Source organism: Pseudomonas sp. C9 (assembly GCF_002000165.1).
Lineage (GTDB): Bacteria > Pseudomonadota > Gammaproteobacteria > Pseudomonadales > Pseudomonadaceae > Aquipseudomonas.
On record NZ_MPAK01000001.1, the window covers coordinates 2,409,002 to 2,463,914 of the forward strand.

At 58.4% G+C, this 54,913-nt stretch carries 59 protein-coding genes (1 of these 59 only partly in view); 34 read left to right on the forward strand and 25 right to left on the reverse strand.

Going from position 1 to position 54,913, the window contains the following annotated elements; all coding sequences use genetic code 11:
- Window positions 1-332: 332 nt before the first annotated feature.
- Together BMS17_RS11260 and BMS17_RS11265 are read right to left on the reverse strand one after the other, a co-directional pair.
- Window positions 333-1,553 (reverse strand): CaiB/BaiF CoA-transferase family protein, encoded by a 1,221-nt coding sequence (locus tag BMS17_RS11260; protein ID WP_077430949.1) that lies wholly within the window; start codon window positions 1,551-1,553, stop codon window positions 333-335.
- A 13-nt stretch (window positions 1,554-1,566) separates the two neighbouring features.
- Window positions 1,567-2,748 carry an acyl-CoA dehydrogenase gene (locus tag BMS17_RS11265; protein ID WP_077430950.1) on the reverse strand — a complete coding sequence of 394 codons (1,182 nt, stop codon included), beginning with the start codon at window positions 2,746-2,748 and terminating at the stop codon, window positions 1,567-1,569.
- Between the two features lie 157 nt (window positions 2,749-2,905).
- Here BMS17_RS11265 and BMS17_RS11270 point away from each other — a divergent pair, with 157 nt between their 5' ends.
- From BMS17_RS11270 to BMS17_RS11320, 11 genes are all read left to right on the forward strand, one after another.
- Window positions 2,906-3,805: a LysR family transcriptional regulator gene (locus BMS17_RS11270; protein WP_046031103.1), complete on the forward strand. Its 900-nt coding sequence runs from the start codon at window positions 2,906-2,908 to the stop codon at window positions 3,803-3,805.
- A gap of 435 nt (window positions 3,806-4,240) precedes the next feature.
- Window positions 4,241-5,362: a Re/Si-specific NAD(P)(+) transhydrogenase subunit alpha gene (locus BMS17_RS11275; RefSeq protein ID WP_046031102.1), complete on the forward strand. Its 1,122-nt coding sequence runs from the start codon at window positions 4,241-4,243 to the stop codon at window positions 5,360-5,362.
- Between the two features lie 15 nt (window positions 5,363-5,377).
- A complete protein-coding gene (locus BMS17_RS11280) occupies window positions 5,378-5,701 on the forward strand; it encodes an NAD(P) transhydrogenase subunit alpha (RefSeq protein WP_007947884.1) in 324 nt (107 codons plus the stop codon).
- Complete coding sequence (locus BMS17_RS11285; RefSeq protein WP_046031101.1) at window positions 5,701-7,134, forward strand: NAD(P)(+) transhydrogenase (Re/Si-specific) subunit beta; 1,434 nt, start codon at window positions 5,701-5,703, stop codon at window positions 7,132-7,134. Before BMS17_RS11280 ends, BMS17_RS11285 begins: the two co-directional genes overlap by 1 nt.
- Before the next feature lie 213 nt (window positions 7,135-7,347).
- Window positions 7,348-8,841, forward strand: a complete 1,494-nt coding sequence (locus BMS17_RS11290) for an acetyl-CoA hydrolase/transferase family protein (RefSeq protein WP_077430951.1) — start codon at window positions 7,348-7,350, stop codon at window positions 8,839-8,841.
- Window positions 8,842-9,160: 319 nt separating this feature from the next.
- Window positions 9,161-9,376 carry a DUF1127 domain-containing protein gene (locus BMS17_RS11295; RefSeq protein WP_046031099.1) on the forward strand — a complete coding sequence of 72 codons (216 nt, stop codon included), beginning with the start codon at window positions 9,161-9,163 and terminating at the stop codon, window positions 9,374-9,376.
- Window positions 9,377-9,633: 257 nt separating this feature from the next.
- Window positions 9,634-9,843, forward strand: a complete 210-nt coding sequence (locus BMS17_RS11300) for a DUF1127 domain-containing protein (RefSeq protein ID WP_077430952.1) — start codon at window positions 9,634-9,636, stop codon at window positions 9,841-9,843.
- A gap of 144 nt (window positions 9,844-9,987) precedes the next feature.
- The gene (locus BMS17_RS11305) at window positions 9,988-10,308 is read left to right on the forward strand and encodes a DUF2388 domain-containing protein (protein WP_046031098.1); all 321 of its coding nucleotides are present in this window, start codon (window positions 9,988-9,990) and stop codon (window positions 10,306-10,308) included.
- 107 nt (window positions 10,309-10,415) lie between these two features.
- Complete coding sequence (locus tag BMS17_RS11310) at window positions 10,416-10,733, forward strand: DUF2388 domain-containing protein (protein ID WP_077430953.1); 318 nt, start codon at window positions 10,416-10,418, stop codon at window positions 10,731-10,733.
- 27 nt (window positions 10,734-10,760) lie between these two features.
- Complete coding sequence (locus BMS17_RS11315; RefSeq protein WP_046031096.1) at window positions 10,761-11,081, forward strand: DUF2388 domain-containing protein; 321 nt, start codon at window positions 10,761-10,763, stop codon at window positions 11,079-11,081.
- Window positions 11,078-13,039 carry a DUF4105 domain-containing protein gene (locus BMS17_RS11320; protein WP_046031095.1) on the forward strand — a complete coding sequence of 654 codons (1,962 nt, stop codon included), beginning with the start codon at window positions 11,078-11,080 and terminating at the stop codon, window positions 13,037-13,039. The genes BMS17_RS11315 and BMS17_RS11320 overlap by 4 nt, the downstream gene beginning before the upstream one ends.
- Window positions 13,040-13,093: 54 nt before the next feature.
- Here BMS17_RS11320 and BMS17_RS11325 read toward each other — a convergent pair whose 3' ends face one another.
- From BMS17_RS11325 to trpB, 3 genes are all read right to left on the reverse strand, one after another.
- Window positions 13,094-13,549 (reverse strand): anti-virulence regulator CigR family protein, encoded by a 456-nt coding sequence (locus BMS17_RS11325; protein WP_046031094.1) that lies wholly within the window; start codon window positions 13,547-13,549, stop codon window positions 13,094-13,096.
- Window positions 13,550-13,670: 121 nt separating this feature from the next.
- Window positions 13,671-14,483 (reverse strand): tryptophan synthase subunit alpha, encoded by an 813-nt coding sequence (gene trpA / locus BMS17_RS11330; RefSeq protein ID WP_077430954.1) that lies wholly within the window; start codon window positions 14,481-14,483, stop codon window positions 13,671-13,673.
- Window positions 14,483-15,718 carry a tryptophan synthase subunit beta gene (trpB, locus tag BMS17_RS11335; protein ID WP_007902766.1) on the reverse strand — a complete coding sequence of 412 codons (1,236 nt, stop codon included), beginning with the start codon at window positions 15,716-15,718 and terminating at the stop codon, window positions 14,483-14,485. Before trpB ends, trpA begins: the two co-directional genes overlap by 1 nt.
- Window positions 15,719-15,844: 126 nt before the next feature.
- On the opposite strand from trpB, the gene BMS17_RS11340 reads away from it, so the two are divergent.
- Window positions 15,845-16,738, forward strand: coding sequence for a LysR family transcriptional regulator (locus tag BMS17_RS11340; protein ID WP_046031092.1), 894 nt, complete (start codon window positions 15,845-15,847; stop codon window positions 16,736-16,738).
- On the opposite strand, the gene BMS17_RS11345 is transcribed toward BMS17_RS11340, so the two are convergent.
- A complete protein-coding gene (locus BMS17_RS11345) occupies window positions 16,735-17,061 on the reverse strand; it encodes a YqjD family protein (RefSeq protein ID WP_046031091.1) in 327 nt (108 codons plus the stop codon). The two genes, BMS17_RS11340 and BMS17_RS11345, sit on opposite strands and share 4 nt — an antisense overlap.
- Before the next feature lie 155 nt (window positions 17,062-17,216).
- Between BMS17_RS11345 and BMS17_RS11350 the strand changes: the two genes are divergently transcribed.
- Together BMS17_RS11350 and BMS17_RS11355 are read left to right on the forward strand one after the other, a co-directional pair.
- Window positions 17,217-17,432 carry a dodecin gene (locus BMS17_RS11350; RefSeq protein ID WP_008027736.1) on the forward strand — a complete coding sequence of 72 codons (216 nt, stop codon included), beginning with the start codon at window positions 17,217-17,219 and terminating at the stop codon, window positions 17,430-17,432.
- Window positions 17,433-17,554: 122 nt separating this feature from the next.
- Window positions 17,555-17,776, forward strand: coding sequence for a DUF1161 domain-containing protein (locus tag BMS17_RS11355; RefSeq protein ID WP_077430955.1), 222 nt, complete (start codon window positions 17,555-17,557; stop codon window positions 17,774-17,776).
- 63 nt (window positions 17,777-17,839) lie between these two features.
- Here the strand turns inward: BMS17_RS11355 and BMS17_RS11360 are convergent, their stop codons facing one another.
- Window positions 17,840-18,841 carry an LLM class flavin-dependent oxidoreductase gene (locus BMS17_RS11360; protein WP_046031089.1) on the reverse strand — a complete coding sequence of 334 codons (1,002 nt, stop codon included), beginning with the start codon at window positions 18,839-18,841 and terminating at the stop codon, window positions 17,840-17,842.
- A 241-nt stretch (window positions 18,842-19,082) separates the two neighbouring features.
- On the opposite strand from BMS17_RS11360, the gene BMS17_RS11365 reads away from it, so the two are divergent.
- Both BMS17_RS11365 and BMS17_RS11370 read left to right on the forward strand, forming a co-directional pair.
- Window positions 19,083-19,514 carry an OsmC family protein gene (locus BMS17_RS11365; RefSeq protein WP_046031088.1) on the forward strand — a complete coding sequence of 144 codons (432 nt, stop codon included), beginning with the start codon at window positions 19,083-19,085 and terminating at the stop codon, window positions 19,512-19,514.
- Between the two features lie 157 nt (window positions 19,515-19,671).
- Window positions 19,672-19,905 (forward strand): DUF1161 domain-containing protein, encoded by a 234-nt coding sequence (locus BMS17_RS11370; RefSeq protein WP_046031087.1) that lies wholly within the window; start codon window positions 19,672-19,674, stop codon window positions 19,903-19,905.
- Window positions 19,906-19,911: 6 nt separating this feature from the next.
- On the opposite strand, the gene BMS17_RS11375 is transcribed toward BMS17_RS11370, so the two are convergent.
- Together BMS17_RS11375 and BMS17_RS11380 are read right to left on the reverse strand one after the other, a co-directional pair.
- Entirely contained in the window at window positions 19,912-20,331 is a 420-nt protein-coding gene (locus tag BMS17_RS11375; protein ID WP_046031123.1) for a lipoprotein, read from the reverse strand.
- Between the two features lie 41 nt (window positions 20,332-20,372).
- Window positions 20,373-20,795, reverse strand: coding sequence for a hypothetical protein (locus BMS17_RS11380; RefSeq protein WP_046031086.1), 423 nt, complete (start codon window positions 20,793-20,795; stop codon window positions 20,373-20,375).
- A 60-nt stretch (window positions 20,796-20,855) separates the two neighbouring features.
- On the opposite strand from BMS17_RS11380, the gene BMS17_RS11385 reads away from it, so the two are divergent.
- Window positions 20,856-21,944, forward strand: coding sequence for an aminopeptidase (locus BMS17_RS11385; RefSeq protein WP_077430956.1), 1,089 nt, complete (start codon window positions 20,856-20,858; stop codon window positions 21,942-21,944).
- 91 nt (window positions 21,945-22,035) lie between these two features.
- Here BMS17_RS11385 and BMS17_RS11390 read toward each other — a convergent pair whose 3' ends face one another.
- Both BMS17_RS11390 and BMS17_RS11395 read right to left on the reverse strand, forming a co-directional pair.
- Complete coding sequence (locus BMS17_RS11390) at window positions 22,036-22,686, reverse strand: HAD family hydrolase (protein WP_046031084.1); 651 nt, start codon at window positions 22,684-22,686, stop codon at window positions 22,036-22,038.
- A 29-nt stretch (window positions 22,687-22,715) separates the two neighbouring features.
- Window positions 22,716-23,261, reverse strand: coding sequence for a gamma carbonic anhydrase family protein (locus BMS17_RS11395; RefSeq protein ID WP_077430957.1), 546 nt, complete (start codon window positions 23,259-23,261; stop codon window positions 22,716-22,718).
- A 62-nt stretch (window positions 23,262-23,323) separates the two neighbouring features.
- Here BMS17_RS11395 and prlC point away from each other — a divergent pair, with 62 nt between their 5' ends.
- From prlC to BMS17_RS11410, 3 genes are all read left to right on the forward strand, one after another.
- Window positions 23,324-25,402 carry an oligopeptidase A gene (gene prlC, locus BMS17_RS11400; RefSeq protein WP_175648962.1) on the forward strand — a complete coding sequence of 693 codons (2,079 nt, stop codon included), beginning with the start codon at window positions 23,324-23,326 and terminating at the stop codon, window positions 25,400-25,402.
- Entirely contained in the window at window positions 25,399-25,686 is a 288-nt protein-coding gene (locus tag BMS17_RS11405; protein ID WP_046031082.1) for a YheV family putative zinc ribbon protein, read from the forward strand. The genes prlC and BMS17_RS11405 overlap by 4 nt, the downstream gene beginning before the upstream one ends.
- A gap of 111 nt (window positions 25,687-25,797) precedes the next feature.
- Window positions 25,798-27,819, forward strand: a complete 2,022-nt coding sequence (locus tag BMS17_RS11410) for a M3 family metallopeptidase (RefSeq protein WP_077430958.1) — start codon at window positions 25,798-25,800, stop codon at window positions 27,817-27,819.
- Between the two features lie 29 nt (window positions 27,820-27,848).
- On the opposite strand, the gene BMS17_RS11415 is transcribed toward BMS17_RS11410, so the two are convergent.
- Window positions 27,849-28,496 carry a tyrosine-protein phosphatase gene (locus tag BMS17_RS11415; RefSeq protein ID WP_046031080.1) on the reverse strand — a complete coding sequence of 216 codons (648 nt, stop codon included), beginning with the start codon at window positions 28,494-28,496 and terminating at the stop codon, window positions 27,849-27,851.
- 215 nt (window positions 28,497-28,711) lie between these two features.
- Entirely contained in the window at window positions 28,712-29,014 is a 303-nt protein-coding gene (locus BMS17_RS11420) for a hypothetical protein (protein WP_046031079.1), read from the reverse strand.
- 193 nt (window positions 29,015-29,207) lie between these two features.
- Between BMS17_RS11420 and BMS17_RS11425 the strand changes: the two genes are divergently transcribed.
- Both BMS17_RS11425 and BMS17_RS11430 read left to right on the forward strand, forming a co-directional pair.
- Window positions 29,208-30,266 carry a PA0069 family radical SAM protein gene (locus BMS17_RS11425; RefSeq protein ID WP_046031078.1) on the forward strand — a complete coding sequence of 353 codons (1,059 nt, stop codon included), beginning with the start codon at window positions 29,208-29,210 and terminating at the stop codon, window positions 30,264-30,266.
- Window positions 30,267-30,510: 244 nt separating this feature from the next.
- The gene (locus BMS17_RS11430; protein WP_046031077.1) at window positions 30,511-31,242 is read left to right on the forward strand and encodes a carbonic anhydrase; all 732 of its coding nucleotides are present in this window, start codon (window positions 30,511-30,513) and stop codon (window positions 31,240-31,242) included.
- A 115-nt stretch (window positions 31,243-31,357) separates the two neighbouring features.
- Here the strand turns inward: BMS17_RS11430 and BMS17_RS11435 are convergent, their stop codons facing one another.
- Complete coding sequence (locus BMS17_RS11435; protein WP_077430959.1) at window positions 31,358-32,008, reverse strand: hypothetical protein; 651 nt, start codon at window positions 32,006-32,008, stop codon at window positions 31,358-31,360.
- A gap of 371 nt (window positions 32,009-32,379) precedes the next feature.
- On the opposite strand from BMS17_RS11435, the gene coxB reads away from it, so the two are divergent.
- The 4 genes from coxB (at window position 32,380) to BMS17_RS11455 (ending at window position 36,770) form a co-directional block, all read left to right on the forward strand.
- Window positions 32,380-33,507, forward strand: a complete 1,128-nt coding sequence (coxB, locus tag BMS17_RS11440) for a cytochrome c oxidase subunit II (protein WP_046031075.1) — start codon at window positions 32,380-32,382, stop codon at window positions 33,505-33,507.
- 82 nt (window positions 33,508-33,589) lie between these two features.
- Window positions 33,590-35,188 (forward strand): cytochrome c oxidase subunit I, encoded by a 1,599-nt coding sequence (gene ctaD / locus BMS17_RS11445; RefSeq protein ID WP_046031074.1) that lies wholly within the window; start codon window positions 33,590-33,592, stop codon window positions 35,186-35,188.
- 117 nt (window positions 35,189-35,305) lie between these two features.
- Window positions 35,306-35,857, forward strand: coding sequence for a cytochrome c oxidase assembly protein (locus BMS17_RS11450; protein WP_046031073.1), 552 nt, complete (start codon window positions 35,306-35,308; stop codon window positions 35,855-35,857).
- A gap of 25 nt (window positions 35,858-35,882) precedes the next feature.
- Complete coding sequence (locus BMS17_RS11455; protein WP_046031072.1) at window positions 35,883-36,770, forward strand: cytochrome c oxidase subunit 3; 888 nt, start codon at window positions 35,883-35,885, stop codon at window positions 36,768-36,770.
- A 3-nt stretch (window positions 36,771-36,773) separates the two neighbouring features.
- Here the strand turns inward: BMS17_RS11455 and BMS17_RS11460 are convergent, their stop codons facing one another.
- Window positions 36,774-36,977 (reverse strand): twin transmembrane helix small protein, encoded by a 204-nt coding sequence (locus BMS17_RS11460; protein WP_046031071.1) that lies wholly within the window; start codon window positions 36,975-36,977, stop codon window positions 36,774-36,776.
- A 70-nt stretch (window positions 36,978-37,047) separates the two neighbouring features.
- On the opposite strand from BMS17_RS11460, the gene BMS17_RS11465 reads away from it, so the two are divergent.
- Genes BMS17_RS11465 through BMS17_RS11485 form a run of 5 tightly spaced genes read left to right on the forward strand, consistent with a single transcriptional unit; the run spans window position 37,048 to window position 40,956 of the window.
- Entirely contained in the window at window positions 37,048-37,788 is a 741-nt protein-coding gene (locus BMS17_RS11465; protein ID WP_046031121.1) for an SURF1 family protein, read from the forward strand.
- Entirely contained in the window at window positions 37,754-38,347 is a 594-nt protein-coding gene (locus tag BMS17_RS11470; RefSeq protein ID WP_046031070.1) for a hypothetical protein, read from the forward strand. The genes BMS17_RS11465 and BMS17_RS11470 overlap by 35 nt, the downstream gene beginning before the upstream one ends.
- Before the next feature lie 10 nt (window positions 38,348-38,357).
- Window positions 38,358-39,437 (forward strand): heme A synthase, encoded by a 1,080-nt coding sequence (locus BMS17_RS11475; RefSeq protein ID WP_046031069.1) that lies wholly within the window; start codon window positions 38,358-38,360, stop codon window positions 39,435-39,437.
- Window positions 39,425-40,324, forward strand: coding sequence for a heme o synthase (gene cyoE / locus BMS17_RS11480; protein WP_046031068.1), 900 nt, complete (start codon window positions 39,425-39,427; stop codon window positions 40,322-40,324). The genes BMS17_RS11475 and cyoE overlap by 13 nt, the downstream gene beginning before the upstream one ends.
- On the forward strand, window positions 40,321-40,956 hold the full coding sequence (locus BMS17_RS11485; protein ID WP_046031067.1) for an SCO family protein: 636 nt from the start codon (window positions 40,321-40,323) through the stop codon (window positions 40,954-40,956). The genes cyoE and BMS17_RS11485 overlap by 4 nt, the downstream gene beginning before the upstream one ends.
- A gap of 151 nt (window positions 40,957-41,107) precedes the next feature.
- On the opposite strand, the gene BMS17_RS11490 is transcribed toward BMS17_RS11485, so the two are convergent.
- The 3 genes from BMS17_RS11490 to BMS17_RS11500 form a co-directional block, all read right to left on the reverse strand.
- Window positions 41,108-41,878: a MetQ/NlpA family ABC transporter substrate-binding protein gene (locus tag BMS17_RS11490; RefSeq protein ID WP_046031066.1), complete on the reverse strand. Its 771-nt coding sequence runs from the start codon at window positions 41,876-41,878 to the stop codon at window positions 41,108-41,110.
- 77 nt (window positions 41,879-41,955) lie between these two features.
- A complete protein-coding gene (locus tag BMS17_RS11495) occupies window positions 41,956-42,630 on the reverse strand; it encodes a methionine ABC transporter permease (protein WP_077430960.1) in 675 nt (224 codons plus the stop codon).
- Window positions 42,630-43,637 carry a methionine ABC transporter ATP-binding protein gene (locus tag BMS17_RS11500; RefSeq protein WP_046031064.1) on the reverse strand — a complete coding sequence of 336 codons (1,008 nt, stop codon included), beginning with the start codon at window positions 43,635-43,637 and terminating at the stop codon, window positions 42,630-42,632. The genes BMS17_RS11495 and BMS17_RS11500 overlap by 1 nt, the downstream gene beginning before the upstream one ends.
- A gap of 262 nt (window positions 43,638-43,899) precedes the next feature.
- Here BMS17_RS11500 and katE point away from each other — a divergent pair, with 262 nt between their 5' ends.
- Window positions 43,900-46,038: a catalase HPII gene (gene katE, locus BMS17_RS11505; protein WP_077430961.1), complete on the forward strand. Its 2,139-nt coding sequence runs from the start codon at window positions 43,900-43,902 to the stop codon at window positions 46,036-46,038.
- A gap of 80 nt (window positions 46,039-46,118) precedes the next feature.
- On the opposite strand, the gene BMS17_RS11510 is transcribed toward katE, so the two are convergent.
- The 4 genes from BMS17_RS11510 to zur are packed head-to-tail and all read right to left on the reverse strand — an operon-like array spanning window position 46,119 to window position 48,921.
- A complete protein-coding gene (locus BMS17_RS11510; protein ID WP_077430962.1) occupies window positions 46,119-46,835 on the reverse strand; it encodes a PA5502 family lipoprotein in 717 nt (238 codons plus the stop codon).
- A gap of 37 nt (window positions 46,836-46,872) precedes the next feature.
- Window positions 46,873-47,661, reverse strand: coding sequence for a zinc ABC transporter permease subunit ZnuB (gene znuB / locus BMS17_RS11515; protein WP_046031061.1), 789 nt, complete (start codon window positions 47,659-47,661; stop codon window positions 46,873-46,875).
- Window positions 47,654-48,439, reverse strand: a complete 786-nt coding sequence (znuC, locus tag BMS17_RS11520; protein WP_046031060.1) for a zinc ABC transporter ATP-binding protein ZnuC — start codon at window positions 48,437-48,439, stop codon at window positions 47,654-47,656. The genes znuB and znuC overlap by 8 nt, the downstream gene beginning before the upstream one ends.
- Window positions 48,439-48,921, reverse strand: a complete 483-nt coding sequence (gene zur / locus BMS17_RS11525; RefSeq protein WP_046031059.1) for a zinc uptake transcriptional repressor Zur — start codon at window positions 48,919-48,921, stop codon at window positions 48,439-48,441. The genes znuC and zur overlap by 1 nt, the downstream gene beginning before the upstream one ends.
- 66 nt (window positions 48,922-48,987) lie before the next feature.
- On the opposite strand from zur, the gene BMS17_RS11530 reads away from it, so the two are divergent.
- Complete coding sequence (locus BMS17_RS11530; RefSeq protein ID WP_077432179.1) at window positions 48,988-49,908, forward strand: zinc ABC transporter substrate-binding protein ZnuA; 921 nt, start codon at window positions 48,988-48,990, stop codon at window positions 49,906-49,908.
- A gap of 120 nt (window positions 49,909-50,028) precedes the next feature.
- Here the strand turns inward: BMS17_RS11530 and BMS17_RS11535 are convergent, their stop codons facing one another.
- Both BMS17_RS11535 and BMS17_RS11540 read right to left on the reverse strand, forming a co-directional pair.
- Window positions 50,029-50,979: a homoserine kinase gene (locus BMS17_RS11535; protein WP_077430963.1), complete on the reverse strand. Its 951-nt coding sequence runs from the start codon at window positions 50,977-50,979 to the stop codon at window positions 50,029-50,031.
- 57 nt (window positions 50,980-51,036) lie between these two features.
- Window positions 51,037-51,327, reverse strand: coding sequence for a DUF2782 domain-containing protein (locus BMS17_RS11540; protein WP_077430964.1), 291 nt, complete (start codon window positions 51,325-51,327; stop codon window positions 51,037-51,039).
- A 74-nt stretch (window positions 51,328-51,401) separates the two neighbouring features.
- Between BMS17_RS11540 and polA the strand changes: the two genes are divergently transcribed.
- The gene (gene polA / locus BMS17_RS11545) at window positions 51,402-54,173 is read left to right on the forward strand and encodes a DNA polymerase I (protein ID WP_077430965.1); all 2,772 of its coding nucleotides are present in this window, start codon (window positions 51,402-51,404) and stop codon (window positions 54,171-54,173) included.
- A 297-nt stretch (window positions 54,174-54,470) separates the two neighbouring features.
- Here polA and yihA read toward each other — a convergent pair whose 3' ends face one another.
- Window positions 54,471-54,913, reverse strand: the 3' portion of a protein-coding gene (yihA, locus tag BMS17_RS11550) for a ribosome biogenesis GTP-binding protein YihA/YsxC (RefSeq protein WP_033049579.1). It continues 199 nt past the right edge of the window; only the last 443 of its 642 coding nucleotides appear in the window; the start codon falls outside the window, past its right edge — the gene reads right to left on this strand; its stop codon occupies window positions 54,471-54,473.

Below are 54,913 nucleotides of genomic sequence, written 5' to 3' on the forward strand. Positions count from 1 at the left end.
TCTTTAACAACTTCAACCACTTGCGCTTCCGATCACTCGGTAGCGGGAGGCGAATTCTACAGCGTTACACGCTGCTGTCAACACCTCTTTTTCAACTCCTTTCGGACTTCGATGAACTGAAGCCACTCACTGCCGAAAACTGCGTAACTCTTTGTTTACCAAGGAGTTTTCCGTTTCGACTGCGCCGGAAGTGGGGCGAATTATAGACATCCTGAATCTGCCGTCAAGCACTGATTTGGGCTTTCTATCAATAACGCCCCAAAAGCCGACAAACAACCCAATTCCCCTCTATATAACGAGCGAAACAGCCGGCCTCTATATAGAAGGAATCCTCAAAGCACCCCAGCCTCTTTGAAAGCAGCCACCGCACCAGCTCCCAGGCCCAGCACACGCTGCAGAACCTCTTGCGTATGCTCACCCAGCAATGGAGGGGCATTGCGGTACTCCACCGGAGTCTTGGATAGACGAATAGGGCTCGCCACCTGCGGCACCATCCCAGCCAACACATGGGGCAACTCCATCGCCAACCCACGTGCCTTGACCTGAGGATCAGCAAACATCTGAGCCAGATCATTGATCGGGCCACATGGCACGCCAGCCTCCTCCAGCTGCAACACCCACTCAGCCGTGGTCTTGAACACCGTCGCCTGACGGATCAGCGGAATCAAGACCGCCCGATTTGCCACCCGCAGTTTATTGGTCGCAAAGCGCAGATCATCCGCCCACTGCGGCTGACCCGCTACTTCGGCAAACTTGCGGAATTGACCATCGTTACCCACGGTCAGGATGAAGTCGCCATCAGCCGTAGGAAAGTCCTGATAAGGCACGATGTTCGGATGGGCGTTACCCAAGCGCTTAGGCGCATTGCCTGTCGTCAGGTAGTTCATCGCCTGGTTAGCCAGGCATGCAACCTGAACATCCAGCAATGCCATGTCGATATGCTGGCCGCCGCCATCGTGATCCCGATGCGCTAGCGCCGCCAGAATCGCCACTGTCGAATAGAGCCCGGTCAAGATGTCTGTCAGCGCTACACCAACCTTTACCGGCCCGGCACCCTCATCCCCTTCCGGTCGCCCCGTCAGGCTCATCAGACCACCCAGGCCCTGGATCATGAAGTCATAACCCGCACGCTTGGCGTAAGGGCCGGTCTGACCAAACCCGGTGATGGAGCAATAAATCAGGTTCGGGTTGATGGCTTTGAGCGATTCATAGTCCAGCCCGTAGGCCGCCAGCCCACCAACCTTGAAGTTCTCGATCAGAATGTCCGACTTGGCCGCCAGCTCACGCACCAACTTCTGACCTTCAGGGCGTGTGAAGTCGATGGTGACCGATTGCTTGTTGCGATTGGCCGACAAGTAGTAGGCGGCCTCGCTGGTGTTCTCGCCATAGGCGTCTTTAAGAAAAGGAGGCCCCCAGGCGCGCGTATCATCGCCATTGCCCGGGCGCTCCACCTTGATCACCTCAGCGCCAAGGTCCGCCAGGATCTGCCCGGACCAAGGTCCGGCCAGTACCCGCGATAAATCCAGTACCCGCAGATGCGAAAGCGCGCCCATGGACGTTCTCCTATTAATAGAACGCCTGGATGCCGGTTTGCGCGCGGCCGAGAATCAGTGCGTGGACGTCATGCGTACCTTCATAGGTATTCACCACTTCCAGGTTGACCAAGTGACGAGCAACACCGAACTCGTCGGAGATGCCATTGCCACCCAGCATGTCACGCGCCATACGAGCGATGTCCAGGGACTTGCCGCATGAGTTGCGCTTCATCATCGACGTGATCTCGACCGCCGCAGTGCCTTCGTCTTTCATACGACCCAGGCGCAGGCAACCTTGCAGCGCCAGGGTGATTTCAGTCTGCATGTCGGCCAGCTTTTTCTGGATCAACTGAGTGGCGGCCAACGGACGACCGAACTGCTGGCGGTCCAGGGTGTATTGGCGAGCGGTGTGCCAGCAGAACTCGGCGGCACCCAGCGCGCCCCAGGAAATGCCATAACGCGCGGAGTTGAGGCAGGTGAAAGGGCCTTTCAAGCCACGGACATCAGGGAAAATGTTCTCTTCAGGGACAAATACGTTGTCCATGACGATTTCGCCTGTAATGGATGCACGCAGGCCGACCTTACCGTAAATCGCCGGAGCGCTCAGGCCTTTCCAGCCCTTCTCCAGCACGAAACCACGGATGTCGCCGGCGTCATCTTTACCCCAGACGACGAACACATCTGCGATAGGGCTGTTAGTGATCCACATCTTGCTGCCGGTCAGGCTGTAACCGCCTTCCACTTTGCGCGCACGAGTAATCATCGCACCCGGGTCAGAACCGTGGTTAGGCTCAGTCAGACCAAAGCAGCCAATCCACTCGCCGGAGGCCAGTTTCGGCAGGTACTTCTGCTTTTGGGCTTCGGTGCCAAATTCATTAATAGGCACCATGACCAACGAGGACTGCACGCTCATCATCGAGCGGTAGCCAGAGTCGACGCGCTCGACTTCACGAGCGATCAGACCGTAGCTGACATAGTTCAGGCCGCTGCCGCCGTACTGCTCAGGGATAGTTGCCCCCAACAGACCGACTTCGCCCATTTCGCGGAAAATTGCCGGGTCGGTTTTTTCATGACGGAAAGCTTCGAGGACGCGCGGCGCAAGCTTCTGCTGAGCGAATTGCTCGGCGGTGTCGCGAATCATGCGTTCTTCTTCAGTGAGCTGTTGATCCAGCAGCAGGGGATCGATCCAGTTGAAGCTAGCTTTACCGCCCATGAGTGTGTCCTCTCGAATCGGGTCAAATAACGTGGACTGATCCTAGGCCGGGTTCGGCATTACGGCAAACGAGGATTTCGCATACTGTTGTGCTAAATTCTCACTCCGAAACATCCCAAAAGAGCCTTTATGCGATGTATTAGTGAGGTTGACGTACATGCGCAGGAAAATCCCCAGCACCACCGCCCTGATCAGCTTTGAAGCGGCCGCACGGCATGAAAGCTTCACCAAAGCAGCCCAGGAGCTTTCGCTGACCCAGGGTGCGATTTGCCGACAGATCGCCAGCCTGGAGGAGTTCCTCAGCGTCGAACTGTTCCGACGCTCGCGGCGCGGGGTGAAACTGACGGAGGCTGGCCTTTCCTACAGCCGCCGCGTGGCCACACAGCTCGACGCAGTGGAACGGGACACGTTGTCGGTAATGGGGCAACAGGGCGCCAATGTGATCGAACTGGCGGTGGTTCCGACTTTCGGCACTCAATGGCTGCTGCCAAGGCTCAAAGACTTTCAGCACAAGCACCCGGAGGTGACGGTCAACCTCACCAACCGCACCCGCCCGTTCCTGTTTGCCGACACTGATTTTGATGCGGCGATTTACTTCGGTGACGCCGATTGGTCCGGTACCGAGTCCCACAGGTTGATGGGGGAAAATCCGATGCCGGTGTGCAGTCCGAACCTACTGGGAAAAAAGACTCGGCTGACACCCGTCGAGATCGCCGACCTTCCCCTATTGCAACAGACCACCCGCCCTTATGCATGGCGTCAGTGGTTCAACTCCCAACAGCTGAATATCCCTCGGGACATGACAGGTCCGCGCTACGAGCTATTCTCCATGCTTGCTCAAGCCGCGATGCATGACATGGGGATTGCGCTAATCCCGCCGTTCCTGATTCAGCGTGAACTGGCGGAGAAACGACTGGTGATTGCCAACCCCCAGGCACTGTCTAGCATCAAGGCGTATTACCTGATGATTCCCGAGCGAAAGGTGGAATCAGCCTCTTTGAAGGCATTTCGCGACTGGCTTATCAATCAAGCGCATAGCTACAACCTAGAAGGATAAAGGCTTTTGCTCATTAGCTGACCTCGTAGTCAAATAATTGAAAGCCCTACAGATATAACTATATGTCGCATATTCACAGACTGTACCGACAAGCAGCACCAACGTCCCACAAGCCTCTGGTGACGTGGCTTTGAGCCTCTATTTGCGGTCTATAACGCCTCATTCAGCGTAAAGATATGTAATTTCTGTAATTTCGACAGAAACCCCTGTAAGTCACGGCCTGCATGGGATGCAGCCGGTTAGTTGCGACATTCGGTCACGGGGTGACTTGTAGTTAATTTTCCGTCACCCGTCATAACCCCTTGAAGGGCACAAAGTTCGCCTGCAAAATGCCGCGCCCCGCCTTGATTCGGCGGGATCGTGCTGATCGGCCGCCCCAGCCGCACCATCCGTAGTGCCTGGGTTTACTCAATAAGATCACGCAGGAGATTTGACGTGCACATTGGTGTTCCTCTCGAAACCCAGACGGGTGAAACGCGGGTTGCTGCAACCCCGGAAACCATCAAGAAGCTGATCGGCCAGGGTCATAAAGTCACTGTGCAAAGCGGCGCCGGCGTTAACGCCAGTGTTGTCGACAGTGCCTATGAAGCGGCAGGCGCAACCATTGGCAGCGCCAATGATGCGTTTGGTGCAGAGCTGATTCTCAAGGTGGTCGCCCCCAGCGACAGCGAGCTGACGCTGATTAAAAGCGGCACCGTTGTGGTGGGCATGCTCAATCCGTTCAGCAATGAAACCATTGCCAAGCTGGCCGAGCGCGGCATTACCGCCTTTGCATTGGAGGCTGCGCCACGCACTTCCCGTGCACAGAGCCTGGATGTGCTGTCCTCCCAAGCGAACATCGCCGGCTATAAAGCGGTGTTGCTGGCTGCTCATCACTACCCGCGCTTCATGCCGATGCTGATGACAGCAGCAGGTACCGTGAAAGCAGCGCGCGTGCTGATTCTGGGCGCAGGCGTGGCCGGATTGCAGGCGATTGCCACCGCCAAGCGTCTGGGCGCGGTCATCGAAGCCTCGGACGTACGTCCGGCGGTGAAGGAACAAATCGAATCCCTGGGTGCGAAGTTCGTCGACGTGCCGTACGAAACCGATGAAGAGCGCGAGTGCGCTGTCGGTGTCGGCGGTTACGCGCGTCCAATGCCCGCCAGCTGGATGCAACGTCAGGCCCTGGCCGTACACGAACGCGCCAAGCAGGCTGACATCGTTATCACCACGGCACTGATCCCGGGCCGCAAGGCACCGACTCTGTTGAGCGCCGAAACGGTGGCGCAGATGAAGCCGGGCTCGGTGGTCATCGACCTCGCGGCGGCCCAGGGCGGCAACTGCCCGCTTACCGTGGCGGATCAGGTCGTCGTTGCAAACGGCGTGACCATTTGCGGCCCGACCAATCTGGCCGGTGAAGTGGCGGCAGATGCCTCGGCGTTGTACGCCCGTAACCTGCTGGACTTCCTGAAGCTGGTCTTCAACAAAGAAGGCCAATTCGAAGTGAACCTAGAAGACGATATCGTCGCCGCGTGCCTGATGTGCCGCGACGGCCAAGTCATCCGCAAAAACGCCTAAGCAGGGATTCAGACGATGGAAGAGCTTATCTCCCCCGGTATCTACAACCTGATCATCTTCGTGCTGGCGATTTATGTCGGTTATCACGTGGTCTGGAACGTTACGCCTGCGCTGCACACACCGTTGATGGCGGTGACTAACGCCATCTCGGCAATCGTCATCGTCGGCGCCATGCTGGCAGCGGCCTTGACGGTGACGCCGCTGGGCAAAACCATGGGCACCCTCGCGGTGGCCCTGGCAGCGGTGAACGTGTTTGGTGGCTTCCTGGTCACCCGCAGAATGCTTGAGATGTTCAAGAAAAAAGCCCCGAAAGTCGTAAAAGAAGAGGCGCCTAAGTAATGAGCATGAACCTTGTCACGACGCTCTACTTGATCGCGTCGATCTGCTTCATCCAGGCCCTCAAAGGCCTGTCGCACCCAACCACGTCTCGGCGCGGCAATGTCTACGGCATGCTCGGCATGGCGTTGGCGATCCTCACCACCGTGGGCCTCATCTACAAGCTGGGCGCTGAACTGGCCACCGCCGGCATCGGTTACGTTATCGTTGGCCTGCTGGTCGGCGGCACCGCCGGCTCGATCATGGCCAAGCGCGTCGAGATGACCAAGATGCCGGAACTGGTCGCCTTCATGCATAGCATGATCGGTATGGCCGCCGTGTTCATCGCTATTGCTGCTGTCGTTGAGCCGCAGTCACTGGGCATCGTCAAGCAACTGGGCGATTCGATTCCGGCCGGTAACCGCCTGGAACTGTTCCTTGGCGCAGCCATCGGTGCAATCACCTTCTCCGGTTCGGTCATCGCTTTCGGCAAGCTCTCGGGCAAGTACAAGTTCCGCCTGTTCCAAGGAGCACCGGTACAGTTCAGCGGTCAGCACAAACTGAACCTGCTGCTGGGCCTGGCCACACTGGCTCTGGGCGTGACCTTCATGATGACCGGCAATCTCAATGCCTTTGCGCTGATGCTGGTCCTGGCCTTCGTGATGGGCGTGCTGATCATCATCCCTATTGGCGGCGCAGACATGCCGGTGGTTGTGTCGATGCTCAACAGCTATTCCGGTTGGGCGGCAGCCGGTATCGGCTTCTCGCTGAACAACTCGATGCTGATCATCGCCGGTTCGCTGGTGGGCTCAAGCGGTGCGATCCTCTCGTACATCATGTGCAAGGCGATGAACCGTTCCTTCTTTAATGTGCTGCTTGGCGGCTTCGGCAACACGGCCGACGCAGGACCGGCCGGCGCCCAGGAAGCCCGCCCGGTGAAATCCGGCTCGGCTGACGACGCGACGTTCCTGCTGACCAACGCCGATACCGTGATCATCGTTCCGGGCTACGGCCTGGCAGTGGCCCGTGCCCAGCACGCGCTCAAGGAGCTGACCGAGAAGCTGACTCATCGCGGCGTGACCGTGAAGTACGCGATCCACCCGGTTGCCGGTCGTATGCCTGGCCACATGAACGTGTTGCTGGCCGAGGCAGAAGTGCCTTACGACCAGGTGTTCGAGATGGAAGACATCAACTCCGAGTTCGGCCAGGCCGACGTGGTGCTGGTGTTGGGCGCCAACGACGTGGTCAACCCGGCCGCCAAGAACGATCCGAAATCGCCGATTGCCGGCATGCCGATTCTCGAAGCGTTCAAAGCCAAGACGATCATCGTCAACAAGCGTTCGATGGCCAGCGGTTATGCCGGCCTGGATAACGAACTGTTCTACCTGGACAAAACCATGATGGTCTTCGGCGACGCCAAGAAAGTCATCGAAGATATGGTTAAAGCGGTCGAGTAACCCTCCGCTGCTACACTGAACGCCCCGACTTGTCGGGGCGTTTTTGTTTGCACAAACGCTGGACAATTTGCCGCGTTGTTACCGATCCGGTAACAGTGTTTTACTTGAAACCCGCTGAATAGACGCCTCGTTTGCGACCTTGGTAGCGGGACAGGCGCCCGCGAAATTCACTAGACTGCGCATCCTGCTACCCGTTGCCCGAGATAACAATCCATGTACCGTGACCGTATTCGCCTGCCTTCGTTGTTGGATAAAGTGATGAGCGCTGCCGACGCTGCCGCTCTGATTGAGGACGGCATGACCGTCGGCATGAGTGGTTTCACCCGCGCCGGCGAAGCGAAAGCCGTACCTCACGCGCTGGCCGAACGCGCCAAGGTCACGCCGCTGAAAATCACCCTGATGACCGGTGCCAGCCTGGGTAACGACCTCGACAAACAGCTGACCGAAGCCGGTGTACTGTCGCGGCGCATGCCCTTCCAGGTGGACAGCACCCTGCGCAAAGCCATCAACGCAGGCGAAGTGATGTTCATCGACCAGCACCTCTCGGAAACCGTGGAGCAACTGCGCAACCAACAACTCAAATTGCCGGATATCGCGGTGATTGAAGCCGTTGCCATTACCGAACAGGGCCATATCGTACCGACCACATCGGTCGGCAACTCGGCCAGCTTCGCGATTTTCGCCAAACACGTGATCATCGAGATCAACCTGGCGCACAACCCGAACCTGGAAGGCCTGCACGACATCTATATCCCGACGTACCGCCCGACCCGCACGCCGATTCCACTGGTGAAGGTCGATGATCGCATTGGCAGCACCGCCATCCCGATCCCGCCGGAGAAGATCGTCGCGATCGTGATCACCAATCAATCCGACTCCCCCTCCACGGTGTTGCCACCGGACACCGAGACCCAGGCCATCGCCGACCACCTGATCAACTTCTTCAAGCAGGAAGTGGCTGCCGGACGGATGACCAACAAGCTTGGCCCATTGCAGGCCGGTATCGGCACCATCGCCAACTCAGTGATGTGCGGCCTGATCGACTCACCGTTCGAAGACCTGACCATGTATTCCGAGGTACTGCAGGATTCGACGTTCGACCTGATCGATGCCGGCAAGCTGAGCTTTGCGTCGGGCAGTTCGATCACCTTGTCGAGTCGTCGCAATGCCGACGTGTTTGGCAACCTTGAGCGCTATAAGGACAAATTGGTGCTGCGCCCACAGGAAATCTCCAATCACCCGGAAGTGGTGCGTCGACTGGGCATTATCGGTATCAACACGGCGCTGGAGTTCGACCTCTATGGCAACGTCAACTCCACGCACGTGTGCGGCACACGGATGATGAACGGCATTGGCGGCTCGGGCGACTTTGCACGCAATGCCCATCTGTCCATCTTCGTCACCAAATCGATTGCCAAGGGCGGGGCAATCTCCAGCGTCGTGCCGATGGTCAGCCACGTTGACCACACGGAGCATGACGTCGACATCCTCGTCACCGAAATCGGTCTGGCTGACTTACGTGGTTTGGCACCACGGGAACGGGCGCGGGTCGTCATCGACAACTGTGTGCACCCGGACTATCGCCAGGCCCTGGACGACTACTTCACCGCAGCTTGCGCAATCGGCGGACACACGCCACATATCCTGCGCGATGCGCTGAGTTGGCACATCAACCTGGAAGAAACAGGGCGCATGCTCAAGGCGTAATTGGTACAGATAGCGGCTGACGCAAACACAGTTTCGTCAGCGCGCTATTGTTTCGTGGAAATCTGTTTAAAACTGTACCGCTGTACTGGTCATTTCCTACCGTAATTCCCTACCTTTTCAAACCATTCACACGAAAACGCACTAAATAAGTGCAGATAGATACAGTTGCCTCAATTTTGACCAGTACACCGCCTATAAACAGTTAACTGAGCCCTCACAATACAGATGAACTGTATCTACAGTGACTAGGCAAACGAGAGGATCATGGGCACCAGTTAAACCACTACCTAATCCCGCCACAAGCGGAAGGATGTCAATCATGGAACGTACACTCAGTTCCGGCCTGTTCTTCGAAGACACTGCTGCAAAAACCCAAGCCTCGATGCCTCTGCGCGTTATCGCCAACCTGATGCTGTGGCAGCGCCGCATCTCCAGCCGCCATCAACTGGCTCGCCTGGATTCGCGTCTGCTGGCTGACGCCGGGATTAGCGAAGCACAACGCTACGAAGAGCTGAGCAAGCCGTTCTGGCGCTAAGCTAGCGTCGCTGGCCCTGACCCCTCGGGTCCACTGCCAGCACTCCAGATTGAAAAAACAAAGCCCGTCGTGGGAAACCACGACGGGCTTTGTCGTTTTCGCGCCATCGAACTCGGAAAAACAACAGCGTTATGCAAGAGCGGTACAGTTTGTTAAAACCGATCACTGTACAAGTACAATTTCTACGCGGTGTATCTGTTTAGCAAAAACGGGGAGGGCCACCATGGAGGCTCATTCCAAAGCACACGGATCGCGCCATGAATCACTTACAAGATATTTCCGCTCCTGCGCCGCAAGCGAAACCTTGTTTCACCTGGCTACAACGTACGTGGGCAGCACTGTCCCGCGGCCTGGAACGGGCCAGAACCCGGCGCCTATTGGGTCAGCTAAACGATCAACAGCTTTCAGACCTGGGCATCAGCCACGCCGATCGCGTCAATGAACTGGATAAACCGTTCTGGCGCTAGCGACCGGCCCTGAACAGACGGGCTGTGCGAACTGTTAAAAGCAGGCCTAATATCAACCGGAACGTGGCGCACGCTGTACAACAGGCGTCTGATCCAGCAGATACCTTGCCACCTCTCAATTGGTTTTCCTGAAGGAGATACACCATGTCCCGTCTTCGCTTGCTCAGCGTCGCAGCCCTGCTTGCAGTGGCTGCCAATGCCAACGCCACCAGCTTTGTCGTGACCACTGACGCTGTCGTCAAAGCGTTAAAGGCCACGTCCGATGCAACCACCGACGTCGTTTCCTCTTCTTTTAAGGACAACAAGATTGTGCGTGAAGCGCGCGATGATGCCGCCAGCTTCGTCGCCAGCGAAGGTGCCATCCGCGGCGTAAAACTCGAAAGTGCGCTCGATTACATTCGCCACCAGGCGCCACAGCTGAACGCAACGGATGCACAGCTGGCTCAAGCCATCCTGACCATCTAAGCGAAAGCCCTGACGTGGGACACGCCCAACGTGTCCCCATGTTTCGGCGCTGGCTCTAGACCGGACGTTGCGCTAGCCTTGGGGCTCGCTTTCAGCTATCGAGTCTCATGCGTTTTCATTCAAGGTTGTTGCTCACGCCCCTATTGCTTGTGGCCTGTTGGTCGGGCTCGGCACATGCTTTCGATGCCTTCAATCTTTCCACACAAGGTACTGTCGCCAGTGGTTATGGCAGCAGTCTGGTGACCTCCGCGCCCTTCGACCGTAAACTGCTGCTCGCCGCTCACGATGATGCAGCGGCATTCATCGCCAGCGACACCCAATTGCGAGGAGCACAGCTGGAGTCCGCCCTGATTTATCTGCGCCAGACCCAGCCCAAACTTCATGCAAGCGACCTTGAACTGGCACTGGCAATTCTCGTCCAATAGTTATCCTTGTTTCCCCGGAGTCGTTCCATGCGTAGCCCGCTGATTGCTGCCACCCTTGGCCTCTTGTTGCTGGCCGATGTGGCCCAGGCCCATACCCTGGTTGCCACCAGTAACATGCTCATTCGTGCCACCCAGCGCACGCTTGATTTCACCTCTGATACCACCACCTCCATTCGTGACTCGAAGATCATTCGTGAAGCCCACGACGACGCAGCCACGTTTGTTGCCAGCGACGGCGATATCCGTGGCGCGCACCTCGAAGCGGCTTTCAACACCCTGCGCGATCGCGTGCCTGAGGCCCGGGATGCCAGTGATCAGGTACTCGCCGAAGCCATCCTCGCCCTGTGAAGTCGCCAGCCGCCTGGCTGCTGGCCGGGGTCATGTTGCTGTTCGGCAACGCGGCTCACGCCAGTCTGCAATTACAACTCAAGACTGAAGGTCTCAGCCCGGCACAACAGCAGGCCAGCCAGGCACTGTTAGATGAAGCCATGCAGGCGCTGCCGCCTCGTTTCATCGAGCAACTGGATCGGCGCATTGATGTCGGCTGGACCGACAACATGCCAAGCAATGCCTACGGCCAGGCATCGCTGGTGTCCGAACTCGACCTGAACCGTAACCTGCTCGCCAGCCTTACCGATGGCAGCGCCGCGACCAGGAAAACCTATCGCCCTCACGGCACCGTACGCAGGGAAATGCTCGCCACGGTGGTGCACGAGCTCACCCACATTTACGACCGCTCGCGCCTGTGGCCAGACGCGGAGCGCAAACTGATTCAACGCTGCACCCGGCGCAACAACAGTGCCGGACTGGTCGGTATTCCTGACGAGTGCCGTGGCCAGAATGATCGTCGCTTCACCCTCAGCGACGATCCACGCCTGCTCGACCTGGCCGGCTGGCAACAATACGTCGGCCGTCGCGGTGAACGTGAACAACACAACAAGCAGATCGCCCGCAGTCCGGACATCTACGAAACGGACAGTCCCAAAGAGTTCGTCGCGGTCAACATGGAGTATTTCCTACTTGACCCGAGCTACGCCTGTCGTCGTCCAATGCTGTATCGCTACTACCAGGAACACTTCGGCTGGGCGCCGGCAGCCAAAAACACCTGCGCCAAAACCTTCGCCTTCCTCAATGCTGGCAATGACTTCGCCAAGCAACCCCTTGGGCAGGTGGATCCGGAACGGGTCTATGCCGTCGACTATCTGCTGGCCGAAGCCAATCAGAACTGGGTCAGCCGCTGGGGCCACAGCATGTTGCGACTGGTGATCTGTGCGCCAGGACGACCACGGGGGCCCGACTGCCGTCTCGACCTGGACCAGCATCTGGTCTTGTCTTATCGCGCCTTCGTCGGTGACGTACAGCTCTCGAGCTGGGACGGATTGGTCGGTAAATACCCGTCGCGCCTGTTTGTCCTGCCACTGGCCCAAGTGATCGACGAATACACCAAGACCGAACTGCGCAGCCTCGCCTCGGTGCCGCTCAATCTGTCGCGCAGCGAGATCGAAGGCGTCGTGGAGCGCGCCGCCGAGATGCACTGGAGTTACGACGGCAGCTACTTTTTCCTATCCAACAACTGCGCGGTGGAGGAGCTGAAGTTGCTGCGCAGCGGCACCAATAATGCACAACTGGTCGGACTGGATAACATCATGCCGAACGGCTTGCTCAAAGTGCTCAAGGGGCGCGGGCTGGCGGATACCAGCGTGCTGGATGACCCACGTGAAGCGCTCCGACTGGGTTATCGCTTCGACTCCTTCCGCGATCGTTATCAAGCCATGTTCGACGTGTTGAAGAAGCGCTTGCCGATCAAGCAGGAAAAAGTCGAAGACTGGCTGGCATTGAAAGCGGTAGAGCGCCGGCAATGGTTCGAACAGGCTGACCTGCGCGCCAGCGCGGCGTTGTTGTTGTTGGAACAGGCAGCCTTGCGCCAGCAATTGCTGCTGGCTCAGGACGAAGTAAAGCAGCGTTACCTGGGTGCTCGGAATCTGGAAAACGGCGGTATGGACAAGGCCAATGCGACCTTGAAGGATATTCTGGCCAACAGCGGCTACCTCAGCCGTCCGGCGGAACTGCTCGGCAGCGGCGGTTATGGATTGCCCCAACCGAGTGAATGGCAACGCCTGGAATCAGAAAGCAGCCTGCGCCAAAAGCAACTTCTGGTGCTGACAGGCGACCTGGACAAGGAAGTGAGAGCGCTGCTCGAACCGAGTCGTGCAGCCGAAATGGCCGCCAATGAAGCCAACCTGAAGCAAGTTGGCGAACATCTGAGAAAGCTGCACAAGGCAGCTGGCGGGTTGGAGCTGCCCTAGTAAAAAGGGCTTCGTGGATGATCCACGAAGCCCTTTTTTTGCTTGCACGTTAAATTAAAGAACCCCTTCCAGAATTTCGTAAACAACCCCGCTGCCTACGGCAATCAGCACAATGTCGCCGCCTGCACGACGCCATTCATACCCCGGGTAATACGGCAAGCGACCCAGCGCGCGATTGTCCAGACGCTCACCATAATAGCCGTGGGGCAACGGCCGGCCGCGTTCCAGATGAATACCCGGAGGTGGTGGCGCACCGCGCACAAAATACCCATGATTGTCGTGAATCGTCTGGCGCACCGGGCCGAAGTCCCGGGGCGGAGGGCCGCCGCGATGGTTGTCCTGATGACTACGGTGATCATCGCCATGATTGTCGCCATGGTTATCGTATTGACCCTGCTGAGGGCCGCCATGGCCGTGATCGTCGCGCTGATCAGCGCTCGCGTGCAGCAATGGGGTGGCACTCAGCATCAGCACGCCCAGGCTGGCAATCAGACGTTTCGGCATTTTCATCGGGGCTTTCCTCACCGCACATACAGCAAAAAGGGCCTCAGAACGTAGTCCTGAAGCCCTCGGTCTTGCTGGTTAGTCTGTGCCGCGAGGCTCTAATTCCTCTGTATCAGGAACTTTACCTTCAGCTGACCCGCGCTTGACGCACGCCTTCCGACAGCGCTGCGCAAAGGCTGAGCACACCATCAATCGCCTGATCCGGCGTCGACGCGTTGGCGATGTGATCGATCAATGCCGACCCCACGACAACACCATCTGCCAGGCGAGCAATGGAAGCCGCTTGCTCCGGAGTACGAATGCCAAAACCAATGCTGATCGGCAAATCTGTGTGGCGACGCAGACGCGTAACCGCCTCTTCAACGTGTTCCAGCGTCGCCGCCCCTGCACCGGTCACACCCGCAACCGACACGTAGTAAACGAAACCGGAGCTGCCGTTCAGAACCGTCGGCAGGCGCACGTCATCAGTGGTTGGCGTGGTCAGACGAATGAAATCCAGACCCGCTGCCTGAGCCGGGTCGCACAACTCGCCGTTATGCTCGGGCGGCAAGTCGACCACGATCAGGCCATCAACACCGGCCTCTTTGGCTTCAGCGATGAAGCGTGGCACGCCGTACATGTGGATAGGGTTGAAATAACCCATCAGCACCAGCGGAGTCTCGGTGTTGCCTTCACGGAACTCGCGAACCATTTGCAGGGTTTTCGCCAGGTTCTGCTTGGCGCCCAAGGCACGAATGTTGGCCAACTGGATCGCCGGGCCATCAGCCATCGGATCCGTGAAGGGCATGCCCAGCTCGATCACGTCGGCGCCAGCCGCGGGCAAGCCTTTGAGGATTGCCAGGGAAGTGTCATAGCTCGGGTCGCCAGCGGTGACGAAGGTCACGAGGGCAGCGCGGTTCTGTTCCTTGAGTTCGGCAAAGCGCGTTTGCAGGCGGCTCATCAGTGTTTCTCCTGCTTGGATTGCTCTTGTTGGGAGTGTTCCATGTGGTGCATCACGGTTTGCATATCTTTGTCGCCACGACCGGACAGGTTGACCACCATCAGGTGATCCTTCGGCAAGGTCGGTGCGCGTTTGAACACTTCGGCCAGGGCGTGGGCGCTTTCCAGTGCAGGAATAATCCCCTCCAGGCGGCAGCATTTGTGGAACGCATCGAGGGCTTCATCGTCGGTCACCGAGGTGTACTGAACGCGACCGATATCATGCAACCACGCGTGTTCCGGGCCGATACCTGGATAATCGAGGCCGGCGGAAATCGAGTGAGCATCGATGATCTGGCCATCGTCGTCCTGCAACAGGAAAGTACGGTTGCCGTGGAGCACGCCCGGTACGCCGCCGTTCAGGCTGGCTGCATGTTTACCGGTTTCGATACCGTAACCGGCAGCTTCCACGCCGATGATCTCGACACTCTTGTCGTCCAGGAACGGGTGAAACAGGCCCATGGCGTTGGAACCGCCACCGATACACGCCACCAGGCTGTCCGGCAGGCGACCTTCTTGCGCTTGTAGCTGTTCACGGGTTTCCTTGCCGATAACGGCCTGGAAGTCGCGAACCATGGCCGGATACGGGTGTGGTCCGGCCACGGTGCCGATCAGGTAGAAGGTGCTGTCGACGTTGGTTACCCAGTCACGCAGCGCTTCGTTCATCGCATCTTTCAGGGTGCCGGTGCCGGCGACGACCGGAATCACTTCGGCGCCCAGCAACTTCATGCGAAACACGTTGGCTTGCTGACGTTCGATGTCGGTGGTGCCCATGTAGATCACGCAGTCGAGACCGAAACGAGCGGCTACGGTAGCGGTCGCCACGCCGTGCATGCCTGCACCGGTTTCGGCGATGATGCGTTTCTTGCCCATGCGCCGCGCCAGCAGAATCTGGCCAATGCAGTTGTTGATCTTGTGCGCGCCGGTGTGGTTCAGCTCTTCACGCTTCAGGTAAATCTTCGCACCACCGCAGAACTCGGTCAGGCGTTCGGCGAAATACAGTGGGCTCGGGCGTCCGACATAGTCGCGCTGGAAGTAGGCCAATTCTTCTTTGAACGCCGGATCTTCCTTGGCCGCTTCGTATTCGCGGGCCAGGTCGAGGATCAACGGCATCAGGGTTTCGGCAACGTAACGGCCGCCGAACGCGCCAAACAGGCCGTTGGCATCGGGGCCATTGCGCAGATTAGTCTGGGTCATGGGTCGCTCCGGTTGAATGGGTGGGATGATGCTTTTGAAAAGAGAGTGGGCTTAACTCTACCCCTGACGCCCCACTCTGAAAACCGATAAGATCGCCGCAACCTGTCAGGAAAACTCACATATCCCATGAGCCATGACCTCCCCCCGCTGAACGCCCTTCGTGCCTTCGAAGCCACTGCCCGCCTGAACAGCGTCAGTCAGGCCGCCGAACAGTTGCACGTCACCCATGGTGCGGTCAGCCGGCAGTTGAAGGTACTGGAAGAGCACCTCGGGGTGAGCCTGTTCGTCAAGGATGGTCGCGGCCTTAAACTCACAGATGCCGGCATTCGATTGCGCGACGCCAGCGGCGAAGCGTTCGAACGGTTACGCACGGTATGTGCAGAGCTGACGCAGAGCACCGCCGATGCGCCCTTCGTACTCGGCTGCTCGGGAAGCCTGCTGGCGCGCTGGTTCATTCCACGCCTGGGACGGCTGAATACGGACTTGCCTGACCTGCGCCTACACCTGTCCGCTGGCGAAGGCGATCTTGACCCGCGCCGGCCAGGTCTCGATGCGTTGCTGGTATTTGCCGAACCGCCGTGGCCGGCGGACATGCAGGTCTATGAACTGACCAGCGAACGGATCGGCCCCGTCATGAGCCCGCGATTCGCCGGCTACGAGAGGTTGCAAGGCGCACCGGCGGCTGCGCTGCGGAACGAGCCTTTGCTCCACACCACATCAAGGCCCCAGGCGTGGCCGAGCTGGGCGCAGCACAACGGCCTCGATCCCAAGGATTTGAAGTATGGTCAAGGTTTTGAGCATTTGTACTATTTGCTGGAAGCCGCAGTGGCCGGCCTGGGAGTGGCCATTGCACCAGAGCCGTTGGTGGCCGAGGACGTGAAGGCCGGTCGCCTGGTTGCGCCATGGGGTTTCAGTGAAACCCCGGCGCAACTGGCGTTGTGGCTACCCAAGCGCGCCGCGGATGGGCGGGCTCGGCAGTTGGCGCAGTGGCTGAAGAATGAACTGCGCCAGGCAGATTAATCCCCGCGCTTGCACAGCAGATAGGCCGCGAGAAGACCCAACGCCCCCACGGCAACACCGGCCGTCGTCCAAGGGTGTTCTTGGGCGTAGTCCCGAGTGGCGACCCTGGTTTCACGGGTTTTGACTTTGACTTCTTCGTACGCATCGCTGAGCAAGTGACGCGAATGCTTCAGCGCACTTTCGGCGTTGGCCTTCAAGGTTTTAAGGGTTCTACGCGACTCGTCCGACGCATCGTCTTTCAAGCTTTCCAACGATTTGAGCAAACTCTCGATTTCGGCTTCCATGCTTTGCAATGAGGCTTTACGTAAAGAGGTGTTGGCCATGGTGGCTCTCCTGCGTTGATTGAGTTGCGTGTGTTGATTGGGACTTCAGGGGTTGGAGAAAGTGCAGTATTTCGGAACTTCCCCTTCCGATTGACCGACACAAGTCATACGAAAAATCACTGCTAGGCTGTATCTCACACCCTGAGGAGAACGCCATGACTGACCATCACACCTACAAAAAAGTCGAACTGGTCGGCTCGTCCACCAGCAGCATTGAAGACGCCATCAATAACGCGCTGGCCGAGGCCAGCAAAAGTCTCAAGTACATGGAATGGTTTGAAGTGACCGAAACCCGTGGGCACATCAAGGACGGCAAGGCGGCCCACTTTCAGGTAACGCTCAAGGTCGGGTTCCGGATTGCCAGCAGCTGAGATTGCGCTAGTCTTCTGAACTTGCGCGCTGGCCGAATGCCATAGGGAATGGCAAAGCGCTGTATGTGCGCATCCAGCGAATGACTGGATGCCCCTTTTGATCCGACCAGGGAGTGCGACCGATGAAGAAGTTTGTGTTGGCAGTAGGTTTGTTGAGCCTTGCGGGGACAGCGCTAGCTAACAGCAAGCCATGCGAAGAGCTGAAAGCCGAAATCGCCGCGAAGCTGGATGCCAAGGGCGTTTCTGGTTACTCGCTGGAAATTGTCGATAAAGGCGCAGACCCTGCCGGGAAAGTCGTTGGTACTTGTGAAAAGGGAACCAAGGAAATCGTCTATAAACGTTGATTTCGCGAAGATGTTAAAAAGCCGACGCAATGCGTCGGCTTTTTTTATGGGGAGGTCTGAACGTCAGCCCTTCATCACCTGCGCCAGCAGTTCGTAAGAATGAACACGATCAGAATGTTCGTACAGGTCGCAGGTAAAAATCAGTTCGTCGGCTTGCGTCTGCTCAACCAGCACGTCCAGTTTGGCGCGGATTTTCTGCGGGCTGCCCACCATCGCCAACCCGAGGAAATCACTGACCGCTTCGCGCTCATGCGGCAGCCACAGCCCGTCCATGGTTTTCACTGGCGGACGCTGGACCAGGCTTTGGCCACGCATCAGGGCGAGAATTCGCTGATAGACCGACGTCGCCAAGTAATCGGCCTGCTCGTCCGTGTCAGCCGCCACCAGCGGCACACCGAGCATTACGTAGGGCTTATCCAATACCGCTGAAGGCTTGAAGTGATTGCGGTAGACGCGAATCGCCTCGTGCATGAAGCGCGGTGCGAAATGCGAGGCGAAGGCGTAGGGCAAACCGCGCTCACCGGCCAGTTGCGCACTGAACAGGCTGGAACCCAGCAACCACACCGGGACGTTGGTCCCGGTGCCGGGCATGGCGATGATCCGCTGGTCCGGGGTGCGTGGACCGAGGTAGCGCATCAGTTCGGCCACGTCATCAGGGAAGTCGTCGGCGCTGCCGGAACGTTCGCGGCGCAACGCGCGGGCCGTCATTTGATCGGAGCCGGGTGCGCGGCCCAGGCCCAGGTCGATCCGCCCCGGGTACAGACTTTCGAGAGTACCGAACTGCTCAGCGATCACCAGCGGCGCGTGGTTCGGCAGCATCACGCCACCCGAGCCGACACGAATGGTCGAGGTCCCCCCCGCCAGATAGCCGAGCAGCACGGAAGTTGCCGAACTGGCGATGCCATCCATGTTGTGGTGTTCGGCGACCCAAAAACGGTTGTAGCCGAATTTTTCGACATGCTGCGCCAGGTCCAGGGAGTTGCGCAGCGACTGGGCTGCGTTGCCGTTCTCGCGCACAGGCACCAGATCAAGGGTCGAGAATTTGATGTCGGACAGTCGTTTCATAAACCTGCTTCTCCAGTTAGGGCGCAGGTTTTTCTTACAAACGAAAACCTGCCGAATCCATAAGCGTGTTTCATGCAATGAGGGCATATACCCGAGTTTCAATAGCCAAGGCAAAAAAACCTACGAAAACAGTAGGACAAACAAGATCGGGTGAACTTTGCACTGCCGGCTATCCTCAGAACCCTTGGCAACCGAAAACCACAAAGGCGCGACGCTCGTGCCGGATCTTGAGGAGGCAGGTATGGCTATTACGAAGAAAGCATCGGCTCATTGGGAAGGTGACCTGAAAACCGGCATCGGCTCGATCTCCACTGAAACCGGCGTGCTCAGGGAAGCGCCTTACGGCTTCAAGGCACGTTTCGAGGGCGGCAAGGGTACGAATCCGGAGGAGCTGATTGGCGCAGCCCACGCGGGGTGCTTCTCCATGGCGTTTTCGATGATTCTTGGCGATGCCGGCCTCAAGGCTGACAGCATCGATACCCAAGCCGAAGTCACTCTGGATCAAGTGGACGGTGGTTTTTCAATCACCGCCGTGAAACTGATCCTCCAGGCGAAAATCCCGGGGGCGACGCAGGCGCAATTCGAGGATCTGAGCAATAAAGCCAAAGAAGGCTGCCCGGTTTCAAAAGTGTTGAATGCGAAAATCACGCTGGAGGCGACGTTGCTCAGCTGATGGCGGCTGTTCGCGCAACCGATAAAAGATCGCAGCCCTCAACAGGCTGCGTTCTTTTTTTGCGCCCGGACAAAACCTGACCAGCGAAATTGTGGTCGAATAAATGACAGCAGTGAATACGCATAACCCTGCGCGCTGCCTCAAAGGAGCTTCAACCATGAAACGTTTTACCTTGGCGGTTATCTGTTGCGCATTGGCCACATCGGCCCTTGCGGCACCGAAACCCTGTGAAGAACTCAAGGCCGAGATCGAAACCAAGATCCAGGCACAAGGGGTTTCGTCCTACACCCTGGAAATCGTCACCAATGACGAGGTGCACGATCAGAACATGGTCGTGGGCTCATGCGAAAACGGCACCAAGAAAATCATCTATCAGAAAAACGACCGCTGATTCGCCTCACAGGCAATAGGACTCCCGGTCTTCTGCGACGATTTCGCGCTTGGCGTTGTACAATCGGGCGCCCGGAACAAGCGTGATCGACTGGCCTACCAGTACGTAACGCTGACCTGCTTCGAAATGATCATATTGGATGGTCAGGTAGCACAGCCGTTCCGTTGGACCGTCCATGACGCCCAAGCCACCCCCACCCGGTATTTCAAAATCGAATCGGACGAGCAGCTCGTGGCTGCCAGGCGTAACCTGGAAAAAGCGTCCGTCATTCAATCGCCGCTTGTCCAATCGCTCGGCCATCAGCAACTTATCGTTGGGGAATGGCACAGAGAAGTCGACCCAAGCCATCTGTGGATCAACCGGCGGCAACGGACTCTGACAGCCAGCAACAACGCTGGCAGCGAGCAACAGCATTAACCTGCGCATGATGAATGTCCCAATGATTTGGTCATTCAGCATACCGCCGATCAGGTGTGTTGGCAGCCTGCCGGTGTGCCGTGGCCAATGACTTTTCGCTGTTGGTTATAGAGTTTCGCCCACGGCCTGAAGCCGATATTCCCCGCTTGCAGCTGATAACGCTCCCCGGCGTTGAAGTCGCTGAATTTCACGTTTAGCTGACAGTCACGCCATAACGGCTCGGCATCCGGGCCGATATTGGTCGGCGCGACCGGGAACCGGTAACGCACCGTCAACTCATGGCTGCCGGGTTGCACCTGAAAATAGCGTTTGTCGGTCGTGGCTTTATCATCGACTTCCAACGCTTGCAGCGCCGAGTCTTTTCGTTGCGAGTCCAGGTCGATCCACGCCTGCGCCGGATCAGGGTGAGGCAATCCAAATACAGCACAGCCCGTCAGCATCAACAGGCCCCCCGTCAGCATCATCTTGTGCATAGCGCAGCTCCAGTCAGGCGGGATAGTCTTGCGGGCAGACTTTCCAAGGATGTTTTTATTTTGATCAGGCCGTTTCCAAGCCTTGGGTTACTTGATCGCGTTTTGCGCGTTTTGTTTCCGGGTATGTTGCTTTTGCTGCTCAACGGTTGCACCAGCGTCAGCTATTACAGTCAATTGGCAACGGGTCAGCTGCAACTGCTGCGGGCTCGTGAACCGGTGGCCGAGGTGATTGCCGATCCATCGCGCGATCAGACACTGCGTGCGCATCTGGCCCAGTCACAAAAAGCCCGGACATTCGCCAGCGAGCATTTGCACCTGCCGGACAATCAAAGCTATCGCCTGTATGCCGACATTGGCCGGCCGCTCGTTGTCTGGAATGTCTTCGTCACGCCGGAGTTTTCCCTGAAGCCTCAGAACCATTGTTTCCCGATTGCCGGCTGCGTCGCTTATCGCGGTTACTACAGCCAGAGCGCGGCACGCGGCGAGGCGGCCTTGCAGCGCCTGCAAGGTATGGACGTTTCGATTGGGGGTGTCGAGGCGTACTCGACACTTGGCTGGTTCAACGACCCGATTATCAGCTCAATGATGGGCTGGGGTGACGAACGGCTGGCGACGCTGATTTTCCACGAACTGGCGCATCAACGTATTTATGTGAAGGACGACACGGAGTTCAACGAATCTTTCGCAACCTTCGTCGAACAGGAAGGCACTCGCCAATGGCGTGCAACCCGCGGTCTGGCGCCAGACACCGGAGCACAGGCACTACGACGGGATCAATTCACTCAGCTGGTGCTGGACACGCGCACGCGCCTTGAAAAGCTGTACGCCCAGTCCTTGCCAGCGGATCAAATGCGCCAGCGCAAGGCCGATGAGTTCGAACGACTGCGCAGCGAATACCGGCAGTTACGTGACAGCCAATGGGCGGGGGACAGGCGCTATGACGCCTGGGTCAACGCGCCGATGAACAATGCCCGGCTGTTGCCGTTTGGGTTGTATGACCAATGGGTGCCTGCGTTTGCTGTGCTGTTCAAGCAAGAAGGTGGGGACTGGGTGAGGTTTTATGCGGCCGTCGAGAAGCTGGGGGCATTGCCGGTTGGGGAACGTAAGGCGACGTTGAAAACCTTGGCAGATAAGATCTCCATCGACTGAACTGCCGCCATCGCGGGCAAGCCTTGCTCCTACAGATTTGGAAACTGTGCATACCCCTTAGGAGCAAGACTTGCCCGCGATAGACCTCTGACTAGCGCTGCAAAAACGCCCTGTGCATCGCGTCCAGCGTTTCAAAGTGATAGGTCGGTGCTTCTGCACTCAACTCTTCGTGGCTGCCAAACCCGTAACCCACAGCCGCTGCATCCAGCCCATTACTGCGCGCACCGATCAGATCATGCTTACGATCGCCAATCATCAGGGTGTTGGCAGGATCCAGCCCCTCTTCAGCCATCAGATGCGCAATCAGTTCGACTTTATTTGTGCGCGTGCCGTCCAGCTCGCTGCCGTAAATCACTTTGAAGTGTTTGGCGAAATCAAAGTGTCGGGCGATTTCCCGGGCGAAAACCCAAGGCTTGGATGTCGCGATGTACAACTGCCGGCCCTGCCCTACCAACGTTTCCAACAGTGGGGTTACACCGTCGAATACGCGGTTTTCGTACAGGCCGGTCACCTTGAAGCGTTCACGATAGTAATTCACCGCGTCCCAGGCCTTGGGCTCGTCGAAGTCGTAAAACTGCATGAACGCCTGTAACAACGGTGGGCCGATGAAGTGTTCCAGTTTGGTCAGGTCAGGTTCGTCGATCCCCAGTTTGCTCAGGGCAAACTGGATCGAACGCGTGATGCCCTCGCGCGGGTCGGTCAGGGTGCCATCGAGGTCGAATAAAACGGTTTGGTAATGCATGAATAATCCTGGGCAATAATGGAAGAGAGTCAGAGCTGGTCGTAACCTTCAGCCAGATGCAGATCCTTGAGCTTCACGTAATTCGCCGCACTGTAAGTGAAAAAAGCCTTCTCCTTGTCGGTCAGCGGTCGGATCTGTTTCACCGGGCTGCCCACATACAGGAAGCCGCTTTCCAGGCGTTTGCCCGGCGACACCAGGCTGCCAGCGCCAATGATCACGTCATCCTCGACCACCGCACCGTCCATGACGATGCTGCCCATGCCGATCAAAACCCGGCTGCCCACGCTGCACCCGTGAAGCATGACTTTATGCGCTATGGTCACATCGTCGCCGATCAGCAGCGGAAAGCCATCGGGGTTGAACGGGCCGGCGTGGGTGATGTGCAACACGCAGCCGTCCTGAACACTGGTGCGCGCGCCGATACGGATGCGGTGCATGTCGCCACGGATCACGGTCAGCGGCCAGACAGAGCTGTCTTCGCCGATTTCGACGTCGCCGATCACCACCGCCGAGCCATCGACAAAAGCGCCTTTATCCAGCAGCGGCGTGTGGTTCTGATACTTGCGAAGGTTCACGATAGGGTTTCTCTCTGTTGCCGATAGCTGCGGTGAGCGTCGATTGTAATTAAGATGGCCGCATGTTTCTTCCAGCCAAGGTGCCAACCGTGAGCGTGAACAACCCTCTTTTGCAGTCCTACGACCTGCCGCCGTTCTCCACGATCCGTGCCGAACACGTGCAACCGGCCATTGAACAGATCCTGGCTGACAACCGCGCCGCCATTATCGAGATCCTCAAAACCCAAGGCAAACAACCCACCTGGGCCGGTCTGGTGTTGGCGATGGACGAACTCAATGATCGACTGGGTGCTGCCTGGAGCCCGGTCAGCCATCTGAATGCCGTGTGCAACAGCGCCGAACTGCGTGAAGCCTACGAGTCCTGCCTGCCCGCCTTGAGCGCGTATTCCACCGAGCTGGGCCAGAATCGCGAACTGTTCCAGGCGTTCGAAGCGCTCGCCAATAGTCCCGAAGCCGCCGATTTCGATGTGGCGCAAAAAACTATCCTGGAACACTCCCTGCGTGACTTCCGCCTGTCGGGTATTGACCTGCCAGAGGCTGAGCAAAAACGTTACGCCGAAGTGCAGAGCAAGCTCTCGGAGCTGGGCAGCCGCTTCTCCAATCAGTTGCTCGACGCCACTCAAGCCTGGACCCGGCACGTCACCGATGAAGCCACCCTCGCCGGCCTGACCGATTCGGCCAAGGCGCAAATGGCGGCGGCAGCGCAGGCCAAAGGCCTGGACGGCTTCCTGATTACCCTGGAATTCCCGAGCTACTACGCGGTGATGACCTACGCCCACGACCGCGCCTTGCGCGAAGAAGTCTACGCCGCCTACTGCACCCGTGCCTCGGACCAAGGCCCGAATGCCGGTCAGAACGATAACGGCCCGGTCATGGAAGAAATCCTCGACCTGCGCGAGGAACTGGCCAAATTACTCGGTTTCGCCAGCTTCTCGGAGCTGAGCCTGGCCACCAAAATGGCCGAGTCCAGCGATCAGGTGCTGAGTTTCCTGCGCGACCTGGCCAAGCGCAGCAAGCCGTTTGCCGCTCAGGACCTGGAACAGCTCAAAGCCTATGCCGCCGAACAAGGCTGCCCGGACCTGCAAAGCTGGGACAGCGGTTTCTACGGCGAAAAACTTCGCGAACAACGTTACAGCGTGGCTCAGGAAGCCCTGCGCGCCTACTTCCCGATCGACAAAGTGTTGAGCGGGTTGTTTGCCATCGTTCAGCGTCTGTACGGCATCGAGATCGCCGAACAGAAAGGCTTCGATACCTGGCACCCGGACGTTCGCCTGTTCGAGATCAAGGAAAATGGCCAGCACGTCGGCCGATTCTTCTTCGACCTCTACGCTCGCGCCAACAAGCGCGGCGGGGCATGGATGGACGGCGCCCGCGATCGTCGCCGCACCGCTGAAGGCATGCTGCAAAGCCCGGTGGCCAATCTGGTGTGCAACTTCACCCCGGCCGACAGTGGCAAGCCGGCGCTGCTGACTCACGATGAAGTCACCACCCTGTTCCACGAATTCGGTCACGGCTTGCATCACCTGCTGACCCGCGTCGAACACGCAGGCGTCTCCGGCATCAACGGCGTGGCCTGGGATGCGGTCGAGTTGCCGAGCCAGTTCATGGAAAACTGGTGCTGGGAGCCAGAAGGCCTGGCGCTGATCTCCGGTCACTATGAAACCGGCGAGCCACTGCCTCAGGACCTGCTGCAGAAAATGCTCGCGGCGAAAAACTTCCAGTCCGGCCTGATGATGGTGCGTCAGCTGGAATTCTCGCTGTTCGACTTCGAGCTGCACGCCACCCACGGCGACGGTCGTAGCGTGGCGCAGGTGCTTGAAGGCGTACGCGACGAGGTGTCGGTCATGCGCCCACCGGCCTACAACCGCTTCCCGAACAGCTTCGCCCACATCTTCGCCGGCGGTTACGCGGCGGGTTATTACAGCTACAAGTGGGCGGAAGTGCTGTCGGCCGATGCCTTCTCCAAGTTCGAGGAAGACGGCGTGCTCAATGCCGACACCGGTCGCGCATTCCGCGAGGCCATCCTGGCGCGTGGGGGTTCTCAGGAACCGATGGTGCTGTTCGTCGACTTCCGTGGCCGTGCGCCATCGATTGACGCACTCTTGCGCCACAGCGGCCTGAGTGAGGACGCGGCAGCATGAGTGAGGGACCTGTGATTACCAAAAGACGCTTTATCGCCGGGGCGGTTTGCCCGGCCTGCAGCGAGCCGGACAAGTTGATGATGTGGAGCGAAGACGACGTGCCACATCGCGAGTGCGTGGCCTGCGGTTATTCTGACACCCTGAATGAACAAGGCCTTTCCGTGCCCAAGGAACTGGGCACGCGGGTCAACACCTCGGCACTGAAAGTGCCGGACGCCAAGGTTCAGGCCGTACAGTTTTTCCCGAACCCGAAGCTGAAGAAAAAACCTGACGAGCAACACTGAGTCGACACCACCTTCCACTCTTTGACGGGTGGAAGGTGGTATCTATCTACCGCCCTTCCTGCGTGCTTCCCGCTTAGGCTGACCCCTTCAGCCACTATCAAGGAAGACGCCATGCCTGATACCAATCCGCTTTTGCACCACTGGGATCTCCCGCCTTGGTCGGCCATCCGCGCCGAGCATCTGGTGCCGGCCATCGAATCAATCATTGCCGACAATCACCAAACCATTGCCGAGATCACGGCCAGTCAATCCGAATTTCCGACCTGGGATGACCTGGTGCTGGCCATTGTTGAAACCGATGCTCGCCTGGATGAAGCGATGGGCATTATCGAAACCCTGATGACGGTCAAACACGACAATAAAGCGTGGGACACCGCAAGCCGTCGCTGTGGAGACGCCCTGGCGCAGTACAAGTCGCAGAAGATGAGCAATCGGGAACTCTGGAAAGCCTGCCTGCGTCTGGCGCAAAGCTCGATTGCTCAGAATTTCGACGATTCACGCAAAGCCGTCATGAGCAAGATTCTGCGTGAGTTTCGCTTGTCGGGAATCGATTTACCCACCGAGCAACAGCAACAGCTGACGCGGCTGAACCTCGATATCAGCCTGTTCGAAGACCTTTTTTTGAGCAATCTGCACAGTGCCAGCTCGGCCTGGAGCAAGCACATCGACGACATCACCCGGCTCAATGGCCTACCCCAAGAGACCAAGGACCGTCTATCGCGCAACGCCCGACAGGCAGGACAAGATGGCTGGCTGATTCGTCTTGACCAGCACACCCGCCATCAAGTCATGACCTACGCCGAGAACCGCGCCCTTCGCGAAGAATACTTTATCGCCTACCTCACACGCGCTTCCGATCAGGGCCCAAACGCAGGGTCATTTGATAATGGTCCCGTATTGGAGCGTCTGTTGTCCCTGCGTCAGCAGAAAGCCCGACTGCTTGGGTACGAAAACTTCGCGCAATTGAGTCTCGCATCAGAAATGGCCGAATCCACGGCGCAAGTCAGCGAGTTTCTGCGTCGACAGGTGACGCTTGAGACACCGGCGCTTGTGCGGGACACCCAAGCGCTCGATGCGTTCGCGCTAGAGCGTGGCCTGAGTGAAGTCCACGCCTGGGACCATGATTTTCTCGCCGAACAATTGCGCCAGCAAAGTCTCGCAGGTGCCCTGAATGACCTGCGGGCCTATTTTCCCCTCGACGGGACTTTGCATCGGCTTTGCCTGTTCAGCGAACGTATGTTCGGGATCAAGATCGCCGAACAGACAACGTTCAGTCGCTGGCATGACAGCGTGCGACTGTTCGAAGTCAGCGAGCATGGGCAGGTGATCGGACACATTTACCTCGACCCCTTCCATCGAGAGGAGGCTTCGGACTATGCCTGGACCGCCACACGACGCAATCGACGAGTGAATGCCGAGGGTCGATTGATACTGCCGATTGCGATACTTCACCCCAACTTCACCCCAGGGATCGCCGATCATCCGTGCCTGCTTACCCACCAGGACCTGCGGGTGCTTTTTCATGAGTTCGGCCATTGTTTGCAGCACACCCTGACGCGATCACCTCATCACAACCTTTCCGGTATTTCACAACTGGGTCGTGATACCGCGGAGTTCGCCGGTCAACTGTTCGAGCGATGGTGCCTGTCGCGCGAGTTTCTATTGTGGCTGGCAGCGCACTACCAAACTGGCGAGCGATTGAGCGAGGAACGTATCGACAAAGCGCTGGCCGCTGTTCAAACACAAACCAGCCGGGAAACCGCGAGACTGCTGCTGGGTGCCTTGCTCGACTTCGATTTGCATCATTGCCAGGGTGATAGCCGCAGCCTTCAGCAAGTCTTCGAGGACGTTCAGAGGAGGATTCCCGGCCTGCAACTGCCGTCCTATTGCCGGTTCGCCAACAGCTTTGACTACATGGTGACCGGCTACGCGGCCACGGTTTACGCCTACCAATGGTCGGGGGTGCTGGCGACCGAGGTGTTCAAGCGGTTTCAGCAGGAGTGGTTATTCAACCCCCAAACCGGCAGGGCCTTTCGCGAAGCCTTTTTTTCACCTGGCGACTCACGCTCACTGCTGATTGCCTTGAATGAGTTCCTGGGGCGGTCGGCCACCGATCAACTGTTAACGGCCTAGCCAGAGATCATTGCCAGCTAAACCCGTGATTACTCAACGTGAGCCGATTTGAACCAGCTCTTCATCGAACAAGTGGCGAACGGGCTGGTGCTGCAATCACCATTGGCCAACGCAATGCGGAGTTTATCGACGTCGGCCTGCATCATGTAACGCACGCCATCCTTGAAATGGGTGCTATCACCAAAGCCGCCCCGAGTCATTTCATTCAGGGCGTCTTCCTTGCTCCAACCCTGGATCACGACCCGGTACATGGCCGCCATCAAGCCCGTGCGGTCCGAACCGTGTTTGCAGTGCATCAGCACCGGGCCACTGGCCTCGGCCGCTTGAATGGCACGAAGGGCCTTGAGTACATCCGCGTCGTCCACGTGATTGGTCCGATAGGGCAACTGAACCTGAGCGATACCCGGCACAGACAACCAACTCGAGTCTGACTCTGGCAGGAAATTGATGACGGTTCCCACCTGCAATTTTTCCAGTAATGCAATGGCGCCGCGATCGGGCAAAGCGCTGCGGTAGAGCGTCGGGGACATCTGAAAGAGGTTGTATTTCGCTTCGACCGGTTGCGCCCATTCCGCCGGACGAGGGGACGCGCTGTCATCCGCAAGGGCGAGAGTCAGGTTGAAAAGTGCAACCAGTGACAACAGAAATGTGGCTGGCATGAGGCGCAGTCGGGACATGCTCGGACAACCGTATGAAAAAGTGTGGATAGGTGTCACGCAGCATCAGCCTTGAGCAGTCAAAGGCCTGTGAGCCTGCTGTCAAAGAATTGTGAACTGGCCACGCTCGTGGTACCGATACATTTCAATACTATAAAGCGACACGAAAAAATCCGCATCGCTTTACAAGTTCGCCGTTAAATCGTCGACTCGTCAATATTTATATATTGCGTGAGTTAAGGATTAATAATCTTCGAATAGGCTTTTGCCAATGCAACCAGAACTACTTTGTCCTGTGCATCAATCTCGCCATTGCCGTTTACATCGGGTGCGCCACTCAGGGTGAAGGTCATGCCGCCGTCATTCGACACGGCCTCGCGGGTGCTGGTGTCCAGCAGAGAGTAAGTAGACGTTCGGCTCTCAGGGTCATAGCCCTCTTCCTTCAGCGCAAACTGCATGGAAACCCGAACTTCTTTTGGACTAACAAGCGTAGGTGCCAACAGTTGAAGGAATACGCCACGCTGATTGTAATTCGACATTTATTAAATCCTTTTAATATGATTAACACGATAACTTCGTGCGAAATGAAGAATACTAACAACGCCACTAAACTTGCCATGCGCATTATGTTTCTCATAATGACCGGCCTCACATTATTCACACGCCGAACGGCACTGGTCGATTGCATCGAGCCCGTATACTGTATGCACATACAGCTAAAGGATTTTGTCGATGGCTACTCCCTTGCCCCCTCGCGGACGCGGCACCGCGACCAACCCGCACAACCGCTTCGCGCCGAATCGCTCGGTGGCCGAGGATGACGGTTGGTATCAGGAAGCGCCGCTCACCCAGGGCACCGAAGTACGCATCGAAACGGCGAAAACCATCATCACCCGTAACAACTCGCCGGACTTGCCATTCGATCGTTCGATCAACCCCTATCGCGGCTGCGAACATGGCTGCATCTACTGCTATGCACGGCCCAGCCATGCGTATTGGGACATGTCGCCGGGGCTGGATTTCGAGACCAAATTGATCGCCAAGACCAACGCCGCCGATGTGCTGGAAGAACAGCTGTCCAAACGCGGTTATCAGTGCGCGCCGATCAACCTGGGGTCCAACACCGATCCTTACCAGCCAATCGAGCGTGAGCACAAAATCACTCGTAAAACCCTCGAAGTGCTGCTGCGTTACCGCCATCCGGTGACCATCATCACCAAAGGCTCGCTGATTCTTCGTGACCTCGACCTGCTGGCCGAACTCGCCGGGCAACGGCTGGTGGCGGTGATGATCAGCCTCACCACCCTGGACGATGAGCTCAAACGTATCCTCGAACCGCGTGCCGCAGCGCCCAAGGCCCGGTTACGGGCGATACGCGTCATGCATGAAGCGGGTATTCCGGTAGGTGTGTTGTGTTCGCCGATGATTCCGATGATCAACGACAGCGAACTCGAAAGCCTGCTGACCGAGGCGCATGCGGCCGGCGCGCAAAGCGCGGCCTACATGATGCTGCGCCTGCCGCTGGAAGTGGCGCCGCTGTTCGAAGAATGGTTGGCCGCCCATTATCCGCAGCGTGCCGCTCATGTGCTGAGCCTGATACGCCAGAGCCGTGGCGGTGAGCTCTATGACAGTCGTTTTGGTGCCCGGATGCGCGGCGAAGGCCCCTTTGCAGACCTGCTGGCACAACGTTTCAACAAAACCATCAAGCGCCTGGGGCTTAATCGTCGGGAAGGTTTTAATCTGGACTGCGATGCCTTCTGTCCGCCGGGTCGCCAGATGTCACTGATTTAAGGACAATTGGCCTATGGTTGAGTGGTGAGGAAATCACCGCACCTTTAGGCTGGTCACGTTTTTTGTGACCTGTAACACGCGTTCCAGAGCGGTCGACTCAGTTTGATTCAAGTTTCGGTAGCGACCTTGTTCGTAGAGTGACTGATGGGTCGAGGTTTTCGACCTGGATGTTTTTTAAACAGCCACTGGCTCCACACTGGACAAAACGGGACACTTCCCTGACTCCGCCATTGAGGATGAATTGATGAGTGAGAAGGATAAACAGCCGTTGGCTGCGTCGGCACAAGCCCAACCCGAGGCGGAAACCGCCGATGCAGCGTTGCAGCATATCGTTGACGGCTTTTTGCATTTTCACCATGAGGTCTTTCCACAGCAGGAGGAGCTCTTCAAAAAACTCGCCACGGCCCAGAGCCCCAGAGCGATGTTCATCGCCTGCGCCGATTCGCGCATCGTTCCTGAGCTGATCACCCAAAGCGCTCCCGGCGATCTGTTCGTGACCCGCAACGTGGGCAATGTGGTACCGCCTTATGGGCAAATGAACGGTGGTGTTTCCACCGCCATCGAGTACGCGGTCCTCGCCCTTGGCGTGCAGCACATCATCATTTGCGGGCACTCCGACTGTGGCGCGATGCGCGCAGTGCTGAACCCGCAAAGCCTGGAAAAAATGCCGACGGTAAAAGCCTGGCTGCGACACGCCGAAGTGGCGAAAACCATGGTCCAGGAAAACTGCCATTGCTCTGACGAGAACGAAAGCATGCACATCCTCACCGAGGAGAATGTGATTGCTCAGCTTCAGCATTTACGCACGCACCCATCGGTGGCCTCGCGCATGGCCAACGGTCATCTGTTCATCCATGGTTGGGTCTACAGCATCGAAACCAGCGAAATCAAAGCTTACGACGCGGACCAGGGGCGTTTCCTGCCACTCGATGGCAGCCATCCGATTCCGGTGGCAACGCCCAAAGCGCGGTTCTAAAAACGCCTGAATCCTCGAGTGGGACCAGGCGAATTGAAATGAGGGGGAGTGAAGCGCGGGTTGGCAATGTGGGAGCGAGCCTGCTCGCTCCCACGGGAACATATTGCTCGATGGATCAAGCTGCCGGCTGATCCAGTTCCAGGCCTACACCCAAGCGGCGCGACATACACGGCCAGCGTTTCCACGCGGCGCCGGTGTCCGGGCTGTTGAGCTTCTCGCGGTAGGTTTCCACCGACTCCAGTGCAAAACTCTCATCATCGAGCATCTCGTCGATGGCGTGATGCACTGCTTCATCCAGTTGGTTGGCAAATTCCTCACCGATCAATTGGTGAGCAATCAGATTGGCGACCGTCATGTCCAAGGGGATCAGTGGCTGGCCGAAATGCTTGATGTACAGGTCGTTGACCTCTTCTACAAAACGGTGCGCCAGATAGGCTTCATCCAGCAGGCTGTCGAGCCCGACATGGCCGGCCATGATGGTTGGCGGCTGGAGGAAGTACTGCTCGGCGATGTTCAGCACCGGTTTGATTTGTGAATCGATACCCGCTTCCCTTGCCACTTCATTGGCTGCGTCCAGCAGATCGGGTACTTCATCGATGTAGGCGCTAATAAAACGCGTCAGTACGCCATTGGCATCAGCCTCTGGCAATTGGATAGCAGGGTGTAGATGAGGCAGTTTGGTCTGCAGCTGACGCGCCAGCAGGCCAGTGTCTTTCTCGTGTTGTTGGGCTTTTTGGATCTGCTCGCGCAATGCGGCGGTGTTCATGAAAACTCCAGGAAACAAAGGCAATGAAATAGGGAAGACATAACTTAGCTGCCTTATGAAAAATGCTAAGACGCATTTGTCATAATTGTTTCATCCTTGAGACGCCTCCGTTATATCGATTTGCCACCACTCGTCTGCATCCTTCTCCATTCGTGCCCTTGAACGCAAGTACCAGCTGTTTCAGATCATTTACGCCATCACATTGCGAGGTAGCAGTCGCTGTCTATACTCGGGTGGGAATGGAGTTAGCTGATGACGCCCGACTGCACACGCAGCAAGGCTCGGCGATTCAAGTTCGTAGTCTGAAAAAGCCGCTCCCTTGCCGCAGGTGAAAGCCGGCGGGATAACAAGAACGATAAGGGGAACCCGCAATGATGCGACATCCACACGTCTGGATGGGCCTCCTGTTGTGGTCGATTTTCGGTCAGGCGCAAGCAGCCTGGACTGTGAATATGGCGCCAGGAGCGACTGAAATCAGTCACGCAGTATTTGACCTGCACATGACCATTTTCTGGATCTGTGTAGTGATCGGCATCATCGTCTTTGGCGCCATGTTCTGGTCGATGATTCTCCACCGCCGCTCGACCGGGCAGGTGGCCGCAAAATTTCATGAAAGCACCACCGTCGAAATCCTTTGGACCATCGTGCCCTTCATCATTCTGGTGGCCATGGCGGTTCCCGCGACGGCAACCCTGATCAAGATGTACGACGCCAGTGAGCCGGATATCGACATCCAGGTCACGGGCTATCAGTGGAAGTGGCACTACAAGTACCTGGGCCAGGACGTTGAATTTTTCAGCAACCTGAACACTCCCGCCGACCAGATCCACAACAAGGAAACCAAGGGCGAGCACTACTTGCTCGAGGTCGACAAGCCGCTGGTGTTGCCGATTGGTGCGAAGGTGCGCTTTTTGGTGACCTCCGCCGACGTCATCCATTCCTGGTGGGTCCCGGCCTTCGCGGTCAAGCGCGATGCGATCCCGGGGTTCGTCAATGAAGCCTGGACCCGCGTCGACAAGCCCGGCATCTACCGTGGCCAATGCGCCGAGTTGTGCGGCAAGGACCACGGCTTCATGCCGATTGTGGTCGAGGTCAAGGAAAAGGCCGATTACGAAAAATGGCTCGCCGACCGCAAGGCTGAAACCCTGCAACTCAAAGAACTGACCAGCAAAGAGTGGACCCTCGACGAACTCAAGGAACGTGGCGACAAGATCTACCACACCACCTGCGTGGCCTGTCACCAGGCCGAAGGTCAGGGGCTGCCGCCGATGTTCCCGGCACTCAAGGGCTCGAAAATCGCCACCGGACCGAAAGAAGGTCACCTGAGCATTGTCTTCCACGGCAAACCCGGCACCGCCATGGCGGCGTTCGGCAAGCAGCTCTCGGAAGTCGATATCGCGGCGGTCGTGACCTACGAACGTAACGCCTGGGGCAACAACAAGGGCGACATGGTCACTCCTAAAGAAGTGTTGGAGCTGAAACAGGCGGAAAGCAAATGACCCGGTCTATTGCGTACTTAAGGAACGGGTTGGGGCTACGCGCCCCGACCTGCCCAGCCCATCTGTTTGCAGGAGACAGGACATGACTGCTGTAGTCGATGAACATGTTCATACCGCCACCGACCACACCCATGTCCACGGCCCCGCCAAAGGCCTGATGCGTTGGGTGCTGACCACCAACCACAAGGATATCGGCACGCTGTACCTGTGGTTTGCGTTTTCCATGTTCCTGCTCGGCGGCTCGTTCGCGATGGTGATTCGCGCCGAGCTGTTCCAGCCGGGGCTGCAAATCGTCCAGCCGGAATTCTTCAACCAGATGACCACCATGCACGGTCTGGTGATGGTGTTCGGTGCGGTGATGCCGGCCTTCGTCGGCCTCGCCAACTGGATGATCCCGTTGATGATCGGCGCACCGGACATGGCGCTGCCACGGATGAACAACTTCAGCTTCTGGCTGCTGCCGGCCGCGTTCCTGCTGCTGGTGTCGACCCTGTTCACCCCCGGTGGCGGTCCGAACTTCGGCTGGACGTTCTACGCCCCGCTGTCGACCACCTACGCACCGGAAAGCGTGACGTTCTTTATCTTCGCCATCCACTTGATGGGGATCAGTTCGATCATGGGCGCGATCAACGTGATCGCGACCATCCTCAACCTGCGCGCCCCCGGCATGACGTTGATGAAAATGCCGCTGTTCGTCTGGACCTGGCTGATCACCGCATTCCTGCTGATCGCGGTGATGCCAGTACTGGCCGGATGCGTGACGATGATGCTGATGGACATCCACTTCGGCACCAGCTTCTTCAGTGCCGCCGGTGGCGGTGATCCGGTTCTGTTCCAGCACGTGTTCTGGTTCTTCGGTCACCCCGAGGTGTACATCATGATCCTGCCGGCCTTCGGTGCCGTCAGCTCGATCATCCCGACCTTCTCGCGCAAACCGCTGTTCGGCTACACCTCGATGGTCTACGCCACGGCGAGTATCGCGTTCCTGTCGTTCATCGTCTGGGCGCACCACATGTTTGTGGTCGGCATTCCTTTGGTGGGCGAGTTGTTCTTCATGTACGCGACGCTGTTGATCGCGGTGCCGACCGGGGTGAAGGTGTTCAACTGGGCCAGCACCATGTGGCAAGGCTCACTGACCTTCGAGACGCCGATGCTGTTTGCCGTGGCGTTCGTGATCCTGTTCTCCATCGGCGGTTTCTCCGGGTTGATGCTGGCCATCGCCCCAGCGGACTTCCAGTACCAGGACACCTACTTCGTCGTCGCGCACTTCCACTATGTGCTGGTGCCGGGGGCGATTTTCGGGATCTTCGCCTCGGCCTATTACTGGATGCCGAAATGGACCGGCCACATGTACGACGAAACCCTGGGCAAGCTGCACTTCTGGCTCTCGTTCATCGGCATGAACATGGCGTTCTTCCCGATGCACTTCGTGGGCCTGGCCGGCATGCCGCGACGGATTCCGGACTACAACCTGCAATTCGCCGACTTCAACATGGTCTCCTCAATTGGCGCGTTCATGTTCGGTGCAACGCAGCTCTTCTTCCTGTTCATCGTGATCAAGACCATTCGTGGTGGCCCGCCTGCACCGGCCAAACCATGGGATGGGGCCGAAGGCCTGGAGTGGAGCATTCCGTCACCGGCGCCGTATCACACCTTTACTACGCCGCCGGAAGTGAAATGAAACGCCTGGCCTTTGTAGGAGTGAGCCTGCTCGCGATGGGTTCGACGCGGTGTGTCAGACACACCGCCATTGCGAGCAGGCTCACTCCTACAGGGTTTGGCGTGGAGGTCGAAAATCATGGCTGATTCGATTTCGATGAAAAAACTGGTCACCCGCCTGCTGCTGGTGGTGGTGGCCATGTTTGTCTTCGGGTTTGCCCTGGTGCCGATCTACGACGTGATGTGCAAGGCGTTCGGCATTAACGGCAAGACCGCCGGGCAATACGAAGGCGAGCAAACCGTGGACACCTCGCGGCAGGTTCGCGTGCAGTTCCTGTCGACCAACACTGCCGACATGCCATGGGATTTCTATCCCAAGGCTGAAGAGTTGACCGCCAATCCGGGCGCTGTGAACGAGATGATTTTCATCGCGCACAACCCCACCGATCGGCCGATGAGCGCCCAGGCCGTGCCGAGCATCGCGCCCAGCACAGCCGCGGCGTACTTCCACAAGACAGAATGTTTTTGCTTTACCCAGCAAGTGCTGCAGCCCGGTCAACGGATCGAGATGCCGGTACGTTTCATCGTTGACCGTGACATGCCCAAGGATGTGAAGCACCTGACGCTGTCCTACACGCTGTTCGATATCACCGCCCGACATCCACCGGTAGCTGTAAACACTGGCGGCTGAGCGTGCCCGATAAGGAGAACAATAAATGGCAACTCATGAACACTATTACGTACCGGCCCAGAGCAAATGGCCGATCATCGCCACGTTCGGCATGGTCACCACGGTGTTTGGCCTGGGTACCTGGTTCAACGATCTGAAGGCCGCGCGGCCGGAATCCCACGGCCCGCTGATCTTTTTCGTCGGCGGCCTATTGCTGGCCTACATGCTGTTCGGCTGGTTCGGGACGGTGATCAAGGAAAGTCGTAGCGGCTTATATAGCGCTCAGATGGACCGCTCGTTTCGCTGGGGCATGAGCTGGTTCATTTTCTCCGAGGTGATGTTTTTCATCGCTTTCTTCGGCGCGCTGTTTTATGTACGTCACGTCTCCGGCCCGGCCCTCGGCGGTGAAGGCACCAAAGGCATCGCGCACATGCTCTGGCCGACCTTCGAGTGGACCTGGCCACTGCTGAACAACCCCGACTCGAAACTGTTTCCACCGCCCAAGGAAGTCATCAGCCCCTGGGGCTTGCCGCTGCTCAACACCGTGCTGCTGGTGAGTTCCAGCGTGACCGTGACCATCGCCCACCACGCGCTGAAAAAAGGCCATCGCGGCGCACTGAAACTCTGGCTTGCGCTCACCGTATTGCTGGGCTGCGCATTCCTCTTCTTCCAGGCTGAAGAATACATGCACGCCTACCGGGAACTGGGCCTGACCCTCGGTTCCGGCATTTATGGCGCGACGTTCTTCATGCTCACCGGTTTCCACGGCGCCCACGTGACCATGGGCACGATCATTCTGTTTGTGATGCTGATGCGGGTCATGCGCGGGCACTTTGATGCCGATCACCAGTTCGGCTTTGAAGCGGCGAGTTGGTATTGGCACTTCGTGGACGTGGTGTGGATCGGCCTGTTCGTTTTCGTCTACGTGCTATGAGGCTTACCAAGGCGCGTGCGACACCAACTGGCCGCTGAAGAAGCCCCAGGCGATCAAGCCGACGGTGACAGCGGCCAAGGCCACACGAACACTCAAGGCAATGACGAGGCGGTTTGAGCTGCTGTCGTCCTTGACCAGAAAAAACAGGCCGCTGAACAGGCTGACAACCGTGGCAATCAGCATCAGGACGATGGCTGCTTTGAGCATGGTGAGACTCCGGGGGAAAGGCGATGCACTTGAGTATAGCTATCGCGACCAGCGACTTTTTGGCCTCGCCATGAAGCGCTTCCGGCCGGGCATCGTGCCGACCCTGGTGGTGGCAGCATTGCTGCCGCTGCTGGTGTCGCTCGGGTTCTGGCAACTGGGCCGAGGCGCGGAGAAAAGCGCGTTGCTGCAAAGCTATGCCGAGCGCCGCGCCGCCGAACCGATGGCCAGTACCGAGTTGCAACACACCGAAGACCCGGCCTTTCGCCGGGTTCACTTGCACGGCCAATTCGATGCCGCGCACAGCCTGCTGCTGGACAACCGCCAGCGTAACGGCAAGGTCGGCGTTGAGCTGCTGCAACCGTTTCAGGACCAGGCCTCCGGGCTCTGGTTGCTGGTCAATCGCGGCTGGCTGCCCTGGCCGGACCGGCGCATACCGCCGCAGTTCACTACACCTGAAGAGGCCTTGAGTCTTGACGCCTCGGTCTACGTGTCCCCTGGCGCGACCTTCCAGTTGCATGCCGATCCGAGCACCACGACCTGGCCACAACTGGTGACCGCCGTTGAGCCGGCCAAGCTGTGGACGGCGCTGAACCGTGCAGGGTTCGCCTACGAATTACGTGAAGAAACCGGCCCCGCGTCCTACCAGGCCGATTGGCCAGTAGTGGCCATGGGGCCGGAAAAACACCTCGCTTATGCCGTGCAGTGGTTCGCCATGTCGCTCGCCCTGTTCGGCCTTTATCTCTATCTAGGCTGGCACAACGCAAAGGAGAAACACCATGGGAGCGGCCATGAATCCACCCAACATGTCTGAGGCGAAAACGCCGGCGAGTCGACGCAAGGGCCGCTTTCAGCTGCTGCTGATTTTGCTCGGGGTGATCGGTCCGATGATCCTCGCCACCGGCATGTACAAGTTGCAGTTCTGGGTGCCGGAGGGTCGCAGCTATCACGGCGAACTGATCGGTAACGGCCAGACACGCGCCGATCTGGGCGTGCAGGCACAAGAGGATCGCTGGCAGTTGCTGGTAACAGCGCCCAAGGATTGCTCGGTCGACTGCCAGCAACTGGTGTACCTGGCGCGACAAATCCAGATCGGCCTTGGCCGTGATGCCTCCCGCGCCAGCCACGCCTTGGCTGCCGCGCAACCGCTGAGCAGCGAGTACGACGCCAAGCTGACCCGCGAGTATCCTCAACTACAACGCTACCCCATGGACCTGACCACTTTCAGCAAGACGACAGGGGATAAAACTGCACCGCAACTGTGGATCATCGACCCGCACGGCAACCTGGTGCTGCGTTATGACCCGACGGTGAAGGGCAAGGATCTGCTTAACGACCTGCGTCATCTGCTGAAACTGTCGAACATCGGATAAGGGCATCGTCATGGCCAAACCTGGATTTCGCCTCGCGCTGTTTGCCACCTTGCTGGCACTGATTGTGGTGTTGCTCGGCGCCTACACCCGCCTGACCCACGCCGGCCTCGGCTGCCCGGACTGGCCCGGTTGCTACGGTTTTATCAGCGTGCCGAAAAGCGAAGCCCAACTGGCGCATGCCGAATTGCACTTTCCCGATGCTCCGGTCGAAGCCCACAAAGGCTGGAACGAGATGGTCCACCGCTACTTCGCCGGTACGTTGGGGCTGTTGATTTCGATCCTGGCGGGCCGGGCCTGGGTGCACCGTCGTCATCCGGGGCAACCGGTGAAGTTGCCATTGTTCTTGCTGGCGGTGGTGTTCGCCCAAGCCGCGTTCGGCATGTGGACGGTGACGCTCAAGCTCTGGCCGCAAGTGGTCACCGGGCATTTGCTCGGCGGGTTTGCGACGCTGAGTTTGTTGTTTTTACTGACGTTGCGCCTGTCTGGCGTATTGCCGGCGCTGACCGTGCCACGGCGTTTGCAGTATTGGGCGACGGCAGGGTTGCTGCTGGTGATCCTGCAAATTGCCCTCGGTGGCTGGGTCAGTTCCAACTATGCCGCCGTGGCCTGCATCGATTTCCCGACCTGCCATGGACAATGGATGCCACCGGCCGATTTCGCCAACGGCTTTCATCTGACTCAACACATCGGCCCCAATTACCTTGGTGGACAACTGGACAGCGATGCCCGTACCGCGATTCATCTGACCCACCGAATTGGCGCGTTGCTGGTCACGCTGGTGCTGCTCGGGCTCGCCTGGCAACTGAAAGCCGTCGGCATGACGCGTCTTGCAGGGATGGTGCTGATCGCACTCACTGCACAAATCACCCTTGGAATCAGCAACGTGCTGTTCCATCTGCCGCTACCGGTGGCCGTCGCCCACAACGCGGGCGGCGCGGCACTCCTGCTGACGATGGTGCTGGTCAATTATCACGCACGGACCAGTCTGGTTCGGGTCAAGCAGCAATCCCTCGCGCGTTGGCACTTCAGCCCGCGTAAACACTCAGCCGGGCCCATAACAATAAAAGGAGAGATGCCATGGCGACATTGATCGGCGAACGTCACAGTCAGGCGATCTGGCGTGACTACCTGGAGCTGACCAAGCCGAAAGTGGTGGTGCTGATGCTCATCACCTCGCTGGTCGGCATGTTCCTCGCGACCCGTGCCGGGGTGCCATGGACGGTGCTGGTGTTCGGCAATCTGGGGATCGCCTTGTGTGCCGGTGGCGCCGCGGCCGTCAACCATGTGGTGGACCGGCGCATCGATACGATCATGGCCCGCACGCACAAACGTCCGTTGGCGCAAGGCCGGGTGTCACCGGCCTCTGCGCTGACGTTTGCCCTGGTGCTGGCCGTGCTGGGTCAGGCCTTGTTGCTGGCGTTCACCAATCCGCTGACCGCCTGGCTGACCCTCGCATCGCTGCTCGGGTATGCAGTGGTCTACACCGGTTTCCTGAAACGTGCGACCCCGCAGAACATCGTCATCGGCGGCCTGGCCGGGGCTGCCCCGCCGCTGCTTGGCTGGACCGCTGCCACCGGACACGTCAGCGCCGAACCGCTGCTGCTGGTGCTGATCATTTTCGCCTGGACCCCGCCGCACTTCTGGGCGCTGGCGATTCACCGCAAAGAGGAATACGCCAAGGCCGACATTCCAATGCTGCCGGTCACCCATGGCGAGCACTACACCAAGGTGCACATCCTGCTTTATACCTTTGCGTTGCTGGCCGTCAGCCTGATGCCCTACGTGATCCACATGAGCGGCCTGCTCTACCTGGTTTGCGCCGTGGTGCTGGGCGCAAGGTTTCTGCAATGGGCCGTGGTGTTGTACCGTGGCACCCGGCCGCACGCGGCGATCAACACGTTCAAGTATTCTATTTACTACTTGTTCCTGCTGTTTATCGCGCTGCTCGTAGACCACTACTTACTGTTGAACCTATGACTCGAACCCAGAAAACCGTCTTCATTCTCGTCGCCCTGATCGCACTGGTTCTGGGCCTGACCATCAACAAAGTGCTGTCTGGTAAAGGTCAGGGCGACCCGACGGCACTGATCGACGCGGGGATCATCCTGCTGCCGCAAAGTCGCAACTTGCCTGACGTGAAAATGACCGATCAGGACGGCAATCCAGTGACGGTCAATCAGCTGAAAGACAAATGGAGCCTGCTGTTCTTCGGCTACACCTTCTGCCCGGATATCTGCCCGACCACCCTCGCCCAGTTGCGTCAGATCAAAAGCGAGCTGCCACCCGAGGCGGTGGCCAAACTGCAGATCATCCTGGTCAGCGTCGACCCGAACCGCGATACCCCGCCTCAGCTCAAGCAGTACCTGGGCTACTTCGATCCACAGTTCAAAGGCCTGACCGCTTCCTCGGTGGATGACATTCAGAAGCTGGCCAATGCCGTGAGCATTCCGTTTATTCCGGCCGACACCAGCAAGCCGAACTACACGGTTGATCACAGTGGCAACCTGGCGGTAATCGGCCCGGATGGCACACAACGAGGGTTTATTCGGGCGCCGCTGAACAATGCGAAGCTGGTGGCGCAGTTGCCGGTGATGCTTAACCGCAAATAATCACCACGCTTTTCTGTAGGAGCACGGCTTGCCGGCGATGGCGGTCTCAAGGATGCCATCGCCGGCAAGCCGTGCTCCTACAGGGAGCGGTGTTTTGGCACAAAAAAAAGGGAACGCACATGGCGTCCCCTTTTTCGTTGCGTTCAGACAATCAGAACGCCGGCACTACCGCGCCTTTGTACTTCTCGAGGATGAAGGCTTTGACTTCCGGGCTGTGCAGCGCGGCAACCAGTTTCTTCATCGCGTCGCTGTCCTTGTCGTCCGGACGGGCCACGAGGATGTTCACGTACGGCGAGTCGCTGCCTTCGATGACCAGCGCGTCCTTGGCTGGATCGAGCTTGGCTTCCAGCGCGTAGTTGGTGTTGATCAGCGCCAGGTCGACCTGGGTCAGCACGCGTGGGATGGTCGCGGCTTCCAGTTCACGGAATTTCAGGTCCTTGGAGTTCTCGGTGATGTCCTTCACGGTCGACAGGATGTTGTTCGAGTCCTTCAACTTGATCAGGCCAGCCTTCTCCAACAGCAACAGCGCACGGCCGCCATTGGTGGCGTCATTCGGGATCACCACGTTGGCACCACCCGGCACCTCGGCGAGGGTTTTGTACTTGCTGGAGTACGCGCCCAGCGGCTCCAGGTGCACACCGACCACGGAAACCAGGTTGGTGCCCTTGGCCTTGTTGAACTCATCGAGGTACGGCTGGTGCTGGAAGAAGTTGGCGTCCAGACGTTTTTCCGCTACCTGCACGTTCGGCTGAATGTAGTCGGTGAAGACTTTGACCTTCAGGTCCACGCCTTCTTTGGCCAGGGCCGGCTTCACGAATTCGAGGATTTCTGCGTGCGGGACCGGGGTGGCAGCGACAGTCAGGGTGTCTGCGTGGGCGGAGAAGGCCGCAACAGCAGCGAACGCGACGAGTAGTTTTTTCATTCAGCTAACTCCATATAAGGCGCCCGTCTGGCGCCGGCCAGCGAATGGCCGGCTCATTTGTTATTGACGAGAATTCTTTATTTTCTGGAAAAATGAACAACCAACTTGTCGCCAAAGGTTTGCAGCACCTGAACCAGCACCAGCAGCAGCAACACCGTCACAACCATCACGTCGGGCTGGAAACGCTGATAACCAAAACGGATCGCCAGGTCGCCCAGGCCACCAGCGCCGACTACACCGGCCATTGCCGTATAGGACACCAGCGTAATCGCTGTCACCGTAATTGCGGCGAAGATGCCGGGACGGGCTTCTGGCAGCAAGGCATTGGTGATGATCTGACGCGTCGTCGCGCCCATGGCCTGGGTGGCTTCGATGATGCCGCGATCCACTTCACGCAATGCGGTTTCCACCAGTCGCGCAAAGAACGGCGTGGCGCCCACCACCAGCGGTGGGATCGCACCCGCGACGCCCAGCGATGTGCCGGTTATCAACACGGTGAACGGGATCATCACGATCAGCAGAATGATGAAGGGCAGCGAACGCAGCACGTTCACCATCAGCGACAGCATCGCGTAGACGCCTTTGGCTTCCAGCAACTGGCGCGGGCTGCACAAGAACAGCAGCACGCCCAGCGGCAAGCCGAGCAATACAGTGAACAGTAAGGAACCGCCGAGCATCATCAGCGTGTCGCCGGTGGCCAGCCAGATTTCGTACCAATCGATATTAACGAAGAAACTTGTCAGGACTTCCATCAGCGCAGCACCTCCATGTGAACGTCAGCCGCGGTGAAGCGGGCAAACGCCGCCTCCATGTCGCCACCGGTGACGGCCAGGGTCAGTTGCCCGTAGGGGATGTCTTTGATGCGGTCGATACGACCGGCCAGGATGCTGTAGTCCACACCCGTTTCGCGGGCGACGGTGCCCAGCAGTGGCGCGTAGGTCGCTTCGCCTTGGAAGGTCAGGCGTACGATGCGGCCCGGCACATGAGCGAAGTCGTCGCGCTGCTCGCTTTCGTCGATCTGCTCGTCTTCTTGCACAAAACGCTTGGTGGTTGGGTGCTTCGGATGCAGGAACACCTCGGCCACCGAACCTTGCTCGACGATCACACCGGCGTCCATCACCGCGACCTGGTCGCAGACTCGGCGAATCACGTCCATCTCGTGAGTGATCAACACGATGGTCAGCTTCAGCTCGCGGTTGATCTCGGCCAGCAACTGCAGGACCGACGCCGTGGTCTGTGGGTCCAGGGCGCTGGTGGCTTCATCGCACAGCAGGATTTTCGGTTTGGTCGCCAGGGCACGGGCAATGCCGACGCGCTGCTTCTGGCCACCGGACAACTGAGCCGGGTACTTTTTGGCGTGGTCGGACAAACCCACCCGCGCCAGCAATTCGGCCACCCGCAGGTCGATCTCGCTGCGCGACAGTTCGCCGGCCAGGGTCAACGGCAACGCGACATTGTCGGCCACTGTCTTGGACGCCAGCAGGTTGAAGTGCTGGAAAATCATCCCGACTTGCTGACGGAAGCGTCGCAGGCTGTTGGCATCCAGCGCGGTGACTTCTTCGCCGTCGACGATGATCTTGCCGCCACTGGAGTTCTCCAGGCGATTGATCAGACGCAGCAGGGTACTTTTTCCCGCACCGGAATGACCGATCAGGCCGAAAACCTGACCGTTCTCAATCGTCAGACTGGTCGGATGCAGGGCGGGAATATCCTTACCGGCGACGCGGTAGGTTTTGTGGACGTTTTGAAACTCGATCACGTAGCGAACCTTGTGGGGCGCGTTAGAAAAAGGATCAGCGGTTAGCCGGGCGCGCATTTTAGCCTGTCCGTATAGAGGTTATTAGCATTTATTCCGCATTCATCCTTCGATTTGGCAATAACGCGATCAAAGGTCATAAAAAAGGAACGGCTAAAAACCCCATCAGTCACTAATAAGGCAACTCGAAAACGCCCCCGGTGCCGTGCCTGGGGAATGCACAGAGTCCTGGCTTCGGCGGGAATCGAACGAGGAGTTTAGCCTGATGAGCATCAAGAAGCCTGCCGCAAACAAAAGCGCAATGGCCGGTACCGATGCCCCGGACCGGGGCAACACCAATGCCAAGCTCGACAGCCTGGAAAAATTTCGCTCCGACGCCACCGACCAGGCCCTGCGCACCAATCAGGGCGTGAAGGTATCGGACAACCAGAACACCCTGAAAGCCGGCGCCCGCGGGCCTTCGCTGCTGGAAGACTTCATCATGCGTGAGAAAATCACGCACTTTGACCATGAACGCATTCCCGAACGCATCGTCCATGCTCGCGGAACCGGCGCGCATGGTTACTTCCAGGCATACGAAAACCATTCTGTGTTGACCAAGGCTGGTTTCCTGCAGGATCCGGGTAAGAAGACGCCAGTATTCACGCGTTTTTCCACGGTACAGGGGCCACGCGGGTCAGGCGATACGGTGCGCGATGTTCGAGGTTTCGCCGTGAAGTTCTTCACCGAAGAAGGCAACTTCGACCTGGTGGGCAACAACATGCCGGTGTTTTTCATACAGGACGCGATCAAGTTTCCTGACTTCGTGCATGCGGTAAAACCCGAGCCACACAACGAAATGCCTACGGGCGGCTCGGCACATGACACGTTCTGGGACTTCGTCTCCCTGGTGCCGGAGTCGGCGCACATGGTGATCTGGGCCATGTCCGACCGGGCGATCCCGAAAAGCCTGCGCAGCATGCAAGGCTTCGGTGTTCACACGTTCCGGATGATCAACGCCGAAGGCAAATCGCGCTTCGTAAAATTTCACTGGCGCCCCACTGCCGGCACCTGCTCGCTGGTGTGGGATGAGGCGCAAAAGCTTGCCGGCAAAGACACCGATTACCATCGTCGCGACCTCTGGGAAGCCATCGAGAGGGGCGATTACCCAGAGTGGGAATTGGGTGTGCAGATCATCGAAGAGGAAAACGAGCACAGTTTTGACTTCGACATTCTTGATCCGACCAAGCTGATTCCAGAGGAACTGGTGCCGATTACGCCGTTGGGCAAGATGGTACTCAACCGCAACCCGGACAACTTCTTCGCCGAGACCGAACAGGTCGCGTTCTGCCCGGGCCATATCGTACCGGGGATCGATTTCTCCAACGATCCGTTGCTGCAAGGTCGGCTGTTTTCCTACACCGACACGCAAATCAGCCGACTCGGCGGGCCGAACTTTCATGAGATTCCGATCAATCGGCCGGTGGCCCCGTTCCACAACGGTCAACGGGATGCTCAACACCGCAGCACCATCGATAAGGGCCGCGCTGCTTATGAACCCAACTCCATCGACGGCGGCTGGCCCAAGGAAACGCCGCCCAGCGCGCAGAATGGCGGTTTCGAGAGTTACCCGGAACGCATCGACGCCAACAAAATCCGTCAGCGCAGCGAGTCGTTCAGCGACCACTTCTCCCAGGCGCGCCTGTTCTTTCACAGCATGAGCAAGCACGAACAAGAACACATCATTGCGGCTTACAGCTTTGAACTCGGCAAGGTGGAGCGGGAGGTCATCCGGGCGCGGGAGGTGAATGAAATCCTGGCCAATATCGATCTGGAACTGGCCAGGCGAGTAGCCGCCAATCTAGGGCTGCCAGCGCCGAAGACCGGGACCGTCGACGTGCCGAAAATCACCCTGGAGCGCTCGCCGGCATTGAGCCAGGCCAACCTCCTGCCGGGGCATATAAAAACCCGGAAAGTGGCGATACTCGCGGCAAATGGCGTCGATGGTGCAGCCATTGAAGCGATGAAGAGGGCATTGAAAGCGGAAGGGGCGCACGCCAAATTGCTCGGCCCAAGCTCAGCCCCGGTGAGCACCGCCGATGGCAAAACATTGCCGGTGGATGCTTCGATGGAAGGCCTGCCTTCAGTGGCGTTCGACGCAGTGTTCGTGCCCGGTGGCGCGACGTCGGTCAAGGCATTGAGCAGCGATGGCGTGGCGCTGCATTACCTGCTGGAGGCGTACAAGCACCTGAAGGCGATCGCTCTGCAAGGCGAGGCCAAACAGTTGCTGGATGTCTTGAAGCTGGAGGTTGATGCGGGGTTGGTCGTCGGGACGGACGCCAAGCTGATCAAGCCGTTTTTTGCGGCAATCGGGCAGCATCGGGTGTGGGATCGAGAGCCTAAGGCCAAGGGAATTCCGGCCTGAAGACTTGTGTTACAGGGAGGCTCGCTCCCACATAGATCAGCGATGATCATCCTGTGGGAGCGGGCTTGCTCGCGAAGCTTCTAAAGTTTACGAGGGCTCAAGACCATTTGCGCCGGAATGTTACGCATGATCTGTTTTTCCAGTTTCAAATCGAAGTCCGAATCCAGTTTCTTCACTCGTTTGGTCAGCAGTGTGGCCAGCCAGGGGTAATCATCGGTGCGCGGCGCCTGAATGCTCACATCGCATTGAAAATGCACCACATCGGCGGCAATAGCATCCAGTTGGCGACGTAACTGGCTCATATCGGAGATATTCAACGCAACCGTGGTGCTTTCAGCCGTCGGATCGATGACTTTGGCCTTTGGCTGGGCTTCGGCAGCCTTGAGAGCCGCTTCGGCTTTATCCAGCTCAGCCTTGCGGGCCTGAGTGATTGCGCCGTTGACTCCACCGGTCAGCGCTGGCGCCTTGGGCATCAGGGCACGGGCACGGCTCAGAGCGGTGGCGGCGGCATTCACGTCGCCTTTTTGCAGCACGATCTGGCTGCGACGAAGATAAGCCTCGGCCAGTTGTCGCTGGTAGGGCTCAAGGGACGGATCGTTGGGCGATTCGGCTTGCAACGTCGCCAGCTGGTCTTCGGCGGTGGCCAATTCATCACTGGCGATGTTTTGTTCCAGCTGCGCGATGGCCGTAGCCCGCGCATCAGTGGCCCCTTGGGCCGCCGGTGGCGTGCTTTGGCAGGCACCCAGCAGCAAAGAAAATGCGACAAGGAGCAGATAACGGGAGGCGAACGACTTCATTCCTGCGACTCTCTATTTGCGCAAAAAACGAGCAAGTCTACACCCCTCGACGGGGCAGGACAAAACTCAGCAGAAACAGTGCGGCAGCCGTCACAACAATCGATGGGCCTGCCGGTGTGTCCTTGAACCACGACAGCGCCAGCCCGCCACAGACCGCGAGCATGCCCAGCAGGCTCGCGCCCAGTGCCATCTGCTCCGGCGACCGGGCGTGACGTTGTGCCGCAGCCGCCGGGATGATCAACAGCGACGTAATCAGCAAAACGCCGACGATTTTCATCGCCACCGCGATCACCACGGCGATCAGCAGCATCAGGGCCAATCGTAGCGAGGCCACTGGCAAACCTTCGACCTTGGCCAGTTCTTCATGCACCGTGATTGCCAGCAACGGCCGCCACAACGTCACCAACAGGGCCAACACGGCTGCGCTGCCGCCAAGGATCCAGGCCAGATCGGTCGGGCTGATCGCCAGCAAGTCGCCGAACAGATACGCCATCAGGTCGATCCGCACTTCGTGCATGAAGCTTAGTACCACCAGGCCCAAAGAGAGGGTGCTCGGTGCGAGTATTCCCAAAAGCGTGTCAGACGCCAGCGGCTGGCGTTGTTGCAACGTCACCAGCAACACCGCCAGTAGCAGACAGCCGACGGTGACCGCAACGGCCGGGCTGACATCCAGCAGAAAGCCCAGCGCTACGCCCAGCAGAGCGGCATGTGACAAGGTGTCGCCGAAATAGGCCATGCGCCGCCAGACCACGAACGAACCCAGCGGGCCCGCCACCAGTGCCAAGGCCAAACCTGCAAGCAGGGCGTAGAGCAGAAAATCAGCCATGCTTGCAGCTATCTCCATGAACGTGGGGTTGGGCTGCCGAAGCGGCGGTGACCACCGAACCATGCAGATCATGGGCGTGGTCGTGGTGGTGGTGATAAATCGCCAGGCTTTGTGCGTTCTTGCCGAACAGCTCGACGAACGCCGGATCACCACTGACTTGTTCAGGATGGCCGGAGCAGCAGACGTGGCGATTGAGGCAAACCACTTGGTCGGTGGTGCTCATTACCAGGTGCAAATCGTGGGAAACCATCAACACACCGCAGCCATGACGGTCGCGCAGTCGCGTGATCAGGCTATAGAGTTCGGCCTGGCCAGCGACGTCGACACCTTGCACCGGTTCGTCGAGCACCAGCAATTCCGGCTCGCGCAACAGGGCTCGGGCCAGCAGCACGCGCTGCATTTCACCGCCGGAAACGCTTTGCACCGGACTGTCAATTACCTGCTCGGCGCCGACTTCCTGCAGTGCCGCCAAGGCCATGGCACGATCCACGCCCGGTACAAGGCGCAAGAAGCGCAGCACTGAAAGCGGCAGCGTCGGGTCGACATGAAGTTTTTGCGGCATGTAGCCAACGCGCAGTTTCGGCTTGCGCCAGACACTGCCACTGTCCGGTTTCAACAGGCCGAGCACCGCGCGCACCAGCGTAGTCTTGCCGGCACCGTTAGGGCCGATCAGGGTGACGATCTGCCCTGGCTCGACACTCAGCTCGATGTTATCCAGCACAGGTTGCCCGGCAAACGTGACGGCAACTTGCTTAAGACGGATCAGCGCATTGCTCATCAAGCCCCCTGGCAGCCCGAGCAGAGGCCGACCACTTCTACGGTCTGGCCTTCGACAATAAATCCAACATCCTTGGCGCTACCAATGATGGCGTCACTGATGGACTGCTGTTCGAGTTCAATGGCGGCGTGGCATTCGCGGCAAATCAGGAACTGCCCTTGGTGAGCGTGCCCCGGATGATTGCAGCCGACGAAGGCGTTCAGCGAGGAGATGCGGTGTACGAGGCCGTTATCCAGGAGAAAATCCAGCGCGCGATACACGGTCGGCGGCGCGGCACGACGGCCGTCCTGCTCACTGAGCACCGCGAGAATGTCGTACGCACCCAGCGGCTTGTGGCTTTGCCACACCAGTTCCAGCACCCGGCGGCGCAACGCGGTCAGGCGCAATCCCTGACGAGCGCACAAGGCATCGGCCTCAGACAATGCGCTATGCACGCAATGAGAGTGGTCGTGGGGACGGCTGGCAATCGGTGTTTTAGGCATGAGCGGCGACGAGTTTTGTGAGAGACGTTATTATGTTACCCGTTCTCGCCTCTTCGAGTGGTCATCGTGTCCCGACTTTTTTCTATCTTTGTCGCAATTGTCGCAAGTTTTTTGCTGATCGGTTCGGCGCACGCCGAGGTCAAAGTCCTCACCAGCATCAAACCCCTGCAGCTGATTGCCGCTGCGGTGCAGGATGGCGTGGCGATTCCGGAAGTGTTGCTACCGCCAGGGGCTTCGCCGCACAACTATGCCTTGCGTCCTTCCGACGTACGGAAGGTGCAATCGGTCGATCTGCTTTACTGGATCGGGCCAGACATGGAAGGCTTCCTGCCGCGCGTGCTTAACGGTCGTACGCTGCCGAGCGTCGCCGTGCAGGATTTGCCTGGGCTTAATCTTCGACATTTCGCCGAAGATAGCCAATCTCACGCCGAAGATGCCGACGAACATGACCACGATCACCGCCCAGGCACGCTGGATGCGCATTTGTGGTTATCACCGGTCAATGCTCGCGTGATCGCCACAAAAATGGCCGCCGACCTGAGTGCTGCCGATCCGGCCAATGCGGCGCGTTATCAAAGCAACCTGAAAGCGTTCGACGAGCGACTGGATGCGCTGGACCTGCGCTTGAAGGCGCGACTGGCGGGGATCGCGGGCAAGCCGTATTTCGTATTCCATGAAGCGTTCGACTACTTCGAAGACGCTTACGGCCTCAAGCACACTGGCGTATTCAGCGTCGCTGCCGAAGTACAGCCGGGCGCCCAGCACGTCGCGACAATGCGCGCGCGATTGCAGGAAGTCGGCAAGACTTGCGTGTTCAGTGAACCGCCGTTGCGTCCGCGCCTGGCGGAAACGTTGGTGGCCGGGTTGCCAGTGAAGCTGGCGGAACTGGATGCGCTGGGCGGATACACACCCGCGACTGCACAAGGATATGAGCAGGTGCTGGAGAAGTTGGGGAATGATTTGGCGGGGTGCCTGGAGTCGTTGTAACCCGGACATTTGTGTCGCCCCCATTCGCGAGCAAGCCCGCTCCCACATTGGATCTCCTGTGCACACAAATTCTGTGGCTGGCGCAGTTCCAATGTGGGAGCGGGCTTGCTCGCGAAGCTTTTAAAGGGCGAAAGGAAGCGGTGTGCTGACTTTCTGCCGCTGCGCCAAGCGCAATTGAAACTCCATCGGATCGTGAATCAGCACGTCCTGCCCGGCGAAAGACTCTGCGGCAATCAACCGTGACAACCAGAACCGCACGCACGCCACGCGCAGCATCGTCGGCCACAACTCGGCCTCGGCCGCTGTAAACGGGCGCAACGCCGCATAAGCCCCCAGCAATGCCCTCGCCCTTGGCCCGTCGATCAAACCGCCCTCATTGGAACACCAGTCGTTCAAGGCAATCGCCACGTCGTAGAGCATCGGCCCGGAACAAGCGTTGTAGAAGTCGATCAACCCGGTCAGGTGCGTGCCTTCGAACATCGCGTTGTCGCGGAACAGGTCTGCATGGATATTGGCCCGCGGCAGCGCCAGAATTTTCTCTTTCTGCTGTGTGATTTCGTCCAGCGCCCGCTGCAGCAGTTCACGCTGTTCGGCATCCAGATGAGAGAGAAACTGCGTGCCCTCCTCCAGCATCCAGTCCAGGCCACGATCGGTTTTGCGCTTGATCATGTTGGCCTGGGTGGCCAGGTGCAGATGGCCGAGCAGTTCACCGACCTGCGCGCAATGTTGTGCGTTGGCTTGCTTGATGTGCTTGCCGGCCAGGCGCGGCTGCAGCAGCGCAGGCTTGCCAGCCAATTCACGCAAGGCAATGCCGTCGGTGGTACGCAGCGCGTAAGGCACCGGCAAATCAGCTTCATGCAGAACGTCGAGCAGTTCGATGAAAAACGGCATTTCATCAACCGGACCGCGCTCGACCAGGGTCAGGACGAACTCGCCCTGCTCCAGGCTGATAAAGAAATTGGTGTTTTCGCTACCGGCAGCAATCCCCTGGAAACCAAGCAGGCGGCCGAGGCCATAAGGGGCGAGAAAAGCTTCCAGCTCGGGCCGAGCCAGGGGGGTGAACACAGACATGTTTAAACTGCCAGTACGGGCGCCGCTCGTGAGCCGGCGCCGATTGAAATTAAGAAACTACTTCCAGGTAAAAATTTCCCACGCGGGAATCAGCATATCCGGTTGATCCGAGCGGATGTAATTTGCCTCTGTACCATCGGCGCGTACCAGGAAATACGGCTTGCCGCCTTTGGGCGTGACTTTGATGGCATATAGGAAACCATTTTGACGGTACTCCTGAATGACCTTGTCCCCTTCCGTGCGGATCGTCACCTCCGGTTCCGGTGTCGGCGCATCCTCCGCCGCCATGACGGCCAATGGAACAGTTACAAACAAGCCAGCCAGCAACAGGCGATTTAGTGTGCGCATGATAACCTTGTCCCTTTGTCGTCAACGGTCCCGCTATTCTAGCGCCGGACCCGCCGAAAAGGTTGATCCTGCTCATGAGCCAAGCCCCCCTCGTCCTGGTGGACGGTTCTTCTTACCTGTACCGCGCCTTTCACGCGCTGCCACCGCTGACCACGTCCAAAGGCCTGCCGACCGGAGCGGTCAAGGGCGTATTGAACATGCTCAAGAGCCTGCGCAAGCAATACCCGGACAGTCCGTTCGCCGTGGTGTTCGATGCCAAGGGTGGGACGTTTCGCGATGACATGTACGCCGAATACAAGGCCAACCGTCCAAGCATGCCCGACGACATGCGCGTGCAAATCGAGCCGCTGCACCAGAGCGTGATCGCCCTGGGTTTCCCACTGTTGTGCGTCGAAGGCGTCGAGGCCGATGACGTGATCGGCACCCTGGCGCGCAGCAGCGCTGCTGCCGATCGCCCGGTGATCATCTCCACCGGCGACAAGGACATGGCGCAACTGGTCGACGGCCACATTACCTTGGTCAATACCATGACCGGTAGCAGCATGGACGTGGAGGGCGTGAAGGAGAAATTCGGCGTCGCTCCCGAGCAGATCATCGATTACCTGGCATTGATGGGCGACTCTTCCGACAACATCCCGGGCGTTCCGGGTATTGGCCCGAAGACCGCTTCCGGCCTGTTGGTGGGCGTGAATGGCGGCCTGACCGAGCTGTATGCGCAGCTCGATATCGTCCCGACCCTACCGATTCGCGGGGCCAAAACCCTGCCGGCCAAGCTCGAAGAACACAAGGAGATGGCGTTTCTCTCCTATCAACTGGCAACCATCAAGATCGACGTACCGCTGGAAATCGGCCTTGATGACCTGCAAATGGGCAAACCGGATCACGACAAACTCGCCGAGCTCTACACCCTGCTGGAGTTCAAGAGCTGGTTCGAAGACAACCAGCGCGACGCCAAGCGTTCCGGGCAGGAAGTCACCGCTCCGGCGGCTGAAGAAGTTGCCGCCGAGACAGAACTCAAATACACGACGATCCTCACCCAGGCGGATTTCGACCTGTGGCTGAAGAAGCTCAACGACGCCAAGCTGATCGCCTTCGACACCGAAACCACCGGCATCGATGCGCAGCAGGCGCAACTGGTTGGCCTGTCGTTCGCGGTACAAGCCAACGAAGCGGCCTACATTCCGTTGACCCACTCCTACATGGGTGTGCCGGATCAACTGGACCGCGACACCGTGCTTCGCGCGCTGAAACCGATACTGGAAGACCCGAACAAGCTTAAGGTTGGCCAGCACGCCAAGTTCGACATGAACATCCTCGCCAACTGCGCCATCGGCGGCGATCAGGACTGTGGCATTACCGTGCGGGGCATCGCGTTCGACACCATGCTCGAATCCTACGTACTGGACTCCACGGCGACCCGTCACGACATGGACAGCCTGGCGCTCAAGTACCTGAATCACACCACCACCAGTTTTCAGGACATCGCTGGCAAAGGTGCCAAGCAGCTGACGTTTGACCAGATCTCTCTGGAACTGGCCGGCCCTTACGCCGCCGAAGACGCCGATGTGACGCTGCGCCTGCATCAAACCCTGCAAGAAAAACTCAATGCCATCCCGAGCCTGAGCAAAGTCCTGAGCGAAATCGAAATGCCGCTGGTGCCCGTGCTGGCACGCATCGAGCGCCAGGGCGCGCTGGTCGACGCCAACCTGCTGGGTATCCAGAGTGTTGAACTGGGCGAGAAAATGGTCGCTCTCGAGCGTGAGGCGTTTGCCATCGCCGGCGAGGAATTCAACCTCGGTTCACCGAAGCAATTGGGCGTGATCCTGTACGAAAAACTCGGCCTGCCGGTCCTCAGTAAAACGGCCAAGGGCCAGGCCTCCACCGCCGAAGCCGTATTGGCAGAACTGGCCGAGCAGGATTTCCCGCTGCCCAAAGTGCTGATGCAATACCGCTCGATGAGCAAGCTGAAAAGCACCTACACCGATCGTCTGCCGGAGCAGATCAACCCGCGCACAGGGCGGATTCACACCTCCTATCACCAGGCCGTGGCCGCGACCGGGCGCTTGTCGTCCAGCGATCCCAACCTGCAAAACATTCCGATCCGTACCGCCGAAGGGCGTCGAATTCGTCAGGCGTTTGTTGCACCAACCGGCTACAAGCTACTGGCGGCGGACTATTCGCAGATCGAACTGCGAATCATGGCCCACCTGGCCAAAGACGAAGGCCTGCTGCATGCCTTCCGCAATAATCTGGACGTGCACAAGGCCACCGCGGCCGAAGTCTTCGGCGTTGAACTGGCGGACGTGACCACTGATCAACGTCGCAGCGCCAAGGCGATCAACTTCGGCTTGATCTACGGCATGAGCGCGTTTGGCCTGGCCAAGCAGATCGGTGTAGATCGCAAACAGTCTCAGGCGTACATCGATCGCTACTTCGCCCGTTACCCAGGCGTGCTGCAATACATGGAACGCACTCGCGCCCAGGCGGCCGAGCAAGGTTTCGTGGAGACGATCTTCGGTCGTCGTCTGTACCTGCCAGAAATCAACGCGAAAAACCCGGCCCTGCGCAAAGGCGCCGAACGCACGGCGATCAATGCCCCGATGCAAGGCACGGCGGCCGACATCATCAAGAAAGCCATGGTAGCCGTGGACAACTGGCTGACCTCGTCAGGCCTCGACGCCAAAGTCATTTTGCAGGTGCACGATGAATTGGTGCTGGAGGTGCGTGAAGATCTGGTCGATCAGGTGCGTGAGGAAATTCGCATCCACATGAGCGACGCTGCGAAGCTGGATGTGCCGCTGCTGGTAGAGGTTGGGGTCGGAAATAACTGGGATGAGGCTCACTGAGCCGTCTGAAAGGCGCTTTCTGCTGCGGCATAGTGCCGCGGCAGACAAAGGCCAAGAGCCTTATTTCGAAAAATGCTGGGGCTTATTTCCAATGGGTTTGGAACTTCTTCGGAACTTATCCATCAACCACCACTCAGAGTAACTGAATGGCTGGTGAAGCCCTTCGATGCTCCTATGTTGTGTTAAGTGTTGGCAGATATCTGGACCCCGCCCTAGCGGTCCGGAACTTGGACCCCGGAACTTCCCCCTCCCCATAGAAGTCCGGGGTTTTTTTTGCCCTGAATTTGCTTAAAAGCCTTATTCAGCGGCCTCGGAACCCTTGTCCGCCAGCTCCATCCAGCCTGCCAATACAGTGTAGGCGTCTTCCAGGCCCAGACGTTTTGGCGCGGAAAAAAGCTGAATACTGACCGCATCCCCCCAGCCCTTACGGATATCTGCCTGCACTTTGAGCAGGACGTTTTTTGCCGCTCCGTAAGTCAGTTTGTCGGCTTTGGTCAGCAAAATGTGCATTGGCATACCGCTGGCGACGGCCCAATCGAGCATCAACAAGTCGAAGTCGGTCATTGGATGACGAATGTCCATCATCAAAATCAGACCTTTCAAACTCTCGCGACCACCCAGATATGCTTCCAGGTGACGCTGCCAGTGCAGCTTCAACGGGATAGGTACTTTTGCATAACCGTAACCCGGCAGGTCGACCAGACGACGATCATCGTCTAGCTTGAAGAAGTTCAAGAGCT

What these genes read in the sequence shown, in the direction of transcription:
- BMS17_RS11470 (WP_046031070.1), top strand. Translation starts at nt 37,754, where the DNA reads ATGGGAGCGGCCATGAATCCACCCAACATGTCTGAGGCGAAAACGCCG.
- BMS17_RS11290 (WP_077430951.1), top strand. Translation starts at nt 7,348, where the DNA reads ATGTACCGTGACCGTATTCGCCTGCCTTCGTTGTTGGATAAAGTGATG.
- BMS17_RS11340 (WP_046031092.1), top strand. Translation starts at nt 15,845, where the DNA reads ATGAGCCATGACCTCCCCCCGCTGAACGCCCTTCGTGCCTTCGAAGCC.
- BMS17_RS11405 (WP_046031082.1), top strand. Translation starts at nt 25,399, where the DNA reads ATGAGTGAGGGACCTGTGATTACCAAAAGACGCTTTATCGCCGGGGCG.
- BMS17_RS11435 (WP_077430959.1), bottom strand. Translation starts at nt 32,008, where the DNA reads ATGAACACCGCCGCATTGCGCGAGCAGATCCAAAAAGCCCAACAACAC.
- BMS17_RS11365 (WP_046031088.1), top strand. Translation starts at nt 19,083, where the DNA reads ATGGCTATTACGAAGAAAGCATCGGCTCATTGGGAAGGTGACCTGAAA.
- BMS17_RS11295 (WP_046031099.1), top strand. Translation starts at nt 9,161, where the DNA reads ATGGAACGTACACTCAGTTCCGGCCTGTTCTTCGAAGACACTGCTGCA.
- trpB (WP_007902766.1), bottom strand. Translation starts at nt 15,718, where the DNA reads ATGACCCAGACTAATCTGCGCAATGGCCCCGATGCCAACGGCCTGTTT.
- BMS17_RS11510 (WP_077430962.1), bottom strand. Translation starts at nt 46,835, where the DNA reads ATGAAGTCGTTCGCCTCCCGTTATCTGCTCCTTGTCGCATTTTCTTTG.
- BMS17_RS11460 (WP_046031071.1), bottom strand. Translation starts at nt 36,977, where the DNA reads ATGCTCAAAGCAGCCATCGTCCTGATGCTGATTGCCACGGTTGTCAGC.
- BMS17_RS11280 (WP_007947884.1), top strand. Translation starts at nt 5,378, where the DNA reads ATGGAAGAGCTTATCTCCCCCGGTATCTACAACCTGATCATCTTCGTG.
- coxB (WP_046031075.1), top strand. Translation starts at nt 32,380, where the DNA reads ATGATGCGACATCCACACGTCTGGATGGGCCTCCTGTTGTGGTCGATT.
- zur (WP_046031059.1), bottom strand. Translation starts at nt 48,921, where the DNA reads ATGCCTAAAACACCGATTGCCAGCCGTCCCCACGACCACTCTCATTGC.
- BMS17_RS11420 (WP_046031079.1), bottom strand. Translation starts at nt 29,014, where the DNA reads ATGTCGAATTACAATCAGCGTGGCGTATTCCTTCAACTGTTGGCACCT.
- BMS17_RS11410 (WP_077430958.1), top strand. Translation starts at nt 25,798, where the DNA reads ATGCCTGATACCAATCCGCTTTTGCACCACTGGGATCTCCCGCCTTGG.
- BMS17_RS11315 (WP_046031096.1), top strand. Translation starts at nt 10,761, where the DNA reads ATGCGTAGCCCGCTGATTGCTGCCACCCTTGGCCTCTTGTTGCTGGCC.
- katE (WP_077430961.1), top strand. Translation starts at nt 43,900, where the DNA reads ATGAGCATCAAGAAGCCTGCCGCAAACAAAAGCGCAATGGCCGGTACC.
- trpA (WP_077430954.1), bottom strand. Translation starts at nt 14,483, where the DNA reads ATGAGCCGCCTGCAAACGCGCTTTGCCGAACTCAAGGAACAGAACCGC.
- BMS17_RS11535 (WP_077430963.1), bottom strand. Translation starts at nt 50,979, where the DNA reads ATGTCTGTGTTCACCCCCCTGGCTCGGCCCGAGCTGGAAGCTTTTCTC.
- ctaD (WP_046031074.1), top strand. Translation starts at nt 33,590, where the DNA reads ATGACTGCTGTAGTCGATGAACATGTTCATACCGCCACCGACCACACC.
- BMS17_RS11285 (WP_046031101.1), top strand. Translation starts at nt 5,701, where the DNA reads ATGAGCATGAACCTTGTCACGACGCTCTACTTGATCGCGTCGATCTGC.
- BMS17_RS11380 (WP_046031086.1), bottom strand. Translation starts at nt 20,795, where the DNA reads ATGCACAAGATGATGCTGACGGGGGGCCTGTTGATGCTGACGGGCTGT.
- BMS17_RS11540 (WP_077430964.1), bottom strand. Translation starts at nt 51,327, where the DNA reads ATGCGCACACTAAATCGCCTGTTGCTGGCTGGCTTGTTTGTAACTGTT.
- BMS17_RS11495 (WP_077430960.1), bottom strand. Translation starts at nt 42,630, where the DNA reads ATGGAAGTCCTGACAAGTTTCTTCGTTAATATCGATTGGTACGAAATC.
- BMS17_RS11465 (WP_046031121.1), top strand. Translation starts at nt 37,048, where the DNA reads ATGAAGCGCTTCCGGCCGGGCATCGTGCCGACCCTGGTGGTGGCAGCA.
- BMS17_RS11490 (WP_046031066.1), bottom strand. Translation starts at nt 41,878, where the DNA reads ATGAAAAAACTACTCGTCGCGTTCGCTGCTGTTGCGGCCTTCTCCGCC.
- BMS17_RS11270 (WP_046031103.1), top strand. Translation starts at nt 2,906, where the DNA reads ATGCGCAGGAAAATCCCCAGCACCACCGCCCTGATCAGCTTTGAAGCG.
- BMS17_RS11310 (WP_077430953.1), top strand. Translation starts at nt 10,416, where the DNA reads ATGCGTTTTCATTCAAGGTTGTTGCTCACGCCCCTATTGCTTGTGGCC.
- BMS17_RS11425 (WP_046031078.1), top strand. Translation starts at nt 29,208, where the DNA reads ATGGCTACTCCCTTGCCCCCTCGCGGACGCGGCACCGCGACCAACCCG.
- BMS17_RS11475 (WP_046031069.1), top strand. Translation starts at nt 38,358, where the DNA reads ATGGCCAAACCTGGATTTCGCCTCGCGCTGTTTGCCACCTTGCTGGCA.
- BMS17_RS11265 (WP_077430950.1), bottom strand. Translation starts at nt 2,748, where the DNA reads ATGGGCGGTAAAGCTAGCTTCAACTGGATCGATCCCCTGCTGCTGGAT.
- BMS17_RS11355 (WP_077430955.1), top strand. Translation starts at nt 17,555, where the DNA reads ATGAAGAAGTTTGTGTTGGCAGTAGGTTTGTTGAGCCTTGCGGGGACA.
- BMS17_RS11455 (WP_046031072.1), top strand. Translation starts at nt 35,883, where the DNA reads ATGGCAACTCATGAACACTATTACGTACCGGCCCAGAGCAAATGGCCG.
- cyoE (WP_046031068.1), top strand. Translation starts at nt 39,425, where the DNA reads ATGGCGACATTGATCGGCGAACGTCACAGTCAGGCGATCTGGCGTGAC.
- BMS17_RS11325 (WP_046031094.1), bottom strand. Translation starts at nt 13,549, where the DNA reads ATGAAAATGCCGAAACGTCTGATTGCCAGCCTGGGCGTGCTGATGCTG.
- BMS17_RS11370 (WP_046031087.1), top strand. Translation starts at nt 19,672, where the DNA reads ATGAAACGTTTTACCTTGGCGGTTATCTGTTGCGCATTGGCCACATCG.
- BMS17_RS11360 (WP_046031089.1), bottom strand. Translation starts at nt 18,841, where the DNA reads ATGAAACGACTGTCCGACATCAAATTCTCGACCCTTGATCTGGTGCCT.
- BMS17_RS11415 (WP_046031080.1), bottom strand. Translation starts at nt 28,496, where the DNA reads ATGTCCCGACTGCGCCTCATGCCAGCCACATTTCTGTTGTCACTGGTT.
- prlC (WP_175648962.1), top strand. Translation starts at nt 23,324, where the DNA reads ATGTTTCTTCCAGCCAAGGTGCCAACCGTGAGCGTGAACAACCCTCTT.
- BMS17_RS11305 (WP_046031098.1), top strand. Translation starts at nt 9,988, where the DNA reads ATGTCCCGTCTTCGCTTGCTCAGCGTCGCAGCCCTGCTTGCAGTGGCT.
- BMS17_RS11260 (WP_077430949.1), bottom strand. Translation starts at nt 1,553, where the DNA reads ATGGGCGCGCTTTCGCATCTGCGGGTACTGGATTTATCGCGGGTACTG.
- znuB (WP_046031061.1), bottom strand. Translation starts at nt 47,661, where the DNA reads ATGGCTGATTTTCTGCTCTACGCCCTGCTTGCAGGTTTGGCCTTGGCA.
- BMS17_RS11390 (WP_046031084.1), bottom strand. Translation starts at nt 22,686, where the DNA reads ATGCATTACCAAACCGTTTTATTCGACCTCGATGGCACCCTGACCGAC.
- BMS17_RS11450 (WP_046031073.1), top strand. Translation starts at nt 35,306, where the DNA reads ATGGCTGATTCGATTTCGATGAAAAAACTGGTCACCCGCCTGCTGCTG.
- BMS17_RS11485 (WP_046031067.1), top strand. Translation starts at nt 40,321, where the DNA reads ATGACTCGAACCCAGAAAACCGTCTTCATTCTCGTCGCCCTGATCGCA.
- BMS17_RS11430 (WP_046031077.1), top strand. Translation starts at nt 30,511, where the DNA reads ATGAGTGAGAAGGATAAACAGCCGTTGGCTGCGTCGGCACAAGCCCAA.
- BMS17_RS11350 (WP_008027736.1), top strand. Translation starts at nt 17,217, where the DNA reads ATGACTGACCATCACACCTACAAAAAAGTCGAACTGGTCGGCTCGTCC.
- BMS17_RS11300 (WP_077430952.1), top strand. Translation starts at nt 9,634, where the DNA reads ATGAATCACTTACAAGATATTTCCGCTCCTGCGCCGCAAGCGAAACCT.
- polA (WP_077430965.1), top strand. Translation starts at nt 51,402, where the DNA reads ATGAGCCAAGCCCCCCTCGTCCTGGTGGACGGTTCTTCTTACCTGTAC.
- BMS17_RS11345 (WP_046031091.1), bottom strand. Translation starts at nt 17,061, where the DNA reads ATGGCCAACACCTCTTTACGTAAAGCCTCATTGCAAAGCATGGAAGCC.
- znuC (WP_046031060.1), bottom strand. Translation starts at nt 48,439, where the DNA reads ATGAGCAATGCGCTGATCCGTCTTAAGCAAGTTGCCGTCACGTTTGCC.
- BMS17_RS11375 (WP_046031123.1), bottom strand. Translation starts at nt 20,331, where the DNA reads ATGCGCAGGTTAATGCTGTTGCTCGCTGCCAGCGTTGTTGCTGGCTGT.